The sequence below is a fragment of the Bacteroides sp. genome (genome assembly GCF_052357945.1).
Taxonomy (GTDB): domain Bacteria; phylum Bacteroidota; class Bacteroidia; order Bacteroidales; family Bacteroidaceae; genus Bacteroides.
In genome coordinates this window covers 1-57671 of the sequence record NZ_DAWCXD010000005.1, presented here as the reverse complement: position 1 = coordinate 57671, position 57671 = coordinate 1, and the positions used below count along the sequence as shown (strand labels likewise).

At 42.9% G+C, this 57671-nt stretch carries 30 protein-coding genes (1 of these 30 running past the window's edge); 28 read left to right on the top strand and 2 right to left on the bottom strand.

Going from position 1 to position 57671, the window contains the following annotated elements; genetic code table 11:
* Window positions 1–468, bottom strand: the 5' portion of a protein-coding gene (locus ACT8YW_RS02665; protein ID WP_004298342.1) for a SusC/RagA family TonB-linked outer membrane protein. The gene continues 2658 nt to the left of window position 1, outside the view; 468 of the gene's 3126 nt are visible here — the first part of the coding sequence; the start codon lies at window positions 466–468; the stop codon falls past the left edge of the window.
* A 484-nt stretch (window positions 469–952) separates the two neighbouring features.
* On the opposite strand from ACT8YW_RS02665, the gene ACT8YW_RS02660 reads away from it, so the two are divergent.
* The 5 genes from ACT8YW_RS02660 to lpxA all read left to right on the top strand — a co-directional run bounded on the left by ACT8YW_RS02660 (window position 953) and on the right by lpxA (window position 11058).
* Window positions 953–4060: a glycoside hydrolase family 2 TIM barrel-domain containing protein gene (locus ACT8YW_RS02660; RefSeq protein ID WP_444103897.1), complete on the top strand. Its 3108-nt coding sequence runs from the start codon at window positions 953–955 to the stop codon at window positions 4058–4060.
* A gap of 183 nt (window positions 4061–4243) precedes the next feature.
* Window positions 4244–5419, top strand: a complete 1176-nt coding sequence (locus ACT8YW_RS02655) for an efflux RND transporter periplasmic adaptor subunit (protein ID WP_444103896.1) — start codon at window positions 4244–4246, stop codon at window positions 5417–5419.
* 15 nt (window positions 5420–5434) lie between these two features.
* On the top strand, window positions 5435–8866 hold the full coding sequence (locus ACT8YW_RS02650; RefSeq protein WP_444103895.1) for an efflux RND transporter permease subunit: 3432 nt from the start codon (window positions 5435–5437) through the stop codon (window positions 8864–8866).
* An 11-nt stretch (window positions 8867–8877) separates the two neighbouring features.
* On the top strand, window positions 8878–10269 hold the full coding sequence (locus ACT8YW_RS02645; protein ID WP_444103894.1) for an efflux transporter outer membrane subunit: 1392 nt from the start codon (window positions 8878–8880) through the stop codon (window positions 10267–10269).
* Between the two features lie 18 nt (window positions 10270–10287).
* Window positions 10288–11058 (top strand): acyl-ACP--UDP-N-acetylglucosamine O-acyltransferase, encoded by a 771-nt coding sequence (gene lpxA / locus ACT8YW_RS02640; protein ID WP_444103893.1) that lies wholly within the window; start codon window positions 10288–10290, stop codon window positions 11056–11058.
* Window positions 11059–11143: 85 nt separating this feature from the next.
* On the opposite strand, the gene ACT8YW_RS02635 is transcribed toward lpxA, so the two are convergent.
* Window positions 11144–11785: a carbohydrate-binding family 9-like protein gene (locus tag ACT8YW_RS02635; protein ID WP_444103892.1), complete on the bottom strand. Its 642-nt coding sequence runs from the start codon at window positions 11783–11785 to the stop codon at window positions 11144–11146.
* A gap of 187 nt (window positions 11786–11972) precedes the next feature.
* Between ACT8YW_RS02635 and ACT8YW_RS02630 the strand changes: the two genes are divergently transcribed.
* The 23 genes from ACT8YW_RS02630 to ACT8YW_RS02520 all read left to right on the top strand — a co-directional run bounded on the left by ACT8YW_RS02630 (window position 11973) and on the right by ACT8YW_RS02520 (window position 57196).
* Window positions 11973–12983: a LacI family DNA-binding transcriptional regulator gene (locus ACT8YW_RS02630; protein ID WP_444103891.1), complete on the top strand. Its 1011-nt coding sequence runs from the start codon at window positions 11973–11975 to the stop codon at window positions 12981–12983.
* A 125-nt stretch (window positions 12984–13108) separates the two neighbouring features.
* Window positions 13109–15745, top strand: a complete 2637-nt coding sequence (locus ACT8YW_RS02625; protein ID WP_444103890.1) for a family 78 glycoside hydrolase catalytic domain — start codon at window positions 13109–13111, stop codon at window positions 15743–15745.
* Window positions 15746–15865: 120 nt separating this feature from the next.
* Entirely contained in the window at window positions 15866–18268 is a 2403-nt protein-coding gene (locus ACT8YW_RS02620) for a glycoside hydrolase family 2 protein (protein ID WP_444103889.1), read from the top strand.
* A gap of 5 nt (window positions 18269–18273) precedes the next feature.
* On the top strand, window positions 18274–19242 hold the full coding sequence (locus tag ACT8YW_RS02615; protein WP_321019572.1) for an ROK family protein: 969 nt from the start codon (window positions 18274–18276) through the stop codon (window positions 19240–19242).
* A gap of 5 nt (window positions 19243–19247) precedes the next feature.
* On the top strand, window positions 19248–19826 hold the full coding sequence (locus ACT8YW_RS02610) for an SIS domain-containing protein (protein WP_444103888.1): 579 nt from the start codon (window positions 19248–19250) through the stop codon (window positions 19824–19826).
* A 22-nt stretch (window positions 19827–19848) separates the two neighbouring features.
* Complete coding sequence (locus ACT8YW_RS02605; RefSeq protein WP_444103887.1) at window positions 19849–21450, top strand: hypothetical protein; 1602 nt, start codon at window positions 19849–19851, stop codon at window positions 21448–21450.
* 136 nt (window positions 21451–21586) lie between these two features.
* Window positions 21587–22741, top strand: coding sequence for an MFS transporter (locus ACT8YW_RS02600; RefSeq protein WP_444103886.1), 1155 nt, complete (start codon window positions 21587–21589; stop codon window positions 22739–22741).
* Window positions 22742–22753: 12 nt separating this feature from the next.
* Window positions 22754–24853: a glycoside hydrolase family 36 protein gene (locus ACT8YW_RS02595; protein ID WP_444103885.1), complete on the top strand. Its 2100-nt coding sequence runs from the start codon at window positions 22754–22756 to the stop codon at window positions 24851–24853.
* Entirely contained in the window at window positions 24850–28359 is a 3510-nt protein-coding gene (locus ACT8YW_RS02590) for an alpha-galactosidase (protein ID WP_444103884.1), read from the top strand. The genes ACT8YW_RS02595 and ACT8YW_RS02590 overlap by 4 nt, the downstream gene beginning before the upstream one ends.
* 37 nt (window positions 28360–28396) lie before the next feature.
* Window positions 28397–30145: a hypothetical protein gene (locus tag ACT8YW_RS02585; protein ID WP_122136514.1), complete on the top strand. Its 1749-nt coding sequence runs from the start codon at window positions 28397–28399 to the stop codon at window positions 30143–30145.
* 28 nt (window positions 30146–30173) lie between these two features.
* Window positions 30174–33413, top strand: a complete 3240-nt coding sequence (locus ACT8YW_RS02580) for a SusC/RagA family TonB-linked outer membrane protein (RefSeq protein WP_444103883.1) — start codon at window positions 30174–30176, stop codon at window positions 33411–33413.
* A 19-nt stretch (window positions 33414–33432) separates the two neighbouring features.
* Window positions 33433–35271, top strand: a complete 1839-nt coding sequence (locus tag ACT8YW_RS02575; protein WP_444103882.1) for a RagB/SusD family nutrient uptake outer membrane protein — start codon at window positions 33433–33435, stop codon at window positions 35269–35271.
* Window positions 35272–35283: 12 nt separating this feature from the next.
* Entirely contained in the window at window positions 35284–38316 is a 3033-nt protein-coding gene (locus ACT8YW_RS02570; RefSeq protein WP_444103881.1) for a SusC/RagA family TonB-linked outer membrane protein, read from the top strand.
* 11 nt (window positions 38317–38327) lie between these two features.
* Entirely contained in the window at window positions 38328–40100 is a 1773-nt protein-coding gene (locus ACT8YW_RS02565; protein WP_008776112.1) for a RagB/SusD family nutrient uptake outer membrane protein, read from the top strand.
* Between the two features lie 22 nt (window positions 40101–40122).
* Complete coding sequence (locus ACT8YW_RS02560; RefSeq protein WP_008998218.1) at window positions 40123–41193, top strand: endonuclease/exonuclease/phosphatase family protein; 1071 nt, start codon at window positions 40123–40125, stop codon at window positions 41191–41193.
* Window positions 41194–41198: 5 nt separating this feature from the next.
* Complete coding sequence (locus ACT8YW_RS02555) at window positions 41199–42494, top strand: acetylxylan esterase (RefSeq protein WP_444103880.1); 1296 nt, start codon at window positions 41199–41201, stop codon at window positions 42492–42494.
* 195 nt (window positions 42495–42689) lie between these two features.
* Entirely contained in the window at window positions 42690–46748 is a 4059-nt protein-coding gene (locus ACT8YW_RS02550) for a hybrid sensor histidine kinase/response regulator transcription factor (protein ID WP_444103879.1), read from the top strand.
* Window positions 46749–47032: 284 nt separating this feature from the next.
* Window positions 47033–48568 carry a sulfatase-like hydrolase/transferase gene (locus ACT8YW_RS02545; protein ID WP_444103878.1) on the top strand — a complete coding sequence of 512 codons (1536 nt, stop codon included), beginning with the start codon at window positions 47033–47035 and terminating at the stop codon, window positions 48566–48568.
* Between the two features lie 159 nt (window positions 48569–48727).
* The gene (locus ACT8YW_RS02540; RefSeq protein WP_444103929.1) at window positions 48728–51886 is read left to right on the top strand and encodes a SusC/RagA family TonB-linked outer membrane protein; all 3159 of its coding nucleotides are present in this window, start codon (window positions 48728–48730) and stop codon (window positions 51884–51886) included.
* A gap of 27 nt (window positions 51887–51913) precedes the next feature.
* Window positions 51914–53686: a RagB/SusD family nutrient uptake outer membrane protein gene (locus ACT8YW_RS02535; RefSeq protein ID WP_444103877.1), complete on the top strand. Its 1773-nt coding sequence runs from the start codon at window positions 51914–51916 to the stop codon at window positions 53684–53686.
* Window positions 53687–53716: 30 nt separating this feature from the next.
* Window positions 53717–54817, top strand: a complete 1101-nt coding sequence (locus tag ACT8YW_RS02530) for a DUF5017 domain-containing protein (protein WP_444103876.1) — start codon at window positions 53717–53719, stop codon at window positions 54815–54817.
* Window positions 54818–54961: 144 nt separating this feature from the next.
* Window positions 54962–55906, top strand: coding sequence for a tRNA-dihydrouridine synthase family protein (locus tag ACT8YW_RS02525; protein ID WP_444103875.1), 945 nt, complete (start codon window positions 54962–54964; stop codon window positions 55904–55906).
* A gap of 54 nt (window positions 55907–55960) precedes the next feature.
* Complete coding sequence (locus tag ACT8YW_RS02520; protein ID WP_032844415.1) at window positions 55961–57196, top strand: DcaP family trimeric outer membrane transporter; 1236 nt, start codon at window positions 55961–55963, stop codon at window positions 57194–57196.
* Window positions 57197–57671: the final 475 nt, after the last annotated feature.

The window sequence follows — 57671 nt, the reverse complement described above, 5'->3', positions numbered from 1 at the left end:
AAACACCTTAGGGTCTTCCTGTCCCGGCTGACCGCTAGTCTGGACGGATGAGAGTCCTGTAATCTGACCCGCCAGGGAATTGGCCACACTTGCATTCGGCGAACGTATCAACGCTTCATTGTTTACAGCAGAAATAGCTCCTGTCAGAGTTTCTTTCTTTTGTGTACCATAGGCCACAACTGTAACTTCCTGAAGTTCATTGGCCGTTTCTTTTAAAATAATTTTCAGTTGTTTGCGTCCATTTAATGGCACTTCTTGAGGTTCATATCCCATGAACGAAATTTGCAGAACAGCTTTTTGAAGATTGCTTACTTTTAAATGGAAAACACCATTCATGTCAGTAATAGCACCGTTGGCCGTGCCTTTTTCCTTTACATTGGCACCAATCACCTCTAAGTTAGATTCATCCAATACAGTTCCCGTTACTGTATTTTGCGCCCATGCCAAGAGCGAACAACACATAAGCATTAACGTACTGATGCACCTCTTGCATCTTTTTAGTCTCGTCAGTTTGTTCATAATAATAAATTTAAGAATTTGAAATAGGTTTGTTAAAAACACTCGCCACAAATTAAGTGATTGTAATAGTTTTTAAGATACAATTATCATACTAAAAAGGGACAAAATAGTACAAAATAAGAAATAAAAAGCATTAAAATTAGCTGTATTACTCATAGTATCAGGATGTCACGCTAGAAAAATACAGCCTATTCATCGTTTCTTCTTGACTTTACCATACTCGAGAGGTGATACTCAAAAAGTTAATTTACCAAGTTCTTCTTTCACCGTAAATCTATGCCAACTCCACATACCATTACCAGACTCCATTGAATAGTTCATAAATAAATTAAAATTGAACTATTGACATACCTATTAGACTTATTATTCTCCTTTATTAATCAAATTATTCCCTATCTTTGACTCCCGAAATTCAAACCTAATACAAAAACCCATGAAGAAACAACTACTCTCTTGCTGCTTGGCTGCATTGGGACTGACAGCAATTCAAGCACAAAGCTTCAATGAGTGGAAAGACCCGGAAGTGAATTCCGTAAACCGCTCTGCTATGCACACTAATTACTTTGCTTACGCATCGGCTGATGAAGCTAAAGCCGGCATTAAAGAAAATTCAACGAATTTCATGACCCTGAACGGTCCGTGGAAATTCAACTGGGTAAAACATGCAGATGCACGACCGACCGACTTTTATCAAACTAATTTCAACGACAAAGGTTGGGATGACCTTCAGGTGCCTGGCGTTTGGGAGTTGAACGGTTACGGTGATCCTATCTATGTCAACGTAGGATATGCCTGGAGAAGCCAATTCAAAAACAATCCCCCGCAAGTACCGACAGAAAACAATCATGTAGGCTCTTACCGGAAAGAAATCATCCTTCCTGCTGACTGGAAAGGCAAAGAGATTTTTGCACATTTCGGCTCGGTAACTTCCAACATGTACCTTTGGGTGAACGGACGTTACGTAGGATATAGCGAGGACAGCAAACTGGAAGCCGAGTTCAACCTGACCAACTACCTGAAACCGGGTAAAAACGTGATTGCTTTCCAGGTATTCCGCTGGTGCGACGGTAGTTATCTGGAAGATCAGGACTTCTTCCGCTACTCCGGTGTAGGACGTGACTGTTATCTTTACGCACGCGACAAGAAATATATCCAGGATATTCGCCTCACTCCAGATTTGGACAGCCAATATAAAGACGGTACGCTGAACATAGCCGTTGACCTGAAAGGAAGCGGCACAGTAGCTTTGGACTTGACAGATATGCAAGGTAACAGTGTAGCAACTGCCGACCTGAAAGGCTCTGGCAAATTAAACACTACCCTATCCATCTCCAACCCGGCTAAATGGACTGCCGAAACGCCTAATCTCTACACGCTGACCGCTACACTGAAAAACGGCAACAACGTAGTAGAAGTAATCCCCGTCAAAGTAGGATTCCGCAAGATTGAGCTGAAAGGCGGACAGATACTCGTCAACGGACAACCGGTACTCTTCAAAGGAGCCGACCGTCACGAAATGGACCCGGACGGCGGTTATGTGGTTTCTACCGAACGTATGTTGCAGGATATCAAAGTGATGAAAGAACTCAATATCAACGCCGTGCGTACCTGCCATTATCCGGACGACAACCGTTGGTATGACCTGTGCGACCAATACGGTCTGTATGTAGTAGCCGAGGCAAACGTAGAATCTCACGGAATGGGCTACGGCGACCAGACACTAGCAAAGAACCCAAGTTACGCCAAAGCTCACATGGAACGCAACCAACGCAACGTACAACGCGGTTACAACCATCCGTCCATCATCTTCTGGTCATTGGGTAATGAAGCCGGCATGGGACCAAACTTTGAGAAATGCTACACTTGGATTAAGAATGAAGACAAGACACGTGCCGTACAGTACGAACAAGCAGGAACCAGCGAATTCACCGATATTTTCTGCCCGATGTACTATGACTACGACGCATGTATCAAATATAGCGAAGGCAATATCCAAAAGCCGTTAATCCAATGTGAATACGCACACGCTATGGGTAATTCACAGGGAGGATTCAAAGAATACTGGGACATCATCCGCAAATATCCGAAATATCAAGGCGGATTTATCTGGGACTTCGTAGACCAGGCCTGCCACTGGAAAAACAAAGACGGAGTAAGCATCTACGGCTATGGCGGCGACTTCAACAAATACGACGCTTCGGATAATAACTTCAACAACAACGGTTTAATCAGCCCTGACCGCGTGCCTAACCCGCATGCTTATGAAGTGGCTTATTTCTATCAAGATATATGGACTACTCCTGCAGATCTTGCCAAAGGTGAGATCAATATCTTCAACGAATATTTCTTCCGCGGCCTCTCTGCATATTATATGGAATGGCAGTTACTGGCAAACGGGGAAGTAGTGCAAACAGGCATCGTGTCCGACCTGAAAGTTGCACCCCAGCAAACTGTGAAAGTGCAAATTCCGTTTGACGTGAAGAATATCTGCCCTTGCAAGGAATTGTTGCTGAATGTGAGCTATAAACTGAAAGCCGCCGAAACGTTGCTGCCGGCAGGAACGACTATCGCTTACGACCAGTTAAGCATCCGCGACTACAAAGCACCGGAACTGAAACTGGAAAATCAACAGGCTTCCAACATTCCGGTTATCGTGCCCAGTATTTTGGACAACGACCGCAATTACCTGATTGTGAAAGGTGAAAACTTCTCTATGGACTTCAATAAGCACAATGGTTACCTTTGTCGCTACGACGTCAACGGCATGCAAATGATGGAAGACGGCAGCGCACTGACTCCTAACTTCTGGCGTGCACCGACCGACAATGATTTCGGAGCCGGACTGCAACATAAATACGCTGCTTGGAAGAATCCGGAACTGAAACTGACCTCTCTGAAACATGCTATTGAAAACGATCAGGCAGTGGTTCGTGCAGAATATGACATGAAATCGATAGGTGGAACATTGTCACTGACTTATACTATTAATAATAAAGGTGCAGTGAAGGTTACTCAAAAGATGGTGGCAGACAAGAGTAAGAAGGTTTCTGAAATGTTCCGCTTCGGTATGCAAATGCGTATGCCTGTCAACTTCAACGAGGTAGAGTACTACGGCCGTGGCCCGGGAGAGAACTATGCTGACCGTAACCACGGAGCCATGTTAGGCAAATACCGCCAGACGGTAGAAGAACAATTCTATCCTTACATCCGCCCACAGGAAACCGGGACCAAAACGGATATCCGCTGGTGGAGACTTCTGAACATCAGTGGTAACGGATTGCAATTCATATCAGATGCTCCTTTCTCTGCTTCCGCCCTGAATTATACCATCGAGTCATTGGATGACGGTGACGGTAAAGATCAACGTCACTCACCGGAAGTAAAAAAGGCAGACTTCACCAATTTCTGTATCGATAAGGCACAAGCGGGGCTTGCTTGTGTGAACAGTTGGGGGGCTATACCACTGGAAAAATACCGTCTTCCTTACCAAGATTATGAGTTAAGTTTTATTATGACTCCTGTATATCATAAAATAAAGTAAAAAACATAGTTAAAAAACACGGTATCAGAGAACAAGAATACCGAATTTAAAGTACTTTTGCAGCCGGAAACTAATTTGCCACAATTAGTTTCCGGCTTTTTCTTCCTTAACCCCCTTAATCTATATGGACGAACAGCACACTGGCAACAAACGCATTAAATTAAAAAACAGATATTTATAAGTATGAAAAGTAGAATTGTTTTATTTGCATTTTGCGTAGCCCTTTTGTCGAGCTGTGGCAATAAGGACAACGGAACAGGAAAAGTTCCTGAATATGCAGTACAAGAGTTACAAAAGTCAACAGCAAATCTAACGACAGCTTATCCAGCCACCATTAAAGGTAAACAGGATGTAGAAATCCGCCCCCAAGTATCGGGCTTCATTACGAAACTGTGTGTAGACGAAGGAGCAGCTGTACGTAAAGGACAAGTACTGTTCATTGTTGACCCGACTCAATACGAGGCAGCTGTACGCACAGCTAAAGCTGCTGTTGCTACGGCCGAGGCAGCAGTGAGCACTCAACAAATGACGTATGACAATAAGAAAGAGTTGAACAAGAAACAAATTATCAGTGACTATGACCTGGCTATGGCAGAAAACTCCCTGGCACAGACCAAAGCACAGTTGGCACAGGCAAAAGCGCAACTAACCACTGCCCAACAGAACTTGTCATTCACACAGGTTAAAAGCCCGTCAGATGGTGTTATCAACAATATCCCTTATCGTGTAGGAGCATTGGTGAGCCCTTCTATTGCTACGCCGATGACTACTGTTTCCGAGATTGATGAAGTATATGTATACTTCTCAATGACAGAAAAAGAATTGCTGGCAATGACCAAGTCCGGTAGTACTATCAAAGAAGAAATCAGCAAGATACCAACTATCAAGCTGCAATTAATCGATGGTTCCACATACGATGTAGACGGAAAAGTAGACGCTATCACAGGCGTTATCGACCAATCTACCGGTTCGGTAAGCATTCGTGCTATCTTCCCGAATAAGGAACATGTATTGCGTAGTGGAGGTACGGCAAACGCTCTGATTCCTTATACCATGGAGAATGTAATCACTATACCGCAGTCTGCAACAGTAGAAATCCAGGATAAGAAGTTCGTTTATGTTCTGCAACCGGACAACACTGTGAAATATACAGAAATCAAAATCTTCAATCTGGATAACGGGAAAGAGTACTTGGTTACTTCCGGTTTGAATTCAGGAGATAAAATCGTAATCGAAGGAGTACAAAACCTGAAAGACGGCCAGAAGGTTCAACCTATCACACCGGCGCAGAAAGAAGCAAACTATCAACAACATTTGAAAGACCAACGCGACGGTAATTTAGCCACAGCCTTCAACTAATAATCAGATAATCATATGAAATTAGATAGATTTATTAACCGTCCGGTACTATCAACCGTTATTTCTATCCTGATAGTCATCCTGGGGGCTATCGGATTGGCGACACTGCCTATCACGCAGTATCCGGACATCGCGCCTCCTACCGTTTCGGTAAGAGCCACCTATACGGGAGCCAGTGCATCGACCGTATTGAATTCCGTGATTGCTCCATTGGAGGAACAGATCAACGGGGTAGAAAACATGATGTATATGACCTCAACTGCGTCAAACACAGGTTCCGGTGAGATATCCATATATTTTAAACAAGGAACAGACCCGGACATGGCCGCTGTCAATGTACAAAACCGTGTCTCTATGGCACAAGGTCTGTTGCCTGCCGAAGTAACTAAAGTCGGTGTAACCACTCAAAAACGCCAGACTTCCATGCTGGTAGTATTCTCTCTATATGACGAGACAGATACATATAGCGAATCATTTATTGAAAACTATGCTAAAATCAACCTAATCCCACAAGTACAACGTGTTCAAGGTGTAGGTGATGCTAACGTTTTGGGTCAGGATTATTCTATGCGTATCTGGTTACGACCGGACGTCATGGCACAATACAAGCTCGTACCTAGTGATGTTTCCACTGCTCTGGCAGAACAAAATGTCGAAGCAGCTCCAGGACAGTTCGGTGAACGAAGTAACCAAACTTTCCAATATACTATCCGCTATAAAGGACGCTTGCAACAGCCTGAAGAGTTTGAAAATATCGTTATCAAATCTCTTCCTGACGGTGAAGTACTCCGTCTGAAAGATATAGCAGAAATTCAGCTGGACCGCTTGGGATATAACTTTACCAACCGGGTAGACGGGCATAAGTCTGTGACTTGTATCGTATACCAGATGGCAGGAACCAATGCGACACAGACCATCAGTGATATTGAGGCATTGTTGGATGAAGCATCAAAAACGTTACCTACCGGATTGAAGCTGAACATCTCCATGAATGCCAACGACTTCCTCTTCGCTTCTATCCATGAAGTATTGAAGACGTTGATCGAAGCATTTATCCTGGTGTTTATCGTAGTGTATATCTTCTTGCAGGATTTACGTTCGACATTGATTCCGACTATCGCCATTCCGGTAGCTCTGATCGGTACTTTCTTCATCCTGTCCCTGGTAGGATTCAGTTTGAACTTGTTGACGTTATGTGCGCTCGTGCTTGCTATTGCGATTGTGGTCGACGATGCGATCGTGGTCGTCGAGGGTGTGCATGCCAAGCTTGACCAAGGTTATACATCTGCCCGTCTGGCTTCTATCGATGCCATGAATGAATTGGGTGGCGCTATCGTATCTATTACGCTGGTCATGATGGCCGTATTCGTTCCGGTAAGTTTCATGGGAGGTACAGCAGGAACATTCTATCGTCAGTTCGGTATGACTATGGCTATCGCTATCGGTCTGTCTGCATTGAACGCATTGACTTTGAGTCCGGCTTTGTGCGCCGTTCTTCTGAAACCTCACAAAAAAGAAGATGGAACAACGGAAGACTCCACATTGAAAGAACGTATGAAAGTAGCCTATACGGCAGCCCATACAACTATGATCAACAGATATACCGAAGCTATCGGAAAGATGTTGCATCCGGGAATTACACTTACTTTCACGCTTATTGCCATTCTCGGCATGATCTTTGGTTTGTTCAGTATCAATCCGATAGTTACTGCTATTTTCGTAGTGCTTAGTATTCTGGCACTGATTGGAATGAGTACGAAGAAGTTTAAAAACAGATTCAACGATACATACGAATCAATCCTGAAACGTTATAAGAAACGAGTACTGTTCTTTATCCAGAAGAAATGGTTGTCTATGGGATTAGTTGTCGCTTCCATTGCGATACTTGTATTCTTCATGAACACCACCCCGACAGGTATGGTACCTAATGAAGATACCGGAACACTGATGGGAGCAGTAACATTACCTCCAGGTACTTCTCAAGACCGTTCTGAAGAGATTTTGGCACGTGTAGACAGTCTGATCGCTTCCGATCCTGCGGTATCGTCACGTACTATGATTTCCGGATTCAGCTTTATCGGTGGTCAGGGACCTTCCTATGGTTCTTTCATTATCAAACTGAAAGACTGGGACGAACGTTCCATGATACAGAATTCAGACGTTGTAGTCGGCTCCTTATATATGCGTGCACAGAAGATTATCAAAGAAGCACAGGTATTGTTCTTCGCTCCTCCTATGATCCCGGGTTACTCGGCATCTACGGATATTGAAGTGAATATGCAGGATAAGACCGGTGGTGATCTGAACAAATTCTTCGATGTGGTTAATGATTATACGGCAGCACTGGAGGCACGTCCGGAAATTAATTCGGCAAAGACAACATTCAACCCGAATTTCCCGCAATATATGATTGATATCGATGCGGCAGCTTGTAAGAAAGCAGGCATCAGCCCGAGTGACATCCTTACTACCATGCAGGGATATTACGGTGGTCTGTATGCATCCAACTTCAACCGTTTCGGTAAGATGTACCGTGTAATGATTCAGTCGGACCCGTTATCACGCAAGAACCTGGAATCTTTGAAGAATATCAAGGTTCGTAACAATGCTGGTGAAATGGCTCCTATCTCTCAATTCATCACTATCGATAAGGTATATGGTCCGGATATCATCAGCCGTTTCAACCTCTACACTTCCATGAAAGTGATGGTAGCTCCTGCCAGTGGTTATACATCAGGCCAGGCATTGGCTGCATTGGCGGAAGTAGCCAGCCAGAACCTTCCGACCGGTTACACTTACGAACTGGGTGGTATGGCACGTGAAGAAGCGCAGAGCAGTGGTAGTGCTACCGGATTGATTTTCATCCTCTGTTTCGTATTCGTTTACCTGTTGCTGAGTGCACAGTACGAAAGTTACATACTTCCGTTGGCCGTGTTGCTGTCCATTCCGTTCGGTCTGTTAGGCAGCTTCCTGTTTGTGAACGGAGTTAGTGCTATCGGTAATATCTCGATGCTGAAGATGATTCTTGGTACGATGTCCAACAATATCTATATGCAGATTGCGTTAATCATGTTGATGGGTCTGTTGGCGAAGAACGCCATCCTGATTGTAGAGTTCGCCCTCGACCGTCGTAAAATGGGTATGAGCATCACCTGGGCAGCCGTATTGGGTGCCGGTGCCCGTCTCCGCCCGATTTTGATGACATCATTGGCTATGGTAGTCGGTTTGCTTCCGTTGATGTTTGCCTTCGGTGTAGGTGCTCACGGTAACCGTACACTGGGTACAGCTTCTATCGGTGGTATGTTAATCGGTATGATTTGCCAGATTTTTATCGTTCCTGCACTGTTTGTAGTCTTCCAGTACTTACAAGAGAAGGTTAAACCGATGGAATGGGAAGATATCGACAATACAGATGCCGTAACAGAGATTGAACAATACGCTAAATAATGAAATTCGATATGAAGAAACAGATTCTATATATGTTGTGCGCAACTGCTCTTTTGAGCAGCTGCCACATCTATAAGTCGTATGACAGACCCGAAGACATCACTACTTCCGGCCTATATCGCGATCCGGTAGCGGATAATGATACACTGGTTTCGGATACAGCCAACTTCGGTAATCTGCCGTGGAGAGAAGTCTTCACCGACCCGCAACTCCAGTCTCTCATCGAAACGGGACTGAAACAAAATACGGACCTCTTGTCCGCCGCTCAAAATGTGAAAGCAGCAGAAGCGTCCCTCATGTCGGCACGCCTGGCTTATGCCCCGTCATTAGGATTGTCTCCGCAAGGCACAATCAGCAGCTTTGACAAGAATGCAGCCACAAAAACTTATTCATTACCTGTCACAGCTAGCTGGCAAGTCGATTTATTCGGTCAGTTGCTAAATTCGAAACGAAATGCGCAAGTTACACTGAAGCAAATGAAAGCTTACCGCCAGGCAGTACAAACACAGGTTGTCTCTAACATCGCCAATATGTATTATACATTAATGATGTTGGACCGCCAATTGGAAATAACCAAAGCCACGGCTGAAATTCTGAAAAAGAATGCCGAGACAATGGAAGCAATGAAAAACTCTGCTATGTACAATATCAATTCGGCAGGCGTAGAACAGAGCAAGGCTGCCTATGCTCAAGTACTTGCCACTATTCCGGACATTGAACAAAGTATCCGTGAGACAGAAAATGCCCTGTCCACTTTCCTCGGAGAAGCTCCCCATACCATCAAACGTGGTGTATTGGAAGCACAAGTACTTCCGACGGAACTTTCCGCTGGTATACCTATTCAATTGCTATCCAACCGCCCGGACGTGAAAGCAGCCGAAATGTCACTGGCAAGTTGCTATTACAATACAAATTCGGCACGTGCTTCATTCTATCCGCAAATCACGCTCAGCGGCTCTGCGGGATGGACAAACAGCGCCGGAAGTGCGATTATAAATCCAGGTAAGTTGTTGGCTTCTGCCATTGGTTCACTTACGCAGCCTCTATTCTACCGGGGGCAGAACATAGCCCGGCTGAAAGCTGCTAAAGCGCAGGAAGAACAAGCTAAACTTTCCTTCCAGCAAGCACTTTTAAACGCCGGTAGTGAAGTCAGCAATGCGCTAAGTTTATACCAAAAGACTAGTGAAAAGGTAGAATCTCGTCAAATGCAAGTAGAATCTGCAAAAAAAGCTTCGGAAGATACAAAAGAATTGTTTAACTTAGGGACCTCAACCTACTTGGAAGTATTGTCTGCACAGCAGTCTTACCTGAGCGCACAAATCTCTCAGGTTTCCGATTGCTTCGATCAGATGCAGGCCGTAGTAAGCCTTTACCAGGCATTGGGTGGTGGAAGAGAAGAATAACTTTAAACATATACTATTATGATTAGTCCGTTAGCTTACGTAGATCCCGAAGCAAAATTAGGTAAGAATGTAACTGTTCTGCCTTTTGCCTACATTGAAAAGAATGTAGAGATCGGGGATGACTGCGTCATCATGTCTTACGCTAGTATCTTGCAAGGTACTAAAATGGGAAAAGGGAACAAGGTACATCAGAATGCTGTCCTCGGAGCGGAACCACAAGATTTCCACTACACAGGAGAAGAAAGCAACCTGATTATCGGAGACAATAACGATATTCGTGAAAATGTAGTAATCAGCCGCGCTACATTTGCCGGCAATGCTACCAAAATCGGAAATGGAAACTACCTGATGGACAAAGTACATCTTTGCCATGACGTACAGATTAACAATAACTGTGTGGTAGGCATTGGCACTACTATTGCAGGAGAATGTACACTGGATGATTGCGCTATCTTAAGTGGAAACGTTACCTTACATCAATATTGTCACATAGGGCGTTGGACGTTGATACAAAGCGGATGCCGTATATCTAAAGATGTACCTCCGTACGTTATCATGTCAGGAAATCCGGTAGCATATCATGGTGTAAACGCCGTAGTTCTTTCTCAACATCACAATACATCGGAAAGAATCCTTCGTCACATCGCTAATGCATACCGTTTGATTTATCAGGGTAATTTCAGTGTTCAGGATGCCGTGCAGAAGATTATCGACCAGGTTCCTATGAGTGAAGAGATCGAGAATATTGTAAATTTCGTGAAGAACTCGGAAAGAGGGATTGTGAAATAAACAAAGTGACTTCATATAAAGAAGGTTGATACTTTTTCAAGTATCAACCTTCTTTTTTTATCTTCAAATTCAGAGATTCAATTCATTATTCAAACCCCAATGTTCCGAAGAAATCGGGGCGGTGGAAATCCGGCTGTTCAATCTGTATCGGATTCCATGAAAGGAAATGAGGGGTCTGCAACTCATCGCCACACTTATAGAAATTAGCTTTTATCTCCTTTCCGTCGAGCGAATCAATCTGGTGCTTAAAGAACACAGAATACGGAATAATAAGAGCCACTTCCCAGTCCGTTTCACCGATGCGTTCAGCAAAAGGCTGATTACCCAAACTAGACCAGCGTTGTACGTGAGCAGTCACTTCTTTCGGTGCATGTTCCCGGTTGTTACGGACAGGACCGGCACCCACCAAGATTGTTCCGATGCAATTGCATTCTATATTATAATAGATCCCGTCGCCTGCAGGTATGGAAAAGAATTCCACGCAGGAGTCAGTCCATACAGAACCGTTATCTTCTCCATACTTGGCACGTACACTCTCCTCTTTCACTTTAAAATGTAGCAAAATCGAGTTCTGTGTGTGAGCAATTCGAAAATTTACTTTTGGTTTGTAAGGATATTCAGCCCAATTGACACACTGGATCGGCTGAAAATCTATTTTTTCTTCATCGAACAGTTTAGGAAGCGAACAAGCCTCCACGTTAGCCGCACTAATTTTCTTTACTTTCATATATCTTTCGTTTGAATGATACAAATATAGTTACTTTCTTTGGTTTACACCTTATTTCTAGGTTATTTTTAAATTGCAAATTATTATATCAAAAAACAATATTTAGTTAAATATTATTTAACTATTATATAATGAGATATTTTTTCATATATTTGTCATCACTTAACCGATTAAATAGATACTGTTTATGAAAACATCCCTTAAAGACATAGCAGAAACCTTAAAATTATCCAAGACAACAGTCTCTTGGGTACTTTCTGGTAAGGGGGATGAAAAAGGCATTAGTCTCGCTACACAAGAAAAAGTCTTTCAATGCGCCAAACAGTTGAATTACCAGCCTAATTTATTAGCCAGAAGCCTAAATACGGGTATATCGGGCACAATCGGATTAATCATACCGGATATTACAGACTCTTTTTACTCCAAAGTTGCCCGCTCTATAGAAATGGAAGCGGAAGCACAAGGCTATTCACTAATGATTTGTAGCTCTGAATCTGAAATAGAAAGAGAAAACAGAATGATCCGGTTATTCAAAGCGAAACAGGTGGATGGAATCATAGTAGCCCCCACAAAAGTTTCTAAAATTGAAATACAGAATCTAGTCAAAGAAGGCTATCCATTAGTCTTATTTGACCGCTACTTTCCTGAGATGCAGACAAACTACATCATTATTGACAATGAAGGCAGTAGCTACGAGTTAGTAAAGAAAATGATCGATAACGGATCATCTAAAATAGCTATTATTACCACGAATCCTCATCTCCGCACAATGAATATGAGAAGAGAAGGGTATGCCAGAGCTTTAATTGAAGCCAACCTATCCGTTGATCCTGATCTATATGGAGAGGTGACCTTTGTTGATTATGAGAAGAATGTTTTCAAGACTCTTGATCAAATATTCAGCAAAGTACCTGATGTAGATGGGTTCTTCTTCACAACACATATTTTGGCTCTGGAAGCATTCCGTTACTTTCATGAAAAAGGAATCAATATAAATAAAGGATATGAATTGGCTTGTATTCATGGAGTATCAGCATTCCGTGTCTTAGCACCTAATATGAACATCGCAAGAATGCCGATAGAAGAGATCGGTAAGAATGCCGTAAGGATTCTACTTGGCGATATCAAATATCGCTTGGAAAATTCGACCGAAAAGAGAGAAGTAGAAACACTTGTCCTGCCATGTTCATTACCCTAGTCGTGATTTTATATTTTTTCTCCAACTGCTTAACCGGTTTAGTGAAAATAAATAATGATATCAAATTAACAGATGTAATAATAAAGAAAATAGCTCCCCAATTATTAACATAAAGATACAGAATTATGAAGTTCCAAATTAAAAATGAAAAATACATGCTGGCTCTATTAGGACTTCTAGTATGGGCATGTAGCAGTAACAACATTGATATTGAAAATATGCGATGTGAATATCAAATTTCTCCGATTGGTATTGATTCACCAGCACCGCGTTTTACTTGGAATTACACAACCAATAATGAAGATGCAACAGAGTTTTCTCAAGACAGCTATCAGCTATATATCGCCACCCGGGAACAAGATTTGAGAAACTCATCCGATAATAGCTGGCAATCTGACACTATTTACTCTGACACTCCTCATGCGACCTATCAAGGATCAGAAAAATTGAAATCCAGAACTCGTTATTACTGGCAAGTAATAGCATGGGATAAAACAAAGGAACATCAGATTATCTCTCCTATATCCAGTTTTGAAACAGCTCTACTCAACCAAAGTGACTGGACAGGAGTATGGATTACTGATAATCATGATAAAGATTATACGCCAGCGCCCATGTTGCGCAAGTCGTTTATCGCTCAAGATGATATACAACAAGCAAGATTATATGTAAGTGCCGCTGCATATTATAAAATGACATTAAATGGTAAATCAATAACATCATCACATCTCAATCCGGGTTTTACTCATTATGATAAAAGAAATCTGTATAACACATACGACGTCACTTCACAACTGCTCAAAGGAGAGAACGTACTATCTGCAATACTTGGGAACGGATTCTACAACGAATCGGCCCCTGTAGCAACATGGAGCTATGAGCAAGCCCGCTGGCGTAACCGCCCAAGAATGATCTGCGAAATGGAGATATTATATAAAAATGGAGAAAAGCAAACCATCCATTCAGATTCTACTTGGAAAACGAGTACTGGTCCTTATATACAAAACAATATTTATAGTGGTGATACCTATGATGCATGTCTTGCAATTGCTGGATGGGACAAACCGGGTTTTGATGACTCTAGATGGACAAATGCAATTCAGGTGGCTGCCCCTTCTCCCCTACTAATATCACAAAGCATGCCTGCTATTGAAACGGAACAATTTATCACTCCAATCAATATGCGTTCTTTTGGTGATACAGCCTATGTATACGATTTTGGAGTTAATATGTCAGGGGTCTGTACTCTTTCTATCAATGGCAAGAAAGGCACTAAAGTCAGTATGCAACACGGCGAATTGCTAAAAGATAACGGACGCTTGGAAATGCGCAACTTAGATATTTACTACAAACCATTACCTGGCCTCGCTTTTCAAACAGACACTTATATATTGGACGGAAAACAAGGTACATTCACTCCAGATTTTACATATCATGGATTTCAATATGTAGAAGTGCGTTCAGATCGTCCTGTAAAACTTACAAAAGAGAGCTTAACCGCTCAATTCATACATACGGCTGTTCCTCCTGTTGGTAAATTCAGTTGTTCAAATGAACTATTAAATAAAATATGGAAAGCTGCTAATCAATCATACTTATCAAATCTGATGAGTATTCCGACTGACTGTCCCCAACGAGAGAAAAATGGATGGACTGCCGATGCACACATAACAATGGATTTAGGATTATTAAACTTCGATGGTATTACTTTCTATGAAAAATGGCTGGATGATATGATTGATAATCAAAATGAAGAAGGACGTATATCGGGAATCATTCCTAGTTCCGGATGGGGCTATGATGACTGGATAGGTCCTGTATGGGATGCTGCCATGTTTATCGTGCCAATGGCAATTTACCACTACTATGGAGATACAAGAAGCATCGAAAAACTATGGCCTGTATGTACCAAATACCTTGCCTACCTCGCAGGACGCGAGGACGCGGAAGGAACCGTAACTTACGGAATTGGTGACTGGGTATTCCATAAAACACAAACCCCTACAGAATTCACCACTACCTGCTATTATTATTTAGACAATCTGTATATGGCTAAATTTGCAGAACTCATTGGAAAAGATGGTAGTAGTTATGCTAAGAAAGCAGAAGAATTGAAATTGCTTATCAATCACAAATACTTCGACACATCCAAAGCTATTTATGCCAATGGTTCGCAAGCAGCACAAGGAGTTGCCTTATACCTTGGAATCGTTCCTAAAGAATACGAACAGCAGGTTGCAAATAATCTTTCTACGATGATAAAAGCCAATAAAAACCTGCTCGATTTTGGAGTTTTAGGCAGTAAAACAGTCCTGCGGATGCTTTCCAAATATGGATATGCTGACTTGGCATATCAGATGGCCGCACAAGAAGAAGCTCCATCTTGGGGCAATTGGATAAAACAAGGTTTCACTACACTAGCAGAAACATGGATACTTTCACCTGAATTTAGAGATGCCTCCGTAAATCACATGTTTCTTGGAGACATTAATGCATGGATGTACAATATATTGGCAGGCATTAATTATGATGAACAGAAACCCGGATTCAAACATATTCTTATCCAACCTCATTTCGTAAAAGGTCTTGACTGGGTAAAAGCAGAATATAAATCTGTAAACGGAATCATTCGTTCTGAATGGGAACGTAAAGGAGAACAAGTGATTCTCAAAGTCACGATCCCAGTCAATACGAATGCAACAGTAGAATATAATGGTAAAAAGATAGATTTAAGTTCAGGAAAACATCAACTCACATTTTAATTGAAAAAAAAGAAAGGAGGTTTAATAGAGATATAAAGAAGCAAAAATGAGACCGTTATGTAATACTATAAAAATATAACACTAGTTACTTTGTCACACCATCAATCAAATCTATTAACAATGAATAAAATCAGTACACTGCTATTTTTGATATTTCTCACTTGTACAAGTGGTGTTTTTGCCGATTCCGGTAGTTCCATCTCCTTAAATGGAACATGGGAACTCTCTTATTGGATGCAACCTGAAGAACCTATAACTTCGCCCAAGGACATACAACTAGCTGAAGTGAAACATCTATCAGCCCAAGTCCCCGGTAATGTAGAACTAGACCTAATGGCTGCCAGCTTAATTAAAGATCCGATGATTGGCAGTAATGTAAATGAATTACGCAAATGGGAAGGCTATCAATGGTGTTATTCCAAATCATTCGTAGCGCCACAACTAAAACCAGGACAACAATATCAACTCTTCTTTGCCGGAATAGACTGTCTGGCCGATATATGGCTGAATGGAAAGCACATTGGCAAAGCAGAAAATATGATGATTGAACATGCTTTTGATGTAACTAAAGAAATAAAAGCAGGAGAAAGCAATCAACTCCAAGTGATACTCCGTTCATCTGTTATTGAAGGACAAAAACATCTGTTAGGGACATTCAGTATTGGAAACTTCCCGTCTGAAGAATCCGTATTCATCAGAAAAGCTCCGCACACCTATGGATGGGACATTCTGCCACGATTAGTCAGTGCAGGTTTGTGGAGAGATGTAGAATTACGCTTATTGAATCCGGCACGTCTCACAGATGTTCACTATATGGTCGCCAATGTAGACACTGCTACCAGAAATGTACGTTTGTATACTGATGTACAAGTAAAACTACCTTTCGAAAAGTTCGACAAAGTGAAAGCCGTATATACATTAAGTCGCCATGGGAAAGAAATATATAAAGGAAGCTCTGTTGTCGTTTCCCCAGCATTCCGATATATAATGGAAATCAAGAATGCTGATTTATGGTGGCCAAGAGGATATGGAGAACCGGCTTTATATGATGCAAAAGTAGAGTTAGTAGATTCTGACGGCACTATTTTATCAACAGATAATAAACGGGTAGGCCTCCGCACGATTCAACTAGACATTACAGACATCAACCTCCCACCGGATCATCCGGGTAAATTCTGTTTCATAGTCAATGGAGAACCTATTTTTATTCACGGAACCAATTGGGTACCCATGGATGCACTCCATAGCCGGGATCATTCTTTCGTAGACGAATCTATCCGCATGGCTGTAGAATTAAACTGCAATATGATACGTTGTTGGGGTGGCAACGTGTATGAAGATCATCATTTCTTTGATTTATGCGATGAAAACGGCATTATGGTATGGCAGGATTTTACGATGGGATGCACTTTCTATCCTCAACGCAGCTCATTTACACAAGCATTGGAAGAAGAGGCCATTTCTGTTGTATGCAAGTTACGTAATCATCCATCACTCGTTTTATGGTCAGGAAATAATGAAGACGATTGTGCACTGCGCTGGTCTTTGCAACCATTTAATATTAATCCAAATCAGGATGTAGTTAGCCGCAAGGTCCTTCCAGCAGTTATTTATGAGTTTGACCCTACTCGCCCTTATCTTCCCAGCTCTCCTTACTACAGCCAAGCGGTATATGAAAGAGGAAGTGCTGACCAATATTTACCAGAAAACCATTTATGGGGTCCCAGAGGATATTACAAAGACAAATTCTATACGGATGCTACCTGCTGCTTTGTCAGTGAAATCGGCTATCACGGCTGCCCTAATTTAGAAAGTCTCCAGAAAATGATGACGAAAGATGCCGTATATCCCTGGACAAAAAATCATGAATGGAATGATGAATGGGTTACCAAATCTGTTCGTAGATTCCCAGAATGGGGAAAGACATTCGATCGCAATAATCTTATGATTAATCAGGTACGTTTACTTTTTGGTGAAGTTCCCTCCAAACTGGATGATTTTATATTCGCTTCTCAATCCGTACAGGCAGAAGCTATGAAATATTTCATAGAAATGTGGCGTGGAAAGAAGTTTGACGACAAGACTGGTATTATCTGGTGGAACCTGCGGGATGGATGGCCAGTGATCTCTGATGCGATTGTTGACTACTACAATTCAAAGAAGATGGCATATTATTTCATCAAGAATGTTCAACAGGATGTTTGTGTACTAATCAATGATGCAGAAGGCGGAAATTACCCACTGATAGGAACGAATGACACACGCAACGTACAAAGTGGTAATGTAACGGTAACAGATGCATCCTCAGGACGTAAAATCTATGAGAGCACTTTCCGTATTCCAGCCAATCAAAAGGTCAGAATAGCCTCACTACCGGAAGAAAGCGGTCAAGGAATCTATCTGATCCAATACCAGATCGGTAATCAGAAATTCATGAATCATTACCTATACGGCAAGGCACCTTTCAACTTGAAAGAATACAAGCGGCTGTTACAAAAAACCGGATTATACGCTAAAAAATAATAGTTATGAAAGAGAACTTGTTAGGAATTGACGTAGGAGGCACCAAATGCGCCATCATCTACGGTATCAAAGAAAACGACGAGCTACATATCATCGACAAAAAGAAATTTGATACGACCACAGTCGACGAAACAATAGCCAGAATTCTCTGTGAAACCGAAAAGATGATGAACCTCCACCAGCTAACCCCTACTAACACAAAAGCGATTGGAATCTGTTGCGGAGGTCCTCTCAACAGTGAAACAGGCATCGTGATGTCTCCCCCTAACCTACCGGGATGGGACAACATCCCCATTGTGGCAATGGTGGAAAAAAAGACGGGCATTAAAACCAGTCTACACAATGATGCCAATGCCTGTGCTTTGGCCGAATGGAAGTTCGGGGCAGGAAAAGGAACTAAGAATATGGTCTTTCTCACATTCGGTACGGGACTGGGAGCTGGATTAATATTAAATGGCAAACTGTATACGGGCACCAATGACAATGCTGGAGAACTGGGACACATCCGCCTGTCGGATTTCGGTCCGGTAGGTTACGGTAAAAAGGGCTCTTTTGAGGGATTTGCCAGCGGTGGAGGTATTGCTCAACTCTCCAAAATGTATGTGATGGAGAAATTGCAGACCGGACAGAAAGTTGAATGGTGTACCTTACAGGAACTAGATCAGCTTACTGCCCGAAAAGTGGCTGAAGAAGCTGCCAAAGGTGATAAATTAGCCCAAAGCATATATGAGACGTCTGCCATTTATCTGGGAAAAGGATTATCCATGGTGATCGATATCTTGAATCCGGAAGTCATTGTGATAGGTGGCATCTATACCCGGAATAAAAATATGATGGAACCCATCATGCAAAAGATAATCGACCAGGAGGCATTATCCTGTGCAAACAGAGTATGTAAAGTGAAACCAGCCGCTTTGGGAGAGCAGATAGGAGATTATGCAGCTCTTTCTGTAGCCGCTAACTTAACCGATTAACTATTATGAAAGAGCTTATTGAAACAACACTGGAAGAGGCTCGGCAAACGTTGGAGAGCTTTCTTAAGGAAACAACAACAGTCGGGGTTATTTCACAGGCAGCCTCTACCTGCGCCGAAGCATTAAAAGCCGGAAATAAGATTATCAGCTGTGGTAATGGAGGTTCTTTATGTGACGCCACCCACTTTGCAGAAGAACTAACCGGACGTTACCGCAACAACCGCATCCCGCTACCGGCAATTGCAATCAATGACCCGGCTTACATGACCTGTGTGGGAAATGATTTTTCGTTCAACGAGATCTTCTCCCGCTATGTAGAAGCTATGGGATGTAAGGGAGATGTATTATTGGCCATCAGCACAAGCGGACATTCCGAGAACATACTGAAAGCTGCCGTACAAGCACACAACAATGGAATGAAAGTGATAGCGCTGACTTCAAAAGGAGAGAATGAACTGTCACGACTGGCAGACATTGCAGTCTGCGCCCCACGAGCAGCACATTCCGACAGAATACAAGAAATTCATATCAAAGTTATCCACATTCTGATTCAGGCAATTGAGGCAGAATTAGGCTTTGAATAATAACCTACTAAATTTAATCAATATGGCAATGAAAATGACACATATCAGTAAAACTCTATTGAGTATTGTTTGCACACTTTGGGGAATGTCCGCCTGCTCGGATGATTATAACAAATATGACGATTGCCCGACTTGCAACTATTATCCTGTTGCAGTAGGGAATTCAACAGGAACTCCGGTTCATGCTATCGGTGTCGAGATGGATCCGCACTTCTTCTCACAAAACATCACCCGCAATGATGGTTCAAAGGCTGAAGATTGGGAAAATATAGTTGTACAACGGGTAAAGAAAATGAAAGTACAACAATTCCGAATCATGATACAGCCACAATGGTGGGAACCCTCCAATGACAACAACGATCCTAATGTCGCGGATATGAGCAAATTCACTTTTGATTCGGAAGAAATGCAGTCTGTATACAAAGTATTGGATCTGGCCCAGGAGAATAATATCGGAGTGACATTAGTCGTATGGGGAGCCATTACCAATATCGACTTACTATCTGGCATTAACAATGGTCAAAAGCATTTCTTGTGTGATGCACGAAGTTATAACGTTAATCCGGGTTGGATTGCCGGTATAGATAACTATGAAGAATTTGCTGAAAACTTCTCCACAATGGTGAAATACCTGATTGAAGAAAAGCATTATACCTGTATCAATCAAATTACTCCATTCAATGAGCCTGACAGTCATATAGCAGGTTACGGCCGCATCATGTGGCAAGGTGATTTTGAAACCATGGGTTGGCAGGACACCTACGCCCCCATGGTGAAAGCACTGGATGCCAAGTTTAAAGCAGATGGAATACGCAGTAAGGTACACTTCAACCTTTCTGACAATACAGACGGTACACCCGGATATATCGCTGCCTGTGTTTCCGCTTTCACAAACGATGAAGTCGACCTGTATAACTCTCATGTATACAAGTTTGACTACAACACCCCTAATTCGACTCTCGTAAATTGGGAACGTCAAAATATAGCTTCTGCAGGAGGTAAAAGACATTTTGTTGGAGAATTCGGTTTCCCTGGATACGGAAGTGCCCGTCAATATGGTATAGACACATATACGCGAGGGGTACAGCTAATCCGCGTTGCTCTGAACTATCTGAATGCCGGTGCTTGCGGAGTAAGCTACTGGAGTCTGATCGATCAATATTATAACCGCAATGCCTCCTATTCGGAAATGCAGCAACTCGGTTTATGGAAATATCTAAAATCCGCTTATACCGAAGACCCAGATGTATATTCCAAAATCAAGGAAGACTACGAGGTACGTCCTCAATACTATGCATATAGTCTGTTGACACGTTTTGTCCGCCAGGGCGACGAAGTATATCCATTGGATCTCGGCGACGAGTTGATAGCCGGAAGTGCTTTTCTCAACACAGAGGGAAAATGGACGTATGTACTTTCCAACGCTACAGACAAAGACAAGATGATACAGTTGGAAAATGATAAAGAAGGTGCCAATGGAGAATACAATGTCTACAAATATATGGAAGGACGCCTACCGGAAGGTGATAATCTGATAGAATCAACAGAAACGGTCAACACGCAAGAGAATAACCTAAAACTTAAATTATCTCGTTCATCAATCAGGGTATTAGTACAAAAATAGAAGTATATATACCCCATTTAGTGGGGATATATATACACCGTATTGGGCATATATATTCACCATGCTAGCCATATATATCCACCGTGCTGGATATATATGCCCACCAACCAAGTAATTTATCATCAAAAGTACACGAATGAAAAAAGAAATATCCATAGTAAAAATGCTCTCCGTCATGTTCGGATTCTTCGTTATGGGATTTGTTGACATTGTCGGGATAACCACGAGCTATGTGAAGAATGATTTCAGCCATCTCACCGATACGATGGTTAATCTCATCTCTCTATCCTGTTTCTTGTGGTTCCTAGTGCTTTCTATTCCCACCGGAATGTTAATGAATCGCATCGGACGCAAGAAAACCGTACTACTTAGCTTCGCATTCCATGTATTAGCCATGTGCCTTCCACTCGTTGCATACGACTTTACCGCCATATTAATCGCATTTGCCTTGATAGGTATCGGTAACACTCTATTGCAAGTTTCACTCAATCCATTAGTAACGGATGTCGTTGCAAACGAGAAGTTGACAGGTACATTAACCCTAGGACAATTTGTCAAAGCAGTCAGTTCATTCCTGGGTCCTATCCTGGCAGCTTGGGTGACTGGTAGTTTTTTCGGATGGAAAATGATATTCCCCATTTATGCCGGACTGTCACTGCTCGCTTTGATATGGCTATGGCTTACGCCTATACAAGAAAAACAACAGGAACGGAAGAACATTTCTTTTAAAGTCACTCTTGAATTATTCAAAGACAAATACATTCTTGCTTTCTTTATCGGTATTCTCGTGCTGGTAGGTGTAGACGTAGGTATCAATATGACTTTCCCTAAATTCCTGATGGAACGTTGCGATCTACCACTGACAGATGCAGGAATGGGAAATAGTGTGTATTTCTTCGCCCGCACTGTAGGAGCCTTTTGGGGTGGTATCCTACTGATGAAATATTCAGAAAGTAAATTCTATATTTATAGCGTCTGGATAGCTCTCGCAGGATTGATACTGATGACCATTAGCACTAATCTCTGGTTTATCCTCGGATGTGTAGCAGTTTTCGGGATAGGATATGCCAATCTGTTTTCCATCATCTTCTCTCTGTCTTTGAAACGTGTTCCCGAGAAAGCGAACGAAGTATCTGCACTTCTTATCGTCGGTGTATCCGGCGGTGCCGTCCTCCCGCCTATTTTAGGAATAATCACTGATTCATTCCACAGTCAGTTATCTGCAATTATAGTACTTGCCATTGTATGGTGCTATCTGATCGGAATAATGAGAAAAGTAAAAACCACATAAACCTATATTCTAATGAAACATTTCAAGAAAATCGAATCGAAATTCCTGTTCTCATTACTGATTATGAGTGTGTGGAGCATCATAGCCGTGGGTCAGACGACGGCTAAAATCTCCAAACACATTCCTGAAATCGAAAAATGGATTCAGAAACAATTCGCTAAAGGAAAAACACCTCCGTTCTCGTTTATATGTGACGGGAAACCTTCTGGAGAATTTATCCGCCAATGGGACTATTCCCAGCAAAAGATAGAATCCGGAGAAGCGGATGTGATAAAGTATCTCTTCACCTACTACAATCCTACCAACGGACTGAAAGTAGAATGTACCGTAAAAGGCTATCCCAGTTATCAGGCTGCCGAATGGGTATTGAACTTCACCAACAAAGGTACGGGCAACTCTCCCATTCTGGAACAAGTGAAAGTAGTGGACCTTGCCATGCAATACGCCTCTAAAGGAGAATTCAAGTTACACTATGCAGACGGAAACCATATCTCCAAATATGATTTCCATCCACGTTCGGTTACTCTGGCAACGGGTGAAACCAAACAGATGTCTCCACAAGGAGGACGCTCTTCAGAAGGGGACTATCTTCCTTTCTTCAACATTGAATCACCTGCCGGACAGGGAGTCATATTAGGAGTAGGCTGGTCGGGCACCTGGTATGCAGATGTATGCGCACAAGATAATCGTACAATATCCATGGCTTCGGGAATGAAAACCATGAAATTATACTTACGTCCACAGGAAACAATTCGTACCCCAAGTATTAGTCTGATGTTTTGGGAAAATATCGACCGGATGGCAGGACACAATAAATTCCGCCGTTTTGTCCTGGCACACAAGTCACGGAAAATCAACGGAAAATTTGCCGAATATCCTCTTTCTAGCGGATTCAACTATCGGGACCCCGCACCTTGTACGGAATACTCATGCCTGACAGCCGATTATGCCATTGCCATGGTGAAACGTTACATACAGTTCGGATTGAAGCCCGAAGTATTCTGGCTGGATGCCGGATGGAACACCGATGCTGCAGACTTCGAACATGGCAAGACCTGGGCCAACACAGCCGGCAACTGGACTGTAGATACATTGCGCTTCCCCAAAGGACTTCGTCCTGTAGCCGACGAAATACACAAAGTAGGAGCTAAATTCATGGTCTGGTTCGAACCCGAGCGTGTCATCCGTGGTACCCAATGGGCAGTAGAACACCCCGACTGGATGCTCGACATTCCCGAACACAACAATGACACCTACCTACTGTTCGATCTGGGAAATCCGGAAGCCTGCCACTGGATGAGTAAATATATAGGCGATATGCTCGAAGAAAACGGCATAGACTATTACCGTCAGGATTTCAATATGCAGCCGGATATCTACTGGGCAGCCAACGATGAGCCCGGACGTACAGGAATGAAAGAGATACGACACATCGAAGGACTATACTACTTCTGGGATTATCTGCTGAACCGATTCCCGAACCTGCTCATAGACAACTGTGCCAGTGGGGGACGACGTATTGACTGGGAAACAATCGGCCGAAGCGCACCACTATGGAGGAGTGATTATTATCATTACGACGATCCGGACGGCTACCAATGTCACACGTATGGCCTGAATTTCTTCCTGCCTTTACATGGAACAGGTAGTTTACAGACCGATCCGTATTCTTTCCGCTCAAGCGTCAGCACAGCTTTGATTTATAACTGGAAAATAACCGATAAAAATGCCTCCGTTTACGAAATGCAACGTTGTCTGAAAGAATTCCACGAAATCAGACCTTACTATTACGAAGATTATTACCCACTGACGGGTACAGAAGACATGACGCGGGATAATATCTGGCTAGCCTATCAAATGCATCGTCCGTCGGACGACAGTGGTATTATCGTTGCTTTCCGCAGAACCGCCTCCAAAGACAAAAAAATCACCGTCAGACTTTCAGGAGTGGATCCGGGAAAATACTATACAGTGACAGACATGGATAGCCGACAGAGCAAAATCTATCAGGGAAAAGAACTGACCAGTCAGTTGCCACTGATCCTCGAAAAGCCACATAGTTCCTTATTACTAAAATATAAAGTTACCAACGAAAAACCGAATAAAGAATGAAAAAAAGAATACTATATTATCTATTCATTCTGCTTCTCTTCCCTCATAATGGAACAGGACAGACGGTAGCCCGCATGAGCGACCGCCCGGTAAACACCAGCCAATGGATAACCACCCACTTTGCCCGCGGTGTGGTCCCTCCTTTCTCTTTCGAATATGAAGGTAAACCTTCACAGGAATTTATCAAAAGCTGGTCTTATACGGCTACGCGTCAGAAAAGTGACGATCCCAAGGTTCTGAAATGCCTTTATACTTATCGTGAACCATCCGGAGGATTAAAAGTAGAATGTGAAGTGAAAGGCTTTACCGACTTCAATACGGTGGAATGGGTACTCCGTTTCACCAACCAGGGAAAGAAAAATACGCCGGAGATTGCCAACGTAAAAGTGTCTGATATCACATTCCGCTACCAGCATCCGGGAGCATTCAACCTTCATCATTCCGAAGGCAGCCATGCATCCAAATCAGATTTCAGCCAGCAACTTACAATCTTGTCTCCGGGTGATAATCTTTATATGAGACCGGAAGGTGGACGCTCTTCACAAATGCGTATGCCATTCTTCAATATTGAATCTCCGGCCAATCAAGGAGTTATCGTAGCCATCGGATGGACAGGAACCTGGTTTGCCGATGTGCGCTGTGCAGACCAGCAAAGCGTAGCGCTTACCTCCGGAATTGAACGTTTGAAAACCTATCTGTATCCGGAAGAGAGCATCCGCACTTCCAGTGTATGCCTGTCATTCTGGAACGGTTCCGACCGGATGAAAGGACACAACCAGTTCCGCCGTTTCGTGCAAGCCCACCACACTTGGAAAGTAGGTGGTAAACCGACCGTATATCCAATATCGACCAGTTTCAACTACGGTGATCCTACTCCCTGTAATGAATATACCTGCCTGACTACAGATTATGCCATTGCTATGGTGAAACGGTATGAACAATTCAAATTAGTACCCGAAGTATTCTGGCTGGATGCCGGATGGTACAATCACTCTGCAGATGTAGCCAATCATAAGAATTGGGCGAACACCGTAGGAAACTGGACCGTCGACTCTATTCGTTTCCCCGAAGGATTACGCCCCATCGCCGACGAAGTGCATAGAGTTGGTTCCAAGTTCATGGTATGGTTTGAACCGGAGCGTGTTATGAAAGGCTCAGCTTGGGCACTGCAACACCCTCAATGGATGTTGGATGCCAGAGGAAAAGCCAAACAGGAAGACTGGACAAGAGATGGTGAGCACGACTCTTATCTATTCAATCTCGGAAATCCGGAGGCATGTCGATGGATGAGTAAATATATCGGAGACTTCCTCGAAGAAAATGGCATAGACTACTACCGCCAGGATTTCAATATAGAGCCGGAAGGTTTCTGGGCTGCCAATGATGAACCTGGCAGACAAGGTATCTGCGAAATCCGATACATTGAAGGACTTTATTCTTTCTGGGAATATCTGCTGAACCGCTTTCCGGGCTTGCTGGTTGATAATTGTGCCAGTGGCGGACGCCGTATTGACCTCGAAAGTATCTCACGCAGTGCACCGATGTGGAGAACAGACTACAGTTATGGAGAACCAATCGGTTATCAATGCCATACTTACGGATTGAACTTATACCTTCCCCTGCATGGTACAGGAACTGTGAGTGCCGACAAATTCACTTTCCGTTCCAGCCTCGGAACCTCTATTATCTACAACTGGAAAATAACCGAAGCCGGACAATCCATCTATGATATGCGCGACCGCCAGGCAGAGTTCAAAGAACTCCGTCCCTATTTCTATGAAGATTACTATCCGTTGAGTGGAATAAACAACATTACTTCGGAAAATATCTGGCTAGCATACCAACTTTATCGTCCGTCGGATGACAGCGGATACATCGTAGCTTTCCGTCGCAAAGACAATCCGGACAAGAGCTATACTGTCAATTTATCAGGGCTACACCCTGACCACACTTATATACTCACCAATAAAGATACAGGAGAAGCTATAAAGAAAACTGGTAAAGAACTGGCTAACGGCTTCACGCTGACACTGGATAACCCGCAAAGTAGTCTGATAATCAAATACCAAAGTTCAACAACTGCCATACAGAAACTTTCTGTAGGAAAGAAAACCGGTGTAAAGCTCCGTGCTATAGGTGCAGAACTAGATCCCCACTTCCTCTCACAAAATGTGACCCGCAATGATGGAGCCAAAGCTGAAGACTGGGAGCGCATCGTTGTGAAACGTGTCAAAGAAATGGGACTGCAAAGCTTACGGGTGATGGTGATGCCACAATGGTATGAGCCAAAGAATGACAATCCGGATGCATCCAAAATCGACTGGCATAATTTCACTTTCAACTCTGTAGAAATGCAATCACTCTACAAAGTATTGGATATGGCACAAGAACAGAAAATGGAAGTCACCCTTGTACTTTGGGGAGCCCCTCCGGGACATTTCCTGGCCGAAGGGAATTATGGTAACTGGGTAGTAGCCCCGACTAACTATGAAGAATGGAGCGAGAACTTTTCCGCACTTGTACAACACCTGCTCAACAACAAAAAATACACGTGCGTCAAAGAGATTACTCCGATCAACGAACCAGATTGGTCATATATCATCAAAGGTAAAGCTGCTCCCACCGCCGACTATATTGAAATGTGTAAAGTACTCGACAGACGTTTCAAAGAGGATGGAATACGAAATAAAGTACATTTCAGTCTTTCTGACAATTCAGACGGAGGTACAGGAACGCCTAAATATCTGGCAGCCTGCACGAAAGGACTGGCGAACGTTGCTGACGTATTCAACTCCCACACCTATATCTTCGGCTACGAAACTCCGAACTCCACAATTCTGGATTGGGAAAAACAAAACTCTCAATTGGCCTCTTCAGTTGGAAAAGCCCATTTCATCGGTGAATTCGGAGGTAATCAATGCGTAGGTGCCACCAGACAAAAAGATATCGACTTGTATGAACGAGGAGTACTCATGACACGCATAGTCATCAATCTACTCAATGCAGGAGCAAGCGGTGTTAGCTATTGGAGCCTGATAGACCAATACTATGGTAAGGATGCAGACTACGGAGCAATGCAGCAACTGGGTTTATGGAAGTATGTAAAGAAAACATACGCTTCGGAGCCATACTACAACGATATCAAAAGTGATTACGAGGTACGCCCGCAGTACTATGCCTATTCTCTGTTGACACGTTTCATACGCCCGGGAGCTGAAATCCATCCGATAGCAACACCGGAAGAATGGTATGCAGGAACTGCTGTTCGAAACACAAATGGCAAATGGGTATATGTTTTCGCCAATGGAATGGACCAGGAGAAAACAATAAGCCTCATCAACGAACATACGCAAGCCAAAGGGAATTATCAGGTTTACCGTTATATCAAAGACGGTTTACCTACCACAGACCAAATGTTGGCTCCGGACGCCCAGCCTCTCAAAGTGAACGATAAAATTCTATGTTTACTTCCGGCTCATTCTGTGATCGTCTTAAAACAAGAATAACTATGTACTCTATTTATTCATTAAACAAATAGTATTTATGAAAACACATTTCTACATTTTATTAATGCTTGGAATGGTATTCCTTTTGGGATGTGAAGACGAAAAGTTAGGCACAGACCTAGGAGTAACCAATGTAGTGCTTCCGGATATTTCGGAAGAATCCCTGGGCACAGAGATTACCATTCAGGGAAATGGCTTTATCGACTGTGATGTACTGGCTCTTTCTCCCCTTTCAGGAGGTACTGAACAGCCCATCTACATGGAAACCAGAGAAGTAGCATCCGATCATATCACGGTACTTTACCCCTCTACGGCCACCAAAGATTCTTATGGACTTGTATTGGTACGCGGTAGCAAAATGCGAACATTAGGCGTCATCAACAGTACTGTTGGAGTTATGCCCGACGAAAACCTGCGTAATGCCTTGTCTGCTCTTTTCCCTGATATATTTAAAGGAGAAAAGATATCTTCCAGTGCTAAATATGTCACTTTCACTGATGGCACATTAAATATCAGCGATAAAAATATCACTTCTCTGGAGGGACTCGAACATTTCAGCAACATTCGGAAACTGATCTGCAACAATAATGATATCAGTGAAATTCCTGCAGAAGTACTATCCAGACTGTCTGAACTGACTGCACAAAACACTGGTCTGACCAAACTGGAACTAGCCACTTCGGAACAGCCGAACACGACATTGGTATCTCTCAACATAGATGGAAGTACCAAACTAGAATCTGTCGACCTGTATTATTGTTATAACATTGAGAAGTTCTCTGCCCTAAACTGCAAACTGGTATATCTGGATGTACGCAATTACCACAGTATCTATGGCGGATGCCTGAACTACAACAGCACAGACTTCAAATTTACTTTCAGCGATGACGCAAGTAAAGAACGACTCCTGAAAATGGAATCCTGGTGGATGGACTCATACTACAGCAATAGCGGTTCTATCGTAGATGCCATCAATAATGGAGTGACAGTGGAAGGGTACGACTGGATGCACGACTATCCCGATGGAAACAACAACTATTATTACAGTTACGGAAAATATCAGAAGACAATGAAAAAGTACGGAGAAATTCCTGATACCAATCTGCGAAACGCACTCAAAGCATTGGTTCCGGATGTATTCGATGGAGATAAAGTTCTGACAGTGGCTGCTCTGAATACTGAATACTTCAAGAATAACACGACCCTTGATCTTAGCAATAAGGGAATCACTAATCTGGAAGGACTACAATACTTCTGCGGATACAAAAACCTCATTCTGGATGGAAATAATCTGGGAGAAATCGATCTTAGTAAATACGCAATCAGTACCAGCTACACGGCAGGTCCGGTAGATGAGAAAGGAATTCAGACTTTCAGTGCCAAGAATGCAGGATTAACCAAATTCATTTCTGGCGATCAGTATATGATAACCTCTATAGATGTGAGCAACAATCCGGGATTAGCATATCTGGATATAAACCGGTGCAAATCCATCACATCACTAAATGCATCCGGTTGTCCGCTCACTTATGTCGATCTGCGTAATCTGGCAGGTACTTATTCCGTACTAGGTTACTCCGGTGGAGCTGTAGATGCCTCAAAGGTTCAGTTCTCATTTACCAACAGCTCTTCAACTCAAAGAAAGCTATTAGTAGAAGAATGGTGGATGGATAGCCCATGGAACGGCACAAGTCCATGTATTACCGCAAAGAATCAAGGTGTCCGGATAGAACGCTATGAATACATAGGATACGACAAGGATAAAATGTTGAGTTCATTTAATTAGACAGAAAACAATCTTAAACGTTATAGTTATGAAAAGAAGTTATTGGCTATACAAAATGTGCCTGTTGCTTGGGTTGGGAATCTGTATTCCCGTTACAGGAAATGCATCGGATATCGGAGATGCTACCCTGACACAGCAACAGTCTAAAATAACAGCCTCCGGAGTCGTCGTAGACGAGTCCGGTGAAAGCCTGATCGGAGCTTCCGTCATGGAAAAAGGAGCAGCAACGAATGGTACTATTACAGACATAGACGGTCGTTTCTCTTTATCGGTTGCCCCAAACGCTATACTGGAAATCAGTTATGTAGGTTATCAAAAACAGGACATTCCTGCTAAAAAAGACATGCGTATCATCATGCATCCGGACGTAGCGAACCTGGAGGAAGTTGTAGTGGTAGCTTACGGTACCCAGAAAAAGGTTTCCGTCATCGGTTCCGTAGCTTCCATTGATCGAAAAGATTTGATGAAATCCTCATCACCCAACCTAAGTTCCGCTTTATCCGGGAAACTCCCTGGATTGACAACTATCCAGACCTCCGGTGAACCGGGACGTGACGAAGTCACCATGTTCCTGCGTGGTGCTGCCACTACAAACGGAACAAACCCATTAATTATGGTAGATGGAGTAGCTGTAGACGATATGCGATCTATCGACCCAAACGAGATTGCTAATATCTCCGTATTGAAAGATGCTTCCGCAACAGCAGTATTCGGAGTACGTGGTGCCAACGGAGTGATAATGATTACCACTCGTAGAGGTGAAAAAGGAACTGCCCGTATCAGTGCCAATGTAGAGTTCAGCATGCAGGAAATCGCTTTCAAACCCGAACGTCTGGATTCATGGGATTGGGTCAGACTTCGCAATGAAGCACTCGTGAACGACGGAAATTCCGCTGAATTCTTCGGACCGGACATTGATAAGTTCGATTCATGGAAAACAGGCAATCCTGTAGATCCGGATTTTTATCCGAATAATAACTGGCAAGATATTTTGTTCAGAGATTATGCTCCCATGACCAGAGCCAACATGAACGTTTCGGGAGGTTCGGACAAACTTCAATACTTTGTAAGTGCAGGCTATCTGCATCAGGGAGGTATGTTCAACGTAGAACCTAAATCCAAGTTGGGATACAATGCCCAGTCTTCATTAGACCGCTACAACTTCCGCTCAAATATCGACTACAAAGTCAATAAATCGGTAAAAATAAACCTAAACGCTTCCTCTTATCTGGAACGGATCAACGGAACTTCCGCAAGTATGTCAAGTGTATTCAACAGCGCTTTGACCTCACGCCCTACTTCCATGTATCTCACCCCGGAAGGCGCATACGCTACCGATGCTATACGTACTTTCCCTATTGGTGCCGGATTATCCGTAGAAGATCCCGCCAACAATTCATTGAGTGCATATCCGCTAATCAACCGTTCGGGCTATCAACTGGAAACCAGATCGGGAATCAATGTTATCGGAGGAGTAGAAATAGATTTGGGATTTATCACTAAAGGGCTCTCTGTCAAAGGCCAGGTATCTTTCGACTCCAAAGGATTTGGGAAAACAATCGGAAAACGTTCCTATACCTGGTATACGTATCAGACATTAGCTTCAGGAGAGCATTTGTTTATCAATCGCCATCCTAGCCTGGAGGACGAAGACGGCCCGATTGAACTCACAAAGTCTTCCGAATCTTATTGGGTTATGAACTTACAGGGACAAATCAACTATAACCAGACCTTCGCCGGAAAGCATAATGTCACTGCTATGTTTCTAGCTCAACGGGACATCAAAGAATCCAAAGAAACATCCGGTGACCTACTGCTTCCTTACAACGTCATCGGTATTGCCGGACGTGCAACTTATGACTATGACAGACGTTATTTTGCGGAGGTCAACGTAGGTTATAACGGCTCTGAACAATTTTCACCGGACAAACGATTTGGTCTCTTCCCGGCTGCCTCTTTCGGTTGGCTGATTACTAATGAGGGCTTCCTTCAGGATAATCCGGTTTTGACCAATCTGAAGTTAAGAGCTTCTTGGGGAAAAGTTGGTAACGACGCCTTCGGTTCAGCCCGTTTCCTTTATCTGGATAATATCAGTCAATATTCCGTAGTCACCGACAGTAAAGGAGATCATTGGTTATCCCCAAGCTTGGGATATGCTTCCAATGGTTCCGGTTGGGGACAAGGTTACAAGATAGCCGAAAACTACATAGGAAACAAAAGCATCACATGGGAAACAGCTGAAAAACAGAATTATGGTATAGACATATCCTTGTATCATGATCTTTCCTTCTCATTTGACTACTTTGTTGAAAAAAGAAAAAATATTCTGATTATCCCGCAGACTACTCCTATGATTCAAGGTCTTCCCTCATCCGCTCTTCCACTGATGAACGATGGTGAAGTAAAGAATCAAGGATTCGAAATGGTCCTCGGATATCAGAAACAATTCAAAAACGGGCTATCTGTTTCTGCTAATGCAAACTTCAGTTATGCCAAAAACAAAGTATTGGAATATGACGAGCCACTATTAGGTAAGGATTATGCTTATCGCACCCGCACCACCGGCTTCTCATTAGGACAAAACTGGGGATATATCATCGACCACAGCTATGATCCTGAAAAAGGGCGTGACGGCACAGGATTCTTCTATAGCGACGAGAGTATTGCCAAGAGCGGACTGACTTATGAAGGTGTAGGAACACCGGAACCCGGAGACTTTATTTATAAAGATCTCAACGGAGACGGTGTCATCAATGACCGTGACAAGGCTCCCATTGGCTATTCCTCCCTATTGCCTCGCATCAACTACGGTTTCTCTTTATCTGCCAACTGGAAAGGATTCGATGTTTCTATCATGTTGCAGGGAGTAGGCCAATACAGCAAGACTTATTCAGGAGCCGGTATTTATGAAAGCAGCGGCAACTTTTACAAGATGCACATGGAACGTTGGAGCGAAGAACGCTATAATAATCACGAAAAGATTACGTATCCTCGTCTGTCCAGCAGTGGCGGCCCGAGCTTGCAGCCCAACGACTTCTTTATCATGGATGCCTCATATATACGTCTGAAAAATGCAGAAGTAGGATATACATTACCGGAAAGCATCAGCAAGAAAATCGGTGCTTCCAATGTACGTTTCTATTTAAGTGGTAACAACTTGTATACATGGACTCACCTGAAGACTGACAGCTTCGATCCCGAACAAAACAGTCCGGCAGCCTATCCAACAATGCGTACGTACAATGTAGGTTTAAATATTACATTTTAACGGCTAAAACAAAACCGATATGAAAAAAAAATTTATTTATATATGCATGTTTGCTTCCTTGCTCACATTCAGTTCTTGTAATGAAGCGTTGGATGTAGCTCCCGACGGAAGATTATCACTGGACGAAGTATTCCAAGATCCCGATCTGACTAAAGCTTATTTCAGTACTTGCTTTGACTATCTGCCTAAAAAGAGTTTGCGATATCATTTCTGGAGCAACTATCCCGTAGCACTTAGTGATGAAGCGTGGGATTGCACGGATGGTTCCGGTGCCGGCTTTGCACATGCCGCATCCGGCAACTGTACCACCACCGACTTCTATCTCGACGTTCGCAGAGATATGGGTGACACCTACTCAGAAGGAGGATACTGGCAGTTATACTGGGGGCAAATCCGTATTATCAACACATTCCTCCAACGGGCAGCCACCGCCGCCATACCAAGCGAAAGCGACCGTGACCGTTGGGTAGCAGAGGCTCATGTACTCCGTGCTTATTTCTATATGGAGTTACTGAAATGGTATGGTCCTGTGCCTATTGAGAAAGAGCCATACGGTTTAGACTATGATTATTCAACTCTATCACGTCCTACTTTCGAAGACTGTGCCCGATTCATTGTAGATGATTGCGAAATAGCTTTGCAATCCAGCAACCTCCCTTGGCGACTGACAACACTCAACGAGAAGATCAGAATGACCAAAGGTATCGCAATGGCTATCCGTTCCGAAGCATGTCTATTCGCAGCCAGCACTTACAACAATGGCGGCAAAGATCTTTGGGAATGGGCTTACACAATCAACAAAGACTGTCTGGAACAGCTGAAAGCCAATGGATATGAATTGTATACTAAATGTGCGGATACTGAAAAGTACTATAACAATGCTTATATGGAGTACTTTACGCTCAATAACTATATCGGAACAGATCCCAGTGATAAAGAAACAATCTGGCAAAGTACCGAAGGCTATTGGCCCGACCCATACACCAATCCTTTGTATGACGTTATCGGAGCTCCGGTATTGGGAAACGCTCAATTAACTATTGTTCCTTCCCAAGAATTAGTAGACGCCTATGATATGCTAGCAACAGGAAAGCCTGTACTGGATTTATCGAAACCTTATAACGATGAGAAGCATCTGTCACCTAATTATAACCCTAATAGCGGTTATGACCCAGCCAACCCTTATAAGGGACGTGATCCTCGTTTCCAGGCTACAATTTTTTATAATAACAGTCCTGTGCTGTTAGGAAAGGAACCGGCAGTAGTAGAAACGTACGTGGGAGGAAATAGCGAAATCCGTACAAGTGGAAATACGAATACACGTACCGGTTATTATTGGAGAAAAAGAATGGTAAACGGTAACTGTAAGGCAGCCGGAGTGGCTGGATATGATGGCCGTTTCCGTTTTTACCGATTAGGCAAAATTTATCTGAATGCCGCCGAAGCCGCTATTGAAAGCGGACACCTTACCGAAGGCCTGGAATGGATCAATGAAATCCGTCATCGCGCAGGTTTTGATCCTTCGGTTGATCTGTCGACAAACGACAAGAACGAAGCTCGTTTATTGGTACGCCACGAACGCCAGATAGAGCTGGCTTGTGAAGAAGACAGATATTTCGATATCCGCCGTTGGACACCCGCCAATGAGAATATGGAAAATGAGAAGTTTACCACAGGTATGAGAATCACCAAAAATGGAAACTCATTCTCTTATGAAAGAATCAATCTAGGAACAGACGGCAGCAAACCGAGCAAAATGAGTTATGAAAAGAAATGGCACGTATATCCTATCCCTGCCAATGAAGCAGCCGTATTGGAAGGCACGACAGGACAGACGTGGCAAAATGCAGGATGGTAATCATAAAACAGAATGTATATGAAAAACAGAATAATCACACTTTTGTGCATCGTATGCCTGTTCACAGGCAATGAAGTATGCCGGGCACAAGTGCAAGAAGTTATATCCGGTGTGGTGCGGAATGAGAGCAACGAACCTTTAGACGGCGCAATCATTTCTGTCCCGGACAATCCCGAATACACCACAAGCAGTGATAAAGACGGAAAATTCATCATGGAGATTCCGTCGGGAGCCAGTATGGTCATTTGTAAGATTCCGGGATATCGGAACCAGACAATGAAATTCACTCTGAATAAACCGGTAGAGTTTTGTCTGATATCAGACATCGCCGGTCAGGATACATCTCTCGAAGTAGCCATGCTGCAGAAAGAGAGAAAAGGAGGTTATACAGGAGCAATCTCTACCGTTCAGGGAGAAGAGTTAGTTAAAACACCTAATAGCGGATTTTCAGCTACGCTGACCGGACGCTTGGCAGGATTGACTTCTATCCAATCCACCAGCACACCAACCGATGATGCAACAACGATGTATATACGTGGTCTGAATTCCATAAACGGTAATTCACCTTTGGTTGTACTCGATGGAATTCCGGCTCCATTATTCGATATGAATACACTCGATGCCAACACTGTAGAATCTGTCAGTATTCTGAAAGATGCCGCAGCTAAAGCATTATATGGTCCGCGAGCTTCTTCCGGAGTAATTCTTATTACTACAAAAAGAGGCGAAATAGGACGTACTAAAGTAAATGTGAACATGGACTTCTCCATACAACAGGCTACCCAGCGTCCTAAAATAGTAAGTACCGGTGAATACGCACAAATGCGTAACCAGGCCTTACTCAATGACGGTGGCACTCCACTCTATTCTTTATATGAAATAGCCGGGTTTACAGATGGAACTATGCCGGGACACGACTGGTATGACACTTTCATGAATGATGCAGCCAGTATGCAACGTTACAACGTAAATATCAGCGGAGGTAACAACCGGGTTAAATACCTTGTTAATGCCGGTTATCTTCACCAAAACAGCCTGATTGATGCAGAGAAGAATGATAATTATAATCCTGCACTCAAATTGCATCGCTTCAACATTTTAGCTAATGTGGACGTCACTCTGCATCGTTATCTAAACTGTTTCCTTAACACAAATGTCACTATCGACCGGATAAATCAAGGATACAACGGGACAGGAGATATCATGAATTCGATCTATCAGATGGCCCCCACCGTACCTGGACCTATCACCGAAGACGGAAAAGTGATTACTGCAGAATACAATGAATATCCTACTTACGGACTTATCAACCGCTCCGGATATAGCCATCAAACAGGTATCAATCTGAACGTCGCTTATGGAATGAATCTGGATCTGGGATTCCTGACTAAAGGATTGAGCGTAAAAGGAATAGTAGGTTATGAAGCAAACTATGACGGAACAATCTATGGTTCTACTGACTACGCACGTTATGCAGCCAATGGCAGCGGACTTTTCGGTACTCACACCACTCTTCCTCTAAGTTTAAGTAAGACCGCTAATATGCGCTACTTTATCAACTTCCAAGGGTTCATCAACTATAATCGTATTTTTGGAGGCAAACATGAAGTAGATGCATTTGTCAGCTATTTCAATGAGAATATGATGAAAAACGGTGATCTCCCATACGATCGTTTGTCATTAATGGGACATGTGAAATACGGCTATGATTCACGGTACTATATACAGGGAGACTTTACCTATGATGGCACAGAACAGTTCAAACCGGGTAACCGTTTTAAATTCTTCCCGACAGTATCTGCCGCTTGGGTGGTATCCAACGAAAGTTTCCTGAAAGACACAGATTGGTTGTCCTTCCTCAAAATACGCGCATCTGCCGGCTGGCTGGGCAATGACCAGATATCTGACACCCGTTTCCTGTATGCTACAGATGTACGTTATAAAGATGCAGGTTACTTACTAAGCAACTACTATGGCTTTCATACTGTAGAAGGTATGCAAGGTAATCCGTATATCCATTATGAAGAATCTTTCCAGCAAAATTACGGAATAGATGTTACCTTATTCAACTCACTAGGTATCACATTTGATTATTGGAACGTGAAACAGACCCAAATGGCTATCCAAAATAACAGTGTATCTTCTGCACAAGGTATCGCCAGTGAAAATCTGCCATTTGAAAATCTGGGTAAGATGAACAACAAAGGATTTGATCTTGAACTATCTTATATCAAGAATCTGAAATGTGGATTAAGAATGACTATCAGAGGGAATATGGGATACAATAAAAATGAAGTAACTGACATAAAAGAGTTGAACCGTACCGCCAGCGGATATTACTATCCATATCGTAAAACCGGCTATTCTGCAGGACAACAGTTCGGATATCTGATTGACTATTCCAACGGAAACGGCTACTATAATAGCCAGGAGGAAATAGATAAAAGCGGTCTGCGATTCTCTGGTGCTTCTCCGCGCCCAGGTGATTTCATTTACAAAGACTTAAATAACGACGGAAATATAGATGAGCGTGACCAGGCACCGATGGACAAAGCCCAGACACTACCTACACTTTCTTATGGTGGTTCTATTCAACTGGAATACAAAAACTTTGACTTGTATGTTCAGTTACAAGGTGTATCAGGTACAGCAGCCTATTACAGTGGATGCGGTATCTTCGATAATGCTTACCAAGGAGTGTACACAGACCTGCACCGTAATGCCTGGACAGCAGATCGCTATGCGGCAAATGAAAAAATCAGCTATCCGGCTTTGACCACAGGAAGCTCTTCAAGTCTCCAATCGAATGAATTCTTCTATTCCAAAAATAACTATATGAGATTGAAGAATGTAGTATTAGGTTATACACTTCCTAAACGTTGGAGCAGTAAACTGAAACTGGAGAAAATGAGATTCTATATCAGCGGAGCCAATTTGTTGACCACCTCATCTCTCAAGTTCGATAATCTGGACCCGGAACAATATTCCTACTCTGTATACCCCATTTACAGAACATTTAACATAGGACTTAACCTGAATTTCTAAAGACTGAAGTTATGAAAATAAATAAAATCATATCAGGAGTATTCTCCTTACTCATATTATCCTCATTCATAGGATGTACTGAAATTGAAGATCATCCGGACGGCCGTACGGATTACAGCGATTTGTTTACCACGAACCGTAAAACGTATACTTATATGAATCAATGTTATGGATGGATTCTGAATTACGGAATGAACTATAACTATACCATGCTAGCTGGTTGTACAGATGAAGCCAAAGATTCCTGGGAACTACAGAACGGAGTTACCCGCAAATGGAATGAAGGACAATTATCTCCCTTCAGCAATCCGCTGGAGGGCATCGAAGGAAATCCGGAAAACTACAATTATTATTATCAAGGGATTCGTGCCTGCAACATCTTTCTTGCCAATATCCCTACTGCCAGTGTCTACTCGGAAGATATACGTAACAGTTTCAAGGCACAGGTACTTACATTACGCGCTTTCTATTATCTTCAATTGGTGAAACGTTATGGAGGTGTTCCCATCATAACAACTCCCGACTACGATTATACCAAGGTTAAAAGAGGTACATTTGGCGAGTGTGCCCGCCAAATATTAGCTGATTGTCAGGCTGCTATTGATATTCCCACTGTTGAAGAATGGGGATGGCGTTCCTTAGATAAGGAGAACTACCGTCACGTTATGACAAAAGCCATCTGTGCAGCCATCCGTTCACAGATATCACTCTATGCAGCCAGTCCTCTGTACAATGACGGAACAATCACTTGGACAGAAGCCGCAGAAATTACTAAAAAGTCTCTGGATGACTGTCTGGCGAACAATTATGAACTTTATAAGAAACAGCCGAATGCTACAGCTGGTTATTCTCCTTATGATGTGTATTTCTATTCGCGCACTGACTTGCCGGTAGTTAATGACAAAGAAACCATTATGGAAGTTGGACAAATGTATATGTGGAATTATGCTGGCCTGCCAACTACCGACGGCCAGACAGATGCCGGTGCGTGTCCGTCGCAAGAGCTACTTGATGCCTATGAAGTTGTGAACGGTGACATGACAGAATCTTATCCTCTGCTCAATTTAGAGAGCCCTTATCTAGATGCCAATCATCTGCAGCCTAACTTGAATTCGGCTGTTCAAGGTCTCTACAATCAAGCCAAACCGTATGAGAACCGTGATCCGCGTCTTAAAGCTTCTATTTATTATGATGGTTCCAAACTAAACCTGGAAACCGGTGCACTACTCTCAACCAAGACAGGAGGAAACTGTGCACTTGATCCCAGTAATGCACGTTACACCTGTACCGGCTATTATACACGTAAGTTCTCGCATTATAAATCCGGACGTTCCGGCAATCTGGATGGCTACTTCAAAGAGTTCCGCCTGGCTGAATTATATTTGAATTATGCAGAGGCAGCTAATGAAGCATCCACTACCGGAACTGTACCCAATGATGCGGTAGACGCAGTCAATGCAGTACGTTCCAGAGTAGGTATGCCAGGCATTCCTTACGGATTATCCTGTGATCAGTTTCGTCTGCGAATCAGGAACGAAAGACGCGTAGAACTTGCTTTTGAAGAACACCGCTTCTTTGATGTACGCCGTTGGAAGATACTGGATCAAACAGATAAAGTAATCACCGGAATGAAAGCAAACTCAGATGGAAGTTACTCCCGTTTTGTAGTAGATAATAACCGAAAAGCATATAGTGAAAAATTCCTATTATATCCAATACCGGGTGACGAAGCAATCCGGTTACAGAATGCTTCAGGAACTAACTGTCAGAATCCGGGCTGGTAATCAAATCTAAAAAATACAGATTATGCAAAAGTGGTTATTAACTATTATTATTGCCATACTTCCTGTTATCACTGCATGTTCTAAAACCGATACGGAAGTATCTGTACCGGAAGAAGAAACAGGAAAGAAAACAGAGATTAAGTTCCTCCAACTCAACTTATGGGTGGAGTGTACCAAGGTGGAGCATGCTCCGGAATATCTGATAGAACAGATTGTTGCCCTACAGCCAGACATTGCTACATTTTGCGAATTATATAAAGGTCCGCAAGACGATCCCGTAATGCCTAAACTAATGCAAGGGCTTAAAAATAAGGGACTCATCTATTACGATGCACGAATAGACGGAAGAGCGGTCATATCAAAATATCCGATCAAAGAGACAGAACGCATCAACAAATGGATGTTCAAAGCGATTCTGGATGTCAATGGGAAACGAGTGGCCGTTTACCCGGCACATTCGGAGTATCGTTACTACACCTGTTACTATCCCCGGGGGTACAATGACGGTAGCGTTAATTGGGATAAACTTCCGGCTCCTATCACTGATGCAGACAAGATACTTGCTGTCTGCGAAGAATCAGACCGTATAGAATCCGCCCAAGCTTTTATCAACAACGCTGCCAAAGAGCTAGAGCAAGAAGCACTCGTGTTTTTTGCCGGAGATCTGAATGAGCCTTCTTATCTGGATTGGCAGGCCGATACAAAAGATCTATTCGATCATCGCGGATGTATCGTCAATTGGGGAACTTCCAAATTGTTGGTTCAACGGGGATATAAAGATGCCTACCGGGTAATTCATCCCGATCCGGTGAAATGTCCGGGATTCACTTTTCCTGCAGACAATAAATCAGTCATTCCAGAGAATCTCTCATGGGCACCGGAGGCAGATGAACGCGAACGAATTGATTTCGTTTACTATTATCCAAATAAAAATCTACAAATAAAAAATGCCCAGATAGTAGGTCCAACAGGCTCTATTGTACGCGGAAAAAGAATAGAAGAACAAACCAAAGATCCAATCATTCCGCCCGTAAACAATCAGTGGCCAAGCGATCATAAAGGAGTGCTGATTACGTTTTATATCAAAGAGTAATAACAATGATTAACAGGATGCAAAAGTGGATATACATCATTATACTCCTGACCGGATACTCAATAAAAAGTTATACACAGGAGACCATAAATCTCAATATTCCTGTTGAGCAAAACTGGATGTTCGATAACGAACATCCAGTACGCTTCATGCTGGAATTGACATCTGCACAGTCAGGTTTTTCGGATAGGATACGTATGGACATTGCTACAGATTTCGGCAATGCTGTATCGTCTACCTTTATAACCTACTCTTTCGGAACAGATTCGATAGCTCCCGGTGGAGGCTTTCGCAGTCGTGCATCAGTCACTCTCACGAATCTCACTCCCGGGTTTTACCAGGCTTGTTTCATTGCTGGCACCGACACTCTGAAACATTTCTTCTTTGGATACGAAGCCGAACAGATTTTATCCAAACCGGATGGTCTCCCTAACTTAAAAAGATTTTGGAATAAAACCATCACCGAACTTAAACGTGTACAACCTGTCTATAAAATGACACGTCTACCTGAATCTTCGAAGCCAGAGCGTGATGTTTACGAAGTAGAAATGTGCTCGCTTGAAGGAGAAATCTTACGGGGGTATTGGGCAGTCCCTACAGATGGTCAGAGTCATCCGGCCGTAGTGGTTTATCAAGGTTATGATGCCGTCACCTGGATTCCCGGTCCCGACAACTATCCCGGTTGGTGTATCTTGGTCATTCCACCCCGTGGACAAGGCCTCAACAAACCTTATAACCGCTTTGGTGAGTGGATTGCTTTCGGACTGGATTCACCCAAACATTACTATTACAGAGGTGCTTTTGCTGATACAGTCCGCAGTATTGATTTTATTTTTGCTCAGCCATGCTTTGACGGACAAAACCTTTTTGCTACAGGTATTTCGCAAGGTGGAGCGCTCACATTAGCAGCAGCGTCACTCGACCATCGTATTTCCGCAGCTGCGCCTATCGTACCCTTTCTGTCAGACTATCCCGATTATTTTCGTTTGGTTCACTGGCCTGCCAGCTTGGTATTCGAAGGAGCTGCCCGGCAGAATATTGACAAAGATAAAATATTCTCATTACTAACTTACTTTGATTTGAAGAATCTGACCGGATGGATCAAATGCCCAGTATTAATGGGATTCGGACTTCAGGACAACATTACACCACCACATACAAATTTTGCAGCATACAATCACATCCGTACACCTAAACGCTGGATATGCTACCCTACATCAGGACACTTTGCAGCTTATGAGAACATGGACTCATGGATTGCTGAAAGTACTCGTTTTTTCAATCAGTATGTAGTGTGGTAATAATCTGAACTGATAAAAACGAAACAGGCACAAACACTATAACAAGAGGTTAGTTAGGTTAGAAACCGGAAGAGTAATTCTGTTAAATAGAATTCTCTTCCGGTGTTTTATAGTTACTTTCTTCTAATAAGGTTCACTGAAATCGAATAAAAACAATATATTTGCATAGATGTAAACACCTTAAAAAATAAATTAGTGAGAAAAGTAATTCTTTTATTTCTGCTATTTTTAAGCGTAGCTGGAGTCCGCACACAAGGTCAAAACATCACTTTTAGCCACTTGACCACGGACGACGGACTCTCCCAATTTTCTGTCAATAGCCTTTATATTGATGAACGGGGAATTATATGGATCGGCACGCGTGAAGGACTGAACCGGTATAACGGTAACGATATCAAAAGTTTCAAACTTAATAAAAACGATCCGAACAGTTTGTTCAGCAATACAGTGCTGCGTATCACCGGAAACAAAAACGGAAAGGTATACCTGCTCTGTACGGACGGGGTGGCAGAATTCGATCTGACCACACAAAGATTCAAAACGTTGCTGCAAGGCAATGTGGATGCTATTTATTTCAACGAGAAATTATATATCGGGAAAAGAGAAGAAGTATTTGTATATAATGAAAGTACGGAAAACTTCGATCTCTACTATCATCTTGCCGGAAAAGATATCACCCTCTCCTGCCTCCACCTGGACGAAAAGAAAAATCTGTGGATGGGAACTACCAGTAACGGACTTTACTGTTTATCGGGAGACAAAAAAATTTCCCAACCTGTCACAAAAGGTAATATCGCGAGTATTTACGAAGATTCGTCTAAAGAATTATGGATCTGTACCTGGGAAGAAGGACTCTACCGGATAAAAACAGACAGTACCATTGAGAACTTCCGTCATGATCCTAAAAATCCAAACAGTATTTGCACCGACTTCGTAAGGAGTTGCTGTGAAGATAATGTAGGAAATCTGTGGATAGGAACCTTTCACGGGTTAAATCGCTATGAAAAGAGCACAGGCAAATTCCAACTTTACACAGCCAACGCGAACAAACCCGACGGACTCACCCACTCCTCCATCTGGTGCATCGTCAAAGATGAACAAGGAACAATTTGGCTGGGTACTTATTTCGGAGGTGTCAACTATTTCAATCCGGAATATGAAATCTATACCCGCTACAAGACGGGAGATACAGAAAAAGAAGGTTTAAGTAGCCCGATTGTCGGCAGAATGACTGAAGATAAAGACGGAAACTTATGGATCTGTACTGAAGGCGGTGGCGTGAATGTGTACGACCGGAAAAATAATACCTATCGGTGGTATCGCCACGAAGAGGGCAAAAATAGTATTTCCCATAACAACGTCAAAGCAATCTATTACGACCGGACTAATGAAATTATGTGGATAGGTACACACTTGGGAGGATTGAACAAACTCGACCTGCGTACCAACCGTTTCACAGTCTACCGGATGAAAGCCGGAGACCCAACCTCGCTACCTTCGGATATCGTCCGAGACATTGTACCTTATAAGGACAAGCTGGTTGTCGCCACACAAAACGGTGTTTGTCTTTTCAATCCGGCAACAGGTGCTTGCCAACAACTCTTCAAAGAGACTAAAGAAGGAAGAGGTATTGGCATGGTAGCCAGTCTTTGTATTGATAAAGACGGTACATTGTGGATTGCGGCTACCGGAGAGGGTGTTTATTCTTACCGGTTCGACAGCGGTAAACTTACTAATTATCCGCACAATCCCGCTAATCCGAACAGTCTTAGCAACAATAACATCAACAGTATCATGCAGGACAGTAACGGTAATCTATGGTTCTGTACCTCCGGAAGCGGTCTCGACCGTTACCGCAAGGAAAGTGATGACTTTGAAAACTTCGATGTACAGACAGATGGTTTATCCAGCGACTGTATCTACGAAGTATGCGAATCGTCCATACAGAAAGGCGACTTATTGCTGATTACCAATCAAGGATTCTCACAGTTCGACTATCCAAGCAAGAAATTCTATAATTACGGTACGGAAAACGGATTCCCGCTGACTGCCGTTAATGAAAACGCACTATTTGTGACACATGACGGAGAAGTATTCCTTGGCGGTATTCAGGGAATGATTTCTTTCTGGGAGAAGAAATTACATTTCACTCCCAAATCATATAATATCATTCTTTCCCGCCTGCTTGTCAACGGAAAAGAAGTAGTCCCGGGAGATGAAAGCGGTATCCTGGAACAGTCGATCTGTCATACTCCGGAAATCAGTCTGAAAGCGAATCAATCGATGTTTAGCATCGAATATGCCACTTCCAACTTCATCCCTGCCAACAGAGATGAAATTCTCTATCGTCTGGAGGGTTTCTCAGACGAATGGAACCATACTTACCGGAAGCAAACGCTGATTACTTATACAAACCTGAATCCGGGTAAATATACCCTTGTCATCAAATCACAGAGGGAAGGAATAAAAGAGGCCAGATTGCTGATTATCGTACTCCCTTCATGGTATGAGACATGGTGGGCTTACCTGATTTATACCATTGTCACTATCAGCCTGTTATGGTATCTTATTCAGAACTATAATTCGCGCATCAAACTCCGTGAGTCTTTGAAGTACGAGAAGAAGCATATTGAAGACCTCGAAGCATTGAACCAGTCGAAACTCCGTTTCTTCACTAACATCTCGCACGAATTCCGCACCCCGTTAACGCTGATTGTGGGACAAGTGGAAACTTTGTTGCAGGTGCAGACATTTACGCCTAACATATATAATAAGGTGTTGGGAATCTACAAGAACAGTCTCCAATTACGGGAACTGATTACGGAACTACTTGATTTTCGTAAACAGGAACAGGGTCACATGAAGATCAAAGTTAGCCAGCACAATCTGGTTAACTTCCTGTATGAGAATTATCTGCTCTTCCTCGAATATGCCAGCAGTAAACAAATCAACTTCAAGTTCAACAAACAAAAGGATGACATTGAAGTGTGGTATGACCAAAAGCAGATGCAGAAAGTGATAAACAACCTGCTGTCTAATGCTGTGAAGCATACCAAGGCCGAAGATACAATTTCGATTAATGTATCGCAGGAGAAAGACCATGTCATCATTGAAATAAAAGATACCGGGACAGGTATCGCCGCTGCCGAAATTGATAAGATATTCGACCGTTTCTATCAGACCGAACATCTCAACTCGCTGAATACCGGAGCCGGTACAGGCATCGGACTGGCACTGACGAAAGGTATTGTGGAACTTCATCACGGCACAATCCGGGTAGAAAGCGAACCGGGCAAAGGAAGCAGTTTCATTATCACCCTCAAACTAGGCAAGGAACACTTCACAGAAGAGCAAATAGCGAAAGATGATACGGAAACCATCCAGCAAACAGAGACTATTGTTCCTTCAGTAGAAATAATCCCTGATTCGGAATGGAAAGAAGAAGATAACAAGCGCATCGAAGACGCCAAAATGCTGATAGTGGAAGACAATGAATCTATCAAACAGATGTTAGTCGGTATTTTCGAAACATTCTATCAGGTCAGTACGGCTTCCGACGGAGTAGAAGCATTAGAAATGATACAGAAGGATATGCCGAGCATCATTTTAAGTGATGTCGTAATGCCACGCATGTCGGGTACGGAACTTTGCAAACAGATCAAGACAGACTTTAATACTTGCCATATTCCGGTAGTATTATTAACTGCACGTACTGCTATAGAGCACAATATCGAAGGTTTGAAGATTGGTGCGGATGATTATATCACGAAGCCGTTTAATACCAATCTTCTGATTTCCCGCTGCAATAACCTGGTTAACTCCCGCCGGCTATTGCAAGAGAAGTTCAGCAAACAACCACAGGCTTTTGCCCAAATGTTGGCTACCAACCCGATGGATAAAGAGATGCTCGACCGCGCGATGGCCATTATCGAACGTCATCTGGACAATACGGATTTCAACGTTAATATCTTCGCCCGCGAAATGGGTATGGCACGTACGAACCTATTCACCAAACTGAAAGCAGTTACAGGCCAGACCCCGAATGATTTCATCCTAAGCATACGTCTCAAAAAAGGCGCTGTCATGTTAAGGAATAACCCGGAGCTGAATATCACGGAGATTTCTGACCGGATTGGGTTCTCCTCCTCCCGCTATTTCAGTAAATGTTTCAAAGAGATTTACCACGTCAGTCCGCTGGCTTATCGTAAAGGAGAAGAGAGCGAAGAAGAAGGAAACGGAGAAGAAACAGATTAGCAGGTAACTATACAAGCACTCTTGCTAAATAACCTTATAGTATTGGGCACGGATTACACGGATAAAAAAACGATGAGTATGAAAACAACAGCGTTAATCCGTGTGATCCGTGCCTAAATTTATGATATAAACGGTTTCTTAATCCGGACATCTTCGCCCGAATAAAGAAGGTAACTTCTTATAGTGTACTATTTTGTACTTCACTTGTACATTCCTACTCATTCTTTTTCTTCCAATCGCTTATCTTTGTGTTCATTACATTATTTCCTAAAATATTCAGCATTATGAAAAACGTTTCGCGTCTACTTCCCCTATTGTCCGGCATCGTCACGCTGTCAGGATGCAATCATGCACCCCAAAAGAACAATGGGCAGAATAGCCAAAAGCCTAACATTATTTATATATTTGCAGATGATCTCGGCATTGGTGATTTAAGCTGTTATGGAGCAACGAAAGTGAGTACTCCCAACATCGACCGGTTGGCAGGACAAGGAGTACAATTCACCAATGCGTATGCAACTTCTGCCACCAGCACTCCTTCCCGTTTCGGACTCCTGACAGGTATGTATCCCTGGAGACAGGAAAACACAGGAATCGCTCCCGGCAACTCCGAACTCATTATCGACACTACCTGCGTCACCATGGCAGATATGCTGAAAGATGCAGGATACGCAACCGGTGCAGTAGGGAAATGGCATCTGGGACTCGGTCCGAAAGGCGGAACCGATTTTAACAACCGGATTACCCCTAACGCACAAAGCATCGGTTTTGACTACGAATTTATTATTCCGGCTACCGTAGACCGTGTACCTTGTGTATTTGTAGAAAACGGACATGTCGTAGGACTTGACCCCAATGATCCTATCACCGTCAGTTACGACCACAAAGTCGGCGACTGGCCTACGGGAGAAGAGAACCCGGAGCTCGTCACTTTAAAACCCAGTCAGGGACACAACAATACAATTATCAACGGCATTCCCCGTATTGGCTGGATGACCGGAGGAAAATCCGCTCTTTGGAAAGATGAAGACATAGCCGATATCATCACCAACAAGGCTAAGAATTTCATTGCATCCCATCAGGAAGAACCCTTCTTCTTATATATGGGTACGCAAGATGTACATGTACCGCGCATCCCCCACCCACGTTTCGCAGGCAAAAGCGGACTCGGCACTCGTGGCGACGTTATCCTGCAACTGGACTGGACCATAGGTGAAATCATGCACACACTGGATAGCCTCCACATCGCAGACAACACCATCCTGATCTTTACCAGCGATAATGGTCCTGTTATCGACGACGGCTATCAAGACCAAGCTTACGAACTTCTCAACGGACATACTCCGATGGGGATCTACCGCGGTGGGAAATACAGCGCTTACGAAGCGGGTACACGTATTCCATTTATTGTCCGTTGGCCTGCCCGGGTGAAGCCGAACAAGCAACAAGCTCTTTTCTCTCAAATAGACGTGTATGCATCGCTCGCCTCACTTCTGGGCCAACCTTTACGCAAGGGAGCTGCCCCCGACAGTCAGGAACATCTGAACGTTCTCCTCGGCAAAAATAATACAAACCGTGAGTATGTCGTTCAACAGAATCTCAATAACACACTTGCCATCATAAAAGGTCAATGGAAATACATCGAACCGAGCGACGGCCCCGCTATCGAACATTGGACGAAAATGGAGTTAGGCAACGACAAACAGCCTCAACTTTACGATTTATCCTCCGATCCATCGGAGAAAACGAATGTATCAAAACAATATCCCGACATAGTGAAAGAATTATCTGAATTACTAGAATCCGTAAAAGAAAAATAGTTTATGAGAACAGAAAAATTGTATGATTTTGCACCAATCTTGAATAATTCTATCCATATTAGAATATTCAATCCATCTATCTTTGCAAACGTAGATTCAATAAAATCACTTAATTTTTAATATATGAAAAAACATTTATCCACTCAAACTAGAAAAAGGATACTCTCCTCCATCGGACTGATCCTGTTTTCTGTTTCTTTTGTACTTGCACAGGTACTTGTTAAAGGTACAGTGAAGGATAACTTAGGAGAAGGAGTGCCGGGAGCCAGTGTTCAGGTAAAAGGTACTTCGCAAGGAACAATCACTGACCTTGACGGTAAATTTGCTTTTAACGTGCCCAATAAGAATTCGATATTGGTTATTTCTTTCATTGGTTATGTCACTGTAGAAATGAAGGTGGACACTCAAAAACCAATGGTTATCACATTAAAGGAAGACACAAAGACATTGGACGAAGTAGTAGTAGTCGGTTATCAGGAAATACGCAAGAAGGACCTGACAGGTTCTGTTGCCAAAGCCAGTATGGCGGAACTGCTTAGCACTCCAACTGCTTCTTTCAGCGAGACATTAGGCGGACGTATTGCCGGCGTCAACGTAAGTTCGGGCGAAGGTATGCCGGGTGGACAGATGAATATCGTCATCCGTGGTAACAACTCATTGACGCAGGACAACTCTCCTCTTTATGTCATTGACGGTTTCCCGGTGGAAGACCCTTCCATAGCCGCAGCCATTAATCAGAACGATATCGAGTCACTCGATTTCCTGAAGGATGCCTCCGCTACCGCTATCTACGGTGCCCGTGGTGCCAACGGTGTTGTGATGATTACAACCAAGAAAGGAACAATCGGCCAACCTAAAATTAAATATGACGGAAGTTTCGGTATTCAGCACATCACCAAAACAATCCCGATGATGGATGCCTATGAATTCGTTAAACTACAGGCAGAACGTAGTCCCAAAGATATGGAAACTACCTACTTCATGAATTATGACGGCAAACAATGGGGATTGGAAGATTATAGGAATATCCCGCAATATAACTGGCAGGATGAAATCTTCCGCAGCGCATGGATGCAAAGCCACAATGTCAGCCTGAGTGGTGGTTCGGAAGGAGTTCGCTACAATGCTTCTTTATCCTATTATGACCAGGACGGTATCTTATTGGAATCAAACTACAAACGTGTACAAGGCCGTATGGGTACTACCATCCAAAAGAAGAAACTGAAAATCTATCTGACAACCAACTATTCAAGCACTACAACCACCGGTGGTTCTCCTTCCCAGAACTCATACAGTGGTATGAATAACCTGTTCTATAGTGTATGGGGATATCGCCCCGTGACCGAACCGGACAGACCATTAAACTCGTTGATGGATAACATCATGGACGATGCGATAAACAATACCAACGATTATCGTTTCAATCCTATCATGTCCTTGAAAAACGAATATCGCAAGACGTATGCGAACTATATTCAGTTCAACGGATTTGCAGAATATGAATTTATCAAAGGATTGAAGTTGAAAGTTTCAGGCGGTTACACATTCGATACCCGCAAAGGGGAAACATTCAACAACTCGAAGACCCGTTATGGTAATCCGAAATCATCCGATAAGGTAAATGCGGAAATCTACCATTCTCAACGTGCAACATGGTTGAATGAAAATATTCTGACCTATCAGACCAATATCAAACGGAAGCATTTCTTCAATAGCATGGTAGGTGTAACCCTGCAGAATTCCGACTATGAATACTATTCATACAAAACGGTACAGATTCCAAACGAAGCACTCGGCATGGCGGGAATGAGTGAAGGAACTCCCAGTACGACTAAATCATTAAAGAGTTCCTGGTCTATGCTTTCTTTCCTGGGACGTTTGAACTATAACTATAAATCATTGTATTATGCAACGGTTTCTTTCCGTTCCGACGGTTCTTCCAAGTTCCGTGGTGATAACCGTTTCGGCTACTTCCCTTCCGGTTCATTGGCATGGGGATTCATGGAGGAAGATTTTATGAAACCATTGAAGTCTGTTGTTTCTTCAGGTAAATTAAGAGCAAGCTGGGGATTGACCGGTAACAACCGTGTAGGCGAGTATGATACGTATGCTTTATATCAGATATTGAAGGATAAAGTCTCCGACTTTATCTCGATCGGCAGCCTCCCCAGTGGCGTATATCCGTTCGAAAACAGTCTGACAAGTGTAGGTACAGTGCCTACTTCCTTGAGAAACAGAAAACTGAAATGGGAGACTACCGAACAGTGGAACCTGGGTCTGGACTTAGGTTTCCTGGACGAACGCATCGGATTAACCGTAGACTGGTATCGTAAAACGACTCGTGACCTGTTGCTGAATACTGCACTCCCCACCTCTTCCGGTTATTTCAGTGCCATGAAGAATGTAGGAAAGGTACGCAATCAAGGTATCGAGTTCACATTGAACACGACCAATATCAAGAACCGTCATTTCTCATGGACCACTAACTTTAATATTGCATTCAACAAGAACAAAGTATTAGAACTGGCCGAAAACCAATCTTCTCTATTGAGTGCAGCCAAATTTGACCAGAACTATAACTCCCAATACAGCTACATTGCCAAAGTGGGTTATCCGATGGGAATGATGTACGGATTCATCTACGAAGGTACATACAAATACGAAGATTTCGACAAAGCAGGTGATACATATACACTGAAACGCAATGTTCCGTATTTCTCTTCCGAAAGTAATACACAACCGGGTATGCCGAAATACGCAGACCTGAATGGTGACGGTATCATCGACGATAACGACCGTACTATGATCGGTAACGGTATGCCGAAGCATACGGGCGGATTTACCAACAACTTCGAATACAAAGGATTTGACTTGAGCATCTTCTTCCAATGGTCGTATGGAAACGATGTATTGAATGCCAACCGCCTGTTCTTCGAGAACAGCAATAAGACACGTGACTTGAACCAATACGCAAGTTATGCAGACCGTTGGACACCGGAAAACCCGGAAAGTAATATTCCGAGAGCTACCGACTCCGGTTCCAACAAAGTGTTCTCTACACGCATTATCGAAGATGGTTCTTTCCTTCGTCTGAAAACCGTATCTTTAGGATACACACTGCCGAAACAACTGACCAAGAAATGGAAGATAGACAATGCACGTGTATTCGTTGCCGGTCAAAATCTATGGACATGTACAGGATATTCCGGTTACGACCCGGAAGTATCTATCCGTGAAGGCGCACTGACTCCGGGGCTTGACTTCTCCGCTTATCCGAGAGCCTACTCTATCAGTTTTGGTATAAACTTAGGTTTCTAATCAATCATCCTTCAAACAATTACGTATATGAAAACAATAAAAATAATCATCATATCACTTCTTGTCGGACTTAACCTGACTTCCTGCGATTTCCTGGAAAAAGACCCGACATACACCACTCCCGAAAACTTCTTCAAGAATGAAGCGGACGCTACCTCTTGGTTAACAGGAACCTATGCCATTCTGGGACAAAGTTCCTTCTACGGAAATGAATTCTTATACCTTGTAGGAGGTGACGATCTGGGACACTATGGTGGTGCTAACCGTGGACCGAACAAAAGTGGTCTGATCTGTAACAATGCCAATACAAGTGATCCGACCGTTGCAGCATTGTGGTATACACTATACTCCGGCATCAACAGAGCCAATATTTTTTTGGAAAATATTGATGCAGTGCCCGATATGAACGACGACACCCGCAAGCAATACAAAGCCGAAGCCCGTTTCTTACGCGCATTCTATTATTTTACTTTGGTAGAATGTTGGGGAGATGTACCTTTCAAGACTACTTCTACAGAAGATGCCTATAACCTCTCCATTCCACGTACGGACAAACAGACGATTTATGATTTTATCATTAAAGAGATGTATGGTTCTGCCGAGGATCTCAAATCTGCTCAAGATTTGAACTATTTACCGGGACGTGTTTCTAAATCGGCTGCTTGGGGAATGTTGGCGCGTGTATATATGTTCAGAGCCGGTGAACCTAAACGTGACAAAGAAGTGGGTTTGGCCAACAACACGACTAGTGCCGAGATTACAGAATATTTCAAAAAAGCAAGTTACTATGCACAGTTAGTTAAGAATGAGGGTCATTCACTGACTGCCAAATATTGGGACTTCTTTATCGACATTTGTTCTGATAAGTATAACACTGCTCTCAATAAGGATGGTGCCAAGGCTAATGAAAGTATCTGGGAGGTAGAATTTGCAGGTAACCGTTCAACGGATGTACGTGCAGAAGGTAGAATTGGTAATATTATCGGTATTCAGGGTAAGGACCTTTCTTCCAAAGCATCCATCACCGGTAAAGGTGATCCGGGCTATGCATACGCTTTTATCTGGAATACTCCTAAACTACTGGAATTGTATGAAGCAAACGGTGACATTGACCGTTGCAACTGGAACATCGCTCCATTCACTTACACCCAGTCAGCAGGAGAAGGTACTCCGGTAGACGGCCGTGAATTTGTGAAAGGAAAAAGAGATGAAGTGGAACAACAATATTGGGACAAATCCTTCAGCTATGGTAAAACAGATCCGGGGTCTACTTACGGCGATCGCGAATCGAAGAATGATGCCAATAAGAATCGCAACAGGGTTGCTGCCAAATATCGTAGAGAATATGAAGCAGACAAGAAGAGCAAGAACGATACTTCTATCAACTTCCCTCTTCTCCGCTACTCCGACATTCTGCTGATGATTGCAGAAGCAGAAAATGAAGTCAACCATGGTCCTAATGATCTGGCTTATGAATGTATCAATGCAGTAAGAGAGCGTGCGGGAATCAACAAGCTTGCTGCAAATCTGGATGAAACCAGCTTCCGCAAGGCTATCAAAGACGAACGTGCTATGGAACTCTGCTTCGAATATACACGCCGTTTCGACCTGATCCGTTGGGGAGACTATTACAAACTGATGCAGGAACAAGTAGACAAGGCACAGACTGATGAATCCTGGAAATTCGGAATCAATGTATATACTTACTTCAATATTCCGAAGTCTTACAACTATTTCCCGATTCCTGCCAATGAAATAGGATCAAACGGTGCTATCAAAACGAATAATCCGGGTTGGTAAATCCCTTATTAACTTTAAAAAGAAAAGGATATGAAGACAATATATAAAAGTTTGATGACTATCGCTTTTGCCGGACTATGTCTCGCTTCATGCGACAAGGAATTAAAAGAAGACACAGCAATGGAAGTTGGTGTGGTGACAGACAGCAATGTCAGCTTCGATGGCAAAACTGTAACTGTAAAGAAAGGAAGTCCGGTAACGTTCAGCTTCGATGGTGACCCTGATTTTATCAGTTTCTTCAGCGGTGAGATAGGGCACGAATACAAACACCGGAACAGAATTGAAATGCAACCGGAAGACGTAGAAAAATGTGAAATCAACTTCTCCGTAGTATATGACTATGGTAGTGCGAAAACCATCGAAGGTTCTACTCACATATTAATATCCGATCAATTCGAAGGAATTAGTGGCAACAATGTGGAAAAAGACAAAGAAGCAGTTACTAATTGCGAATGGACAGAACTTGTCAGTCAGGAAGATCTTCCCAAAACAGCCCAAGTTACTAAAGACTATTCTTGTCCTTTAATATCTTACTTGGGTAAAGAAATCAATATTGCTTTCCGCCTCAACCCTCTTGATAATAGCAGCACAATGCCTGTAATACATATTAAAGGCTTACAGCTTAATCTGGAGTTCAACAATGGAAAATCAACCACAATTAATGCAAAGAACTTCGAATTCTCGGCTTTAAATGTAACCTACAATTTAGATGATCTTTCAAAAAACAACACTCATCTTACCAAATTGAAGGAAGCATTAGGAAATAAAAACCTCACACTTGAAGAGATGAAAAGCGCAGAATATGCAGATAAAATAGCATATGCTACTGTAGACGGTAATATTCCTTATTTCTGGAGAATTAGCCAGCCAAGCGATTTCGTAACCAGTGGGGGTAGCAAAGATTATACCAAAGGAGATACTTGGCTTATTTCCAATCCAATCCTCCTCAATGGTTCCTGCGATCCTGACGCCGGTGTAGCCATCAAAAATATCTCGCAAACATTAGAGATATACTCACATACTTACGAAGAGGCCGGTACATATACCGCTACCTTCGTAGCCAACAATGCAAACTACATCCATCAAGGTGGTCAAGTAGTACGTGAACTGACTATAAACGTTGTAGAATAAAAATATATCCCCCAATTTTTCTAACCTTCAATCATAGAAAACGTTTATAAAAATCAGACTTTAATCAATTTAACATCAGAAAGAGAGGGACCGCGAGGTTCCTCTCTTTTACTTTTTCCGTATCTTTGCACAAAAATAAAAACAATGCCAAAGACTCTTCCCATTCATTTTGCCCCATTACAAGGTTACACCGAAGTGTTTTACCGTAATGCCCATGCCGCCTGCTTCGGAGGTATAGATACTTATTATACCCCATTTGTACGACTCGAAAAAGGCGGATTCCGCCATAGAGATGTGCGGGGAATCGAACCCGGGAATAATCAGGTAGCTCATCTGATTCCCCAACTGATAGCTCCCTCTTTTGAGAAAGCAGAGAAAATTTTATCCCTATTCATCGAAAAGGGATATAAGGAAGTCGACATTAATATGGGATGTCCTTTTCCCATGTTGGCTAAACGCCACAATGGTTCGGGCATTCTTCCTTATCCCGAAGAAGTTCAGACGTTACTTAACCTGATTACAGAATATCCGCAAATAAGTTTCTCCATCAAAATGAGGTTGGGCTGGGAAGATCCGGAAGAATGTCTGAAACTGGCTCCGATTATCAATGAGCTACCCTTGCGACAAGTGGTTATGCACCCCCGCTTGGGAAAACAGCAATACAAAGGAGAAGTTGACCTTAAAGCGTTTGAGGCTTTTCAGAATGCCTGCAAGCATCCGCTCATCTATAATGGAGATATCAATAGTGTAGAAGATATTCACCGCATTCAGGAACAGTTTCCCGGACTAGCCGGAATGATGATAGGACGGGGATTACTTGCCAACCCGGCATTAGCTTTGGAGTATAGACAAAACCGTGCACTCGAGTTCGATGAAATGAGAGAAAAATTGCAATCTATGCACAAATGCGTATACAATCAATATGCAGAACAGTTGGAAGGAGGAGACGAACAACTTCTGAACAAAATGAAAACTTTCTGGGAATATTTAATGCCGCAAGCAGACAGAAAATTACTGAAAGCAATTCATAAAAGCACAAGTCTCAACAAATATAATCAGGCAATCCTTGCCTTTTTTAATCAACGATGAACTGATAACCAGTAATTTTACGTAATTTTGCGCCCGTTTACAAACATGCACATTATGAAAAAATACATTCTAATCTTTCTTTGTCTGATAACCGTATCAGGCAGTTTCGCACAAATGCAGGATTTCAAGTTCAAATTCTATGGACAGATTCGTACTGACTTCTATTATAATAGTCGTGCTAACGAAGAAACCGTAGACGGATTGTTTTATATGTATCCAAAAGACAAAGTGCGTGATCCGGAGGGGAACGATTTGAACTCAACACCCAACAGTAACTTCTATACTTTATATTCGCGCCTTGGAGTAGACGTTGCCGGTCCAAAACTGGGAACAGCCAAGACATCTGCCAAAGTAGAAGTCGACTTCCGCGGCACAGGCACTTCTTATTCGGTCATTCGCCTTCGTCATGCTTATTTGAATCTGGATTGGGGAAAATCAGCTTTATTACTCGGACAGAACTGGCATCCCTTATTCGGAGATGTGTCTCCGCAGATTCTTAATCTCTCCGTAGGAGCACCGTTTCAGCCCTTCAGCCGTGCGCCACAAATTCGTTATCGCTATACAAACAAGAATTTCCAACTTACCGGAGCCGCAGTGTGGCAATCACAATATACTTCACAAGGACCGGAAGGGAAAACACATAAGTATCTGAAGCAAAGCTGTATTCCCGAATTTTATGTCGGAGCTGATTATAAGAATGGCGGTTTGCTGGCCGGCGTAGGCATTGAGTTGTTATCATTGAAACCACGTACGGAGTCTATAGTAAATACAGATAAATACAAAGTAGACGAACGCATCACAACTCTTTCATACGAAGCTCATGTGAAATACACCAACAAAGACTGGTTCATCGCTGCGAAGAGTGTATTAGGATCCAATCTGACACAAGCTTCCGGTTTGGGTGGATTCGGGATCAAGTCTGTCAACGAACAAACGGGAGAACAAGAATATACTCCGATACGTTTCTCCAGCTCTTGGTTCAACGTTGTCTACGGACAGAAATGGAAGCCGGGAATCTTCGTAGGCTATGCCAAGAATCTGGGAACAAGTGATGCACTATATGCTCCCAAAGGAAATGATGCAAAACTTTATGGAACAGGAACAGACCTTAACCAATTAGTTACGGCAGGAGCAGAACTGACCTACAATGTCCCCCACTGGAAATTCGGGTTAGAATATACATTAAGCTCTGCATGGTATGGTTCGCTCAATACGTCCAATGGGAAAATTCAAGATACCCATGCCGTATGTAACAACCGTATTGTTGCCGTTGCCATGTTTATGTTCTAACCTCTCTATACAATTATTTTAATTATATATCTGTCACCTGTCACCGATTGCTGCTTAACGGTTTGATTATTAACAATTAACACCGTGACAGCAATAGGTGACAGCAGTGTGACAACAATAATGCTGTCACCAGAAACAGATAAACTACATTTCACAACGCGGAGGTATTCACTCTGGAAGCTCCAGGCAATCCTATTTATTCATGAATGTATTACCTTTGTTTCTCGTGGGGAAACTTTTAGTTTCAAGGCTTGAAACCAAAGGTTTCGTACCGGGAAACTAAAGTTTCAGCATTGGGAAACTGTAGTTTCAGCACCGAGAAACAATAGTTTCAACGGCATGGAAACTATGGTTTCTCCAAGAGAAACTACTGTTCTCTGCCAAGGAAAGCAAATTGTCTCGTGCCTGACTGACTTTTATCTGTAAGCACTCATTGTATGGCTCTTGTTTATCCTATCAGTCATTTTTACCTTTG

What these genes read in the sequence shown, in the direction of transcription:
- ACT8YW_RS02660 (WP_444103897.1), top strand. Translation starts at nt 953, where the DNA reads ATGAAGAAACAACTACTCTCTTGCTGCTTGGCTGCATTGGGACTGACA.
- ACT8YW_RS02655 (WP_444103896.1), top strand. Translation starts at nt 4,244, where the DNA reads ATGAAAAGTAGAATTGTTTTATTTGCATTTTGCGTAGCCCTTTTGTCG.
- ACT8YW_RS02650 (WP_444103895.1), top strand. Translation starts at nt 5,435, where the DNA reads ATGAAATTAGATAGATTTATTAACCGTCCGGTACTATCAACCGTTATT.
- ACT8YW_RS02645 (WP_444103894.1), top strand. Translation starts at nt 8,878, where the DNA reads ATGAAGAAACAGATTCTATATATGTTGTGCGCAACTGCTCTTTTGAGC.
- lpxA (WP_444103893.1), top strand. Translation starts at nt 10,288, where the DNA reads ATGATTAGTCCGTTAGCTTACGTAGATCCCGAAGCAAAATTAGGTAAG.
- ACT8YW_RS02635 (WP_444103892.1), bottom strand. Translation starts at nt 11,785, where the DNA reads ATGAAAGTAAAGAAAATTAGTGCGGCTAACGTGGAGGCTTGTTCGCTT.
- ACT8YW_RS02630 (WP_444103891.1), top strand. Translation starts at nt 11,973, where the DNA reads ATGAAAACATCCCTTAAAGACATAGCAGAAACCTTAAAATTATCCAAG.
- ACT8YW_RS02625 (WP_444103890.1), top strand. Translation starts at nt 13,109, where the DNA reads ATGAAGTTCCAAATTAAAAATGAAAAATACATGCTGGCTCTATTAGGA.
- ACT8YW_RS02620 (WP_444103889.1), top strand. Translation starts at nt 15,866, where the DNA reads ATGAATAAAATCAGTACACTGCTATTTTTGATATTTCTCACTTGTACA.
- ACT8YW_RS02615 (WP_321019572.1), top strand. Translation starts at nt 18,274, where the DNA reads ATGAAAGAGAACTTGTTAGGAATTGACGTAGGAGGCACCAAATGCGCC.
- ACT8YW_RS02610 (WP_444103888.1), top strand. Translation starts at nt 19,248, where the DNA reads ATGAAAGAGCTTATTGAAACAACACTGGAAGAGGCTCGGCAAACGTTG.
- ACT8YW_RS02605 (WP_444103887.1), top strand. Translation starts at nt 19,849, where the DNA reads ATGGCAATGAAAATGACACATATCAGTAAAACTCTATTGAGTATTGTT.
- ACT8YW_RS02600 (WP_444103886.1), top strand. Translation starts at nt 21,587, where the DNA reads ATGAAAAAAGAAATATCCATAGTAAAAATGCTCTCCGTCATGTTCGGA.
- ACT8YW_RS02595 (WP_444103885.1), top strand. Translation starts at nt 22,754, where the DNA reads ATGAAACATTTCAAGAAAATCGAATCGAAATTCCTGTTCTCATTACTG.
- ACT8YW_RS02590 (WP_444103884.1), top strand. Translation starts at nt 24,850, where the DNA reads ATGAAAAAAAGAATACTATATTATCTATTCATTCTGCTTCTCTTCCCT.
- ACT8YW_RS02585 (WP_122136514.1), top strand. Translation starts at nt 28,397, where the DNA reads ATGAAAACACATTTCTACATTTTATTAATGCTTGGAATGGTATTCCTT.
- ACT8YW_RS02580 (WP_444103883.1), top strand. Translation starts at nt 30,174, where the DNA reads ATGAAAAGAAGTTATTGGCTATACAAAATGTGCCTGTTGCTTGGGTTG.
- ACT8YW_RS02575 (WP_444103882.1), top strand. Translation starts at nt 33,433, where the DNA reads ATGAAAAAAAAATTTATTTATATATGCATGTTTGCTTCCTTGCTCACA.
- ACT8YW_RS02570 (WP_444103881.1), top strand. Translation starts at nt 35,284, where the DNA reads ATGTATATGAAAAACAGAATAATCACACTTTTGTGCATCGTATGCCTG.
- ACT8YW_RS02565 (WP_008776112.1), top strand. Translation starts at nt 38,328, where the DNA reads ATGAAAATAAATAAAATCATATCAGGAGTATTCTCCTTACTCATATTA.
- ACT8YW_RS02560 (WP_008998218.1), top strand. Translation starts at nt 40,123, where the DNA reads ATGCAAAAGTGGTTATTAACTATTATTATTGCCATACTTCCTGTTATC.
- ACT8YW_RS02555 (WP_444103880.1), top strand. Translation starts at nt 41,199, where the DNA reads ATGATTAACAGGATGCAAAAGTGGATATACATCATTATACTCCTGACC.
- ACT8YW_RS02545 (WP_444103878.1), top strand. Translation starts at nt 47,033, where the DNA reads ATGAAAAACGTTTCGCGTCTACTTCCCCTATTGTCCGGCATCGTCACG.
- ACT8YW_RS02535 (WP_444103877.1), top strand. Translation starts at nt 51,914, where the DNA reads ATGAAAACAATAAAAATAATCATCATATCACTTCTTGTCGGACTTAAC.
- ACT8YW_RS02530 (WP_444103876.1), top strand. Translation starts at nt 53,717, where the DNA reads ATGAAGACAATATATAAAAGTTTGATGACTATCGCTTTTGCCGGACTA.
- ACT8YW_RS02525 (WP_444103875.1), top strand. Translation starts at nt 54,962, where the DNA reads ATGCCAAAGACTCTTCCCATTCATTTTGCCCCATTACAAGGTTACACC.
- ACT8YW_RS02520 (WP_032844415.1), top strand. Translation starts at nt 55,961, where the DNA reads ATGAAAAAATACATTCTAATCTTTCTTTGTCTGATAACCGTATCAGGC.